Source organism: Bradyrhizobium sp. LVM 105, from assembly GCF_003957705.1.
GTDB classification, from domain to species: domain Bacteria; phylum Pseudomonadota; class Alphaproteobacteria; order Rhizobiales; family Xanthobacteraceae; genus Bradyrhizobium; species Bradyrhizobium frederickii.
Genome location: NZ_QZMV01000005.1, coordinates 338,250 through 391,061, shown reverse-complemented (window position 1 = coordinate 391,061; position 52,812 = coordinate 338,250). Strand labels below are relative to the sequence as shown.

Sequence of the window (52,812 nt, the reverse complement as noted above, 5' to 3'; positions counted from 1 at the left end):
TTTCATCAGTCCTCTTGTCCTCTTGTTCGTCATTCCGGGGCGATGCGCAGCATCGAACCCGGAATCTCGAGGTTCCGGGTTCACGCTACGCGTGCCCCGGAACGACAGTTCAAGCTAAAACCGCCGCGCGCCCATCTTGATCTGCTCCTCGGAGAAGAAGATCTCCTTGGCATGATCGGCGATGTCCCGGGCGTTCCAGCCCGTGTGCGGCGGCTTCCAGCCGTCCATTTCCATCATCCGCATTTCGCGCACGCCGCGGGGCCCGGACACGCCCAGCACCTTGCCGGTCTGGTCGCCCGACAAGTCGCTGACCATGTATAGCACGGCCGGCGCGATGCCGTCCGGCCCCAGCGCCGCTCCGGGGTTCTCCTTATAGCGGGGCAGGTCTGCGGTCATGCGGGTCAGGGCGCCGGGGGCGAGCGTCCAGATCCGGATGTTGTACTTCCGGCCCTCGATCGCCAGCACGTTGGACAGGCCCCAGATGCCGCCCTTGGCCGCGCCGTAATTGGTCTGGCCGAAATTGCCGATCAGCCCTGAGGTCGAGGAGGTGTTGACGATGACGCCGCCGCCGTTGTCCCGCATCCAGCGAAACACCGGCAGGGTGCAACAAAAGGTGCCCTTCAGGTGCACCTTGATGACCTTGTCCCAGTCGGCCTCGCTGGCCTTGTGAAAGGTCTGGTCGCGCAGGATGCCGGCATTGTTGACCAGGATGTCGGCGCGGCCGAAATGCTTGATGGCGTCGTCGAACACCGACTGGCCGCCCTCCAGGGTGGAGATGTCGGCGCCGTTGGCGACCGCCTTGCCGCCCTCGGCCTTGATCGCATCCACCACCTGCTGCGCCATGGACTTGTCGGCGCCGGACCCGTCACGGGGCCCGCCGAGGTCGTTGACGACGACCGAGGCCCCTTCCCGCGCGAACAGCTTTGCGTAGGCCTCGCCGAGCCCCCCGCCCGCACCGGTGATCAGCGCAACCTTGCCGTCGAGCAATCCCATGGTGGCGTCTCCCTGTTTGTTATTGTCATTCCGGGGCAGCGCGCAGCGCTGAACCCGGAATCCAGAGATTGTAGCGCGAGATTCCGGGTTCGCGCTGCGCGCGCCCCGGAATGACAACGGAGATTAACCCAGCACCGTCTTGCCGTTCTTGATCACGGTGACGCCGCGCGACTTCACCTTGGCTTCGAACGAGATCACGTTGCCGTCCTTCCAGAGATCCATGGTCACGGTCTCGCCGGGATAGACCGGCGAGGAGAACCGCGCGACGTGCTGGCGGAACGCGTTGGCGTCGTAGTCGGCATAGGTCTGGAGCACGCCGCGGCAGGTAATGCCGTAGGTGCACATGCCGTGCAGGATCGGGCGCGGGAAGCCGGCCTTCTTGGCGAACTCGGGATCGGAGTGCAGCGGGTTGCGGTCGCCGCAGAGGCGATAGACCAGCGCCTGGTCGGGACGCGTGGTGATGTCGATGGTCCTGTCGGGGCTGCGCGATGGGATCTTGTGCGGATCGGGTTGGGTCAGGTTCGGCCCGCCAAAGCCGCCATCGCCGCGGGCGAAGCGCGAGGCGACGAGGGTTGCGAGCTTCTCGCCCTTCTCGTTCTTCAGCACGGTCTGATGCACGATGACGACGCCCTTGTCCTTGCCCTTGTCGTAGACCTCGAGCACGGAGGAATCGGCGGTGATGTTCGCGGCCACCGGCAGCGGCTGGTGGAAGGTGATGTCGCGCTCGCCGTCGACCACCATGACGCGGTTGAGGTTCATCTCGCCCGGCCCCGAGCCCCACGCCGCCACGGACGCAAAGGTCGGCACCACCTTGAGCGGCCGCGGCGTCAACGTGCCCTCGTTGACGAAGGCGAGCTCGTTCTCGTCCATGGGATCGGCGCCGAGGCCGATGCCGTAGGCGTAGAGCATCACCTCGCGATCGGTGTAGGCGTATTTCTGGCCGAGGCTTTTGAGGGACTTGAGCTCTTCGTATCTGGCGGACATTTTGTTTGGTTTCCTCTGGTTCTCATCCTCATGGTGAGGAGGCGCTCTTGCGCCGTCTCGAACCATGAGGATGCCCGAAACGCTTCTTCGTTGTGGCCATCCTTCGAGACGCTTGCTTCGCAAGCTCCTCAGGATGAGGACCGTCCTACACAAGGTGGAGGACGGAGAATTCGTAGGATGGGTAGAGCGCAGCGAAACCCATCATTGCCTGCGTCGGTGGGTTTCGCTTCGCTCTACCCACCCTACGCAGCTTCGCGTCAGGCCGGCGTGAAGAACGGCAGCGGCGCGCCGTCGGTCGGCTTGAACACCACCTTCACCTTCTGGCCGATCTTGAGCGTCGTGAGATCGCAGTCGACGAAATTGGTCTGCACCGACGGCCCCTCCTTCAGCGTGACATAGCCAATCGCATAAGGGCCGGTCGGCGACTTCCGCATCAGGCTCCAGGTGTAGATCGTGCCCTCGCCCGAGGCCTGCTCCCACACCGTCTTGTCGGAATAGCAGAACGGGCAGATCGAGCGCGGGAAGTAGTGCGCCTCGCCGCACGCCGTGCAGCGCTTGATCATGAACTTGCCCTCTTTCGCCGCGTCCCAGAACGCGGCGGTCTCGGGGTTCGTCACCGGGGCCGGATACTTCTTCGCTTCACTCATCACACGCGCTCCAGAATGGCCGTCGAGGCGGCGTGGCGGACGCCCAGGAGGCCGCCGGTGCCGTGGGCGATGGCGAGATCGCAATTCTTGACCTGCACCTTCGGATGCGCCTCGCCGCGCAGCTGCCGTACGGCCTCGATGATCTTGGTCATGCCGCCGCGGTTGACGGGATGGTTGCTGCAGAGGCCGCCGCCGTCGGTGTTGAACGGCAGCTTGCCGACGCCCGAGATCAGGTTGCCGTCGGCGACGAACTTGCCGCCCTCGCCCTTCTTGCAGAAGCCGAGGTCCTCGAGCTGCATCAGCACCGTGATGGTGAAGCTGTCGTAGATCGAGGCGTACTTGATATCCTTCGGCGTGATGCCGGCTTCCTCGAATGCACGCGGGCCGGACCAGATTCCGGCCGAATAAGTGAGGTCGAGATCCTTGCCGCCACGCGGGCCCTTCATCGCCTCGCCATGGCCGATCAGGCGCACCAGCGGCTTCTTCAGGCTCTTGGCGATCTCGGGCGTCGTCACGATCAGCGCGCCGCCGCCGTCGGAGACGACGCAGCAATCCATGCGGTGGAGGGGATCGGAGATCATCGGCGAGTTCAGCACGTCCTCGACGGTGACGACGTCCTTGAGCATCGCATGCGGATTGTACTGAGCGTGATGCGAGGCCGCGACCTTGATCCAGGCCAGCTGCTCCGACGTGGTGCCATAGTCGTGCATGTGGCGCATGGCACACATGCCGTAGGCATTGTGCGTAGTGGCCCCGTAAGCGGATTCGAAATCGGCCTCGGCGCCGGCGGCGCGCGGCGGCATCGCGCCGGTGCGCGGCTTGCCGGCCAGCGTCACAAGCGCGATCGAGCACTTGCCCGCGGCGATCGCCTCGGCGGCATGACCGAGATGGATGATGTAGGAGCAGCCGCCGGTCTCGGTGGAATCGATATGGCGGAGCTTCTTGGTGTTCAGGCCGAGATAATCGACCATCGGCCAGGCGCCGCCGGGCGCATCGCCCGCGCAGAAATAGCCGTCGATGTCGTCCTTGCTGATCCCTGCATCCTCGATCGCCCCCTTGGCGACCTCGGCGTGGAGCTGGGCGGTGGATTTGTCCGGCGCATGCCGGGTCGGGTGTTCGTAGATCCCGGCAATGTAGGCCTTGCCCTTGATGGTCAAACTCAGGTCTCCGCTCGCGTTTCTTATTGCCCCGTTTTTCTGAACCGCGGTGGGCGGATTGGCAAGCGCGGAAATATTCCGTCCTGCGAGAGGGCCGCGGGCGAGCGCAAGCGGGGTGGAAACGAGCCCCGAATTCAGCACCGTCATCCTGAGGTGCGAGCCATGCGGCGCAACGCGCCGCTTGGGGAGCCTCGAAGGATGCACGGCCGGGATGCTGCAGCGCTCTCCCTGCCGCAACGGTCGTGCCGTCGTCCTTCGAGGCTCGCCGAAGAGGCTCGCGCCTCAGGATGACGGTCTTGCATTACTCCCTGCCTCAGCAGAGCGATTGCGAGCGCGTTGAAACATCCTCGCGGCGGTTCTCGCCCGAGCTTTGCTTCCGTCTTGCCCCCTCCAAAAACAGAGGGCGCAGGGAAGACCGGGTGCCGGCTGGGCACCACGGTCCGCTGTGCGCGAAATGCGCGAAGAACAGATGCACAGCGGCATACAGGTGAAGCCAAACATCCGGCCTTCCCTGCGCAGTGGTTTTACGGCTTATGTCGCGCTCTCCCCGGGGAGCGTTGCACTATTGCCCCCGTCGCCTTGCGAGTGATCGCAAGACTTGACGCACAGACCCCGGACGTCAGGACCACACGATTTTGCCGTACGCAGGACCGCGCCTGTCGTATGCACGAGACGATTGCCCGTGCGACGCAGCCCGCGTCCACCGCCGCTCACCCCGCGTTTCGTGACGATCGCGATACGCCCCTCTGACTGGGATGAGGTGACGGACGAATACGACAACTCCGAATTTCGGTAAAGCGGAATATCTTTGCGGGTGCGGATTGACCCACGCATGGGTGTTTTGCCCGGCGGGCAACGCAAGCGATGGTGTCGTAGGGTGGGCAAAGCGAAGCGTGCCCACGTGTTCTTCGTAATCAATGGCGAGGTGGTGGGCACGGCGCTTTGCGCCTTTGCCCACCCTACGGGACCGTCCTACTCCGCCGCGATCTGCCTTGGCGCCGGCGGCGGGTTTGCCAGATCGGCGGCGAGCTGCGCGTAACGCACCTTGGCGTCGTTCACCGCCTTCTCCTTCACCGGGCCGTAGCCGCGGATGCGGTCGGGCAGCGAGAGCAGCTCGACGGCGGTGTCGATCGTCACCGGCGACAACAGGCCGAGCACGGTCGTGACGTCCTTCTCGTAGCCGGCGATCAGGTCGCGCTCGAGCTTGCGGTCGGCGCTGCGGCCGAAGATGTCGAACGGGGTGCCGCGCAGGAATTTGAACTTCGCCAGCACGCGGAAGACTTTCAGCATCCACGGGCCGAAGGCGCGCTTCTTCGGGCGCCCCAGCGCATCGACGCCGCTCGCCAAAATCGGCGGCGCGAGGTTGAAGTTGAACTTGAAATCGCCCTCGAACTGATCGCGGAGCTGCTGCTCGAAAGCACCGTCGGTGTAGAGGCGCGCGACTTCATACTCGTCCTTGTAGGCCAGCAGCTTGGCATAGTTCACCGCGACCGCGCGCGGCAGCGCATCGCCGTAGCCGCCCTTCACCGCGGCATCGCGAACCTGATCCACCAGCTTGCGATAGCGCTTGGCCAGACGGCTGTTCTGATAGGCGGTCAGATGCTTGACGCGATGCTCGATGACCTCGTCCAGCGTCATCGCATCCAGCGTCTTGGGCGCAACGACCTCATCTGTGCCCTTCAGCATATCGGCCAGGCGCTGGGGATCTGCGACCGCGAGGCGGCCGAGGCGGAAGGCTTCCTTGTTCATCTTGATCGAGACGCCGTTGACCTCGATCGCCTGCTCGATCGCTTCCGCCGACAGCGGGAACAGACCCTTCTGATAGGCGTACCCCATCATCATCATGTTGGTGGCGATGGCATCGCCGAGCAGTTGCTCGGCCGGCTTGGTGAAGTCGAAGAAGATGGAGTCCTTATGCAGCGCCGTCTCCAGCACCGCGTTCAGCTTGCGGGTCTGGAAGTTGAAGTCGCGGTTGAGGACGAAATCGGCGGTGGGAATGACGTGGCTGTTGATGATGCCGCGGGTGCGGCTGGAGTCACACAGCGAGATGGTGTCCTTGGCGACGGCAACCACTTCATCTGCCGCAAGCACCAGATCGGCCGTGCCGGTGACGATGCGCGAGCAGGTCACCTCTGCCGGATGATCCGACAGGCGGACGTGGCTGAGCACCGCCCCACCCTTCTGCGCCAGGCCTGACATGTCGAGGATCATCGAGGCCTTGCCCTCGATATGGGCGGCCATGCCGAGCAGCGCACCGATGGTGAGCACGCCAGTGCCGCCGACGCCGCCGACCGCGATGTTGTACGGCCTATCAAGCGTCGGACGCGACGCCGGCTCGGGCAATTCGCCGATCTCGCTGAGCTCAGCCGGTGCGCGGTGGCGCGGCTTGCCGCCGTCCACGGTGACGAAGGACGGGCAGAAACCCTTGAGGCAGGAATAATCCTTGTTGCAGGACGACTGGTTGATGGCGCGCTTGCGGCCGAACTCGGTCTCCAGCGGCTCGACCGAGATGCAGTTCGACTGCACCGAGCAGTCGCCGCAACCTTCGCAGACCGCCGGATTGATCATGACGCGGCGCGCCGGATCTTCCATCAGGCCGCGCTTGCGGCGGCGGCGCTTCTCGGCCGCGCAAGTCTGCACGAACACGATGGCCGAGGTGCCCTTGTACTCCCGGCACATCTTCATGACCTTGTCGAGCTCGTCGCGGTGATACTTCTTCACGCCGGGCGCGATGGTGTCGGCCGGATAGGAGTCGGGCGCCTCCGAGACCAGGTAGATCTCGCGGATGCCTTCGGCATGGAGCTGGTGGGTGATCTGCTGCGGCGAGAGATCGCCGTCGTGGCGCTGGCCGCCCGTCATGGCGACGGCGTCGTTGTAGAGGATTTTGTAGGTGATGTTGGTCTTGGAGGCGACCGCCTGGCGGATCGCAAGAATGCCGGAGTGGAAGTAGGTGCCGTCGCCGAGATTGGCGAAGATGTGGTTCTCGTTGGTGAACGGCGCGATGCCGACCCACGGCACGCCCTCGCCGCCCATATGCGTAAAGGTCTCGGTCGAGCGGTCCATCCACAGCGCCATGAAATGGCAGCCGATGCCGGCGAGCGCTCGGCTGCCTTCGGGCACCTTGGTCGACGTATTGTGGGGGCAGCCGGAGCAGAAATAAGGAGTGCGGGAGACGGGTGCGACCGCCTGCATCTGAGTCGCCTGGCGGCCGTTGAACCAGTCGGCCTTGACGCGGAGCATCTCCGCGATTTCAGGGTTGAGATTGAGCCTGAGAAGTCGCTCGGTGAGCGAGGTCGCAAGCGAGGCGACGCTGAGCTCGGCGGCGAAGGTCAAAAAGCGCTTGTCGTGCTCGTCCATCTTGCCGACGATGCGCGGGCGGACGTCGTCGCGCCAGTTGAACAGCTCCTGCTTGACCTGGTTCTCGACGATCTCGCGGCGCTCTTCGACGATGAAGATCTCTTCGAGCCCGACCGCGAACTGACGCACGCCTTCCGGCTCGAGCGGCCAGGGCATGCCGATCTTGTAGAGGCGAAGGCCGATCTTTGCGGCGACCTCCTCGGTGATGCCGAGCTCGCGCAACGCCTGGCGGACGTCCTCATAGCTCTTGCCCGAGGCCATGATGCCGAAGCGAGCATTCGGCGAATCCATGGTGACGCGGTTGACCTTGTTGGCGCGCGCAAAGGCGATGGCGGCAAAGCCCTTGTAATCCTGCAGCCGGCGGTCTTGCTCGAAACGGTCATCGGGCCAGCGCAGATTGAGGCCGCCGGGCGGCAGCTCGAAATCGGCGGGGATGATGAAGGGCTTCATCTCGTCGGTGAGGTCGATCTCGGCGGTGGTTTCCACCGTCTCCGTGATCACCTTCATGCCGACCCAGCAGCCGGAATAGCGCGACATCGCGATGCCGAGCAGGCCCATCTCGATCATCTCGTGGATGCTCGAGGGATAGAGATAGGGCATCAGCGCGGACATGAAGGCGTGGTCGGACTGATGCGGGACGGTGGAGGATTTTGCGCCGTGGTCGTCACCGGCGAGGCACAGCACGCCGCCGTTCTTGGCCGAGCCCGCGGCATTGCCGTGGCGGAACACGTCGCCGCAGCGATCGACGCCGGGGCCCTTGCCGTACCAGATGCCGACCACGCCGTCGTACTTCGCGCCGGGCGAGAGGTTGAGCTGCTGCGAGCCCCAGACCGCAGTGGCCGCCAGATCCTCGTTCACGCCGGGCTGGAACTTGATGTTGTACTGTTCGAGATGCTTGCGGGCGGCAAAGAGCTGCTGGTCATAGCCGCCGAGCGGGGAGCCGCGATAGCCGGAGATGAAGCCGGCGGTGTTCAGCCCCGCCGCGCGGTCGCGCCGGATCTGGGCCATGGGCAGGCGGACCAGGGCCTGAATGCCCGTGGTGAAGACGTGCCCGGTCTCCTGCGTGTATTTCTGATCGAGACTGATCGGACCCTGGTTGATGCCCATGCTGTCCTCTTTTGCCGCCCTGTTCAGGTCTTGCCGACTTAAGCCGTTGCCGTCCCGTTGTTTTTAGCTAGGGCGCGCCGACCAATTCCGCCACTCTATGTCGGATATTTCACGCTCCGCATCACAAATCTGGAGCAAGGCGAGCGCCGGGTAAAAATCGCAATTTCGTGGCCTGAAACACGCATGCCGTTTTCAATTTGTGTCACGATACCCCCGCCGTCGCGAAATGAATGGATGCTCCCTCGTGCCGGATGCGGGCGTTTGGTCACAGGAGTGGCTTCGATGCGGACGATTCTGGCTTGCTCGGTTGTTGTCGGTTTGGCGTTGTGCAGTGCGATTGCATGCGCAGCCCACGCCGCCGAGCCGTCGGCGGAGCTGATCGCCCATGGCAAGGCGCTGGCCGAAGCCGGCGGCTGCGCGGGCTGCCACACCGCCGATCCGGCAAAACCCTTCGCCGGGGGCAAGCGCATTGAGACGCCCTTCGGCGCGATCTATGCGCCGAACCTGACCCCGGACCGCGACACCGGGATCGGCGCCTGGACGGATGCCGACTTCGTGCGCGCGGTGCGCACCGGCATCGCGCCTGACGGCTCGAACTATTACCCGGCCTTCCCGTATCCCTACTTCACGAAGATGACGAAGGACGACACGCTGGCGATCCGCGCCTATCTCGGCACGCTCGCGCCTGTCGTGAGCCGCAACAAGCCGCCGGAGCTGCGCTGGCCATTCGGCTATCGCGGCCTGATGCGGGTCTGGAACGCCATGTATTTCAAGCCCGGCCTGTTCGAGCCGGACCAGAGCAAGAGCGCGGCCTGGAACAGAGGCGGCTATCTCGTCACCGGGCTCGGCCATTGCGGCGCCTGCCATACCCCGAAGAATTTTTTCGGCGCTGACAGGGACGCGCAGGCGCTGTCCGGCAATGAGGTCGCGGGCTGGTTCGCTCCCCGGCTCGATGGCGCCGCGCGCACGGGATTGAAATCGTGGAGCGAGGCGGACATCGCGGAATATCTGCAGAGCGGACGCAACGCCAGGAGCCACGCCGGCGGACCGATGGCGGACGTCATCGTCAACTCGACCTCCAGGATGAGCGATGCCGATGTGCGCGCGATCGCGCTCTATCTGAAGAGCCTGCCGCCGGCACGGCGCGAGACCATCGTGACGCCGCCTGACGATGCCGAGATGAAAGCCGGCCAGGCGGTCTACGCGAAGCTCTGCGTCGCCTGCCACGAAGCGGACGGCACCGGCGCCCCGCGCATCTATCCGCCACTGCCGGGCAATGCGCTGCTGCAATCCAACAATCCGTCCTCCACCTTGCGCATCATCCTCGACGGCGCCCACACCCTGACCACGCCGCGCGCGCCGAACGCCGGCGAGATGCCGGGCTATGCCAGGCAATTGTCCAACGAGGAGATCGCGGCCGTGACGAACTACATCCGCAATTCCTGGGGCAATTCGGGACTGCTGGTGACGCCGGCGCAGGTCGCGAAGGCGAGGCAGCAGGGGCGAATGGGGAGTAGCGAATAGCGAGTAGCCTAGATCCATTCGCTAATCGCCATTCGCTATTCGCGCGCGATCGCGCCTACTTCTCCTCATCCTCCGTGAACACGAATTTCGGCATCTCCCATTTGTAGCGCACCGCCAGCAGGCGGAAGCTGATGCCGAGCGCGAAGGTCAAAATGGTCGAGAGCTCGGCGTTGAGCTTGAGGCCGAACGCGGTCGCATAGAACAGGCCGGTCACCACCGACACGCTGGCGTAAAGCTCGGAGCGGAACAGCAGCGGCACGTCGTTGCAGAGCACGTCGCGCAACACGCCGCCGGCGCAGCCGGTCACCATGCCCGAGACGATGACGATCGGCAGCGAGGCGTCCATCTGCCAGGCGACGTCGCAGCCCGCCATGGTGAAGACGACGAGCCCGATGGCGTCGAGCACGATGAAGGCGACCTTCAATCGGTGCACGAGACGCGCGAACAGGATGGTGAGGAAGGCCGCGCCGCCGGCCAGCGCGAGATAGATCGGGTTCTGCACCCAGGCCAGCGGATAATGTCCAAGGAAGAGATCGCGCAGCGTGCCGCCGCCGAGCGCGGTGATGCAACCGAGAAAGCAGACCCCCAACCAGTCCATGCTGCGGCGTCCGGCAGCCAGCGCGGCCGTCATGCCCTGTGCGGCGACCGCGATCAGCGAAAGAAAATGCAGCACGCTGTCGGTCGGCGGCAGGCTCCACATCGGCTTGTTCCCTCCTCGTTGCCTCCCTGGAACTCGCTTCAGTTCCCGGGAACAACTGGTTCCCGATTCCCGGGGGCTGAGCAACATGCGACGAAAGCACAAGGGGGCGCGGAACAGAATCTCGCATCCCCGGGTTGTCCGGGCGTCTTAACCGAGGAGACCAAATCGATGGCTGACGACCGTTTTCCCAACGATCCGTACCGCCCGAACCTCGCCGACGATGAGTATCTTCGCGCGGCGCGCCGGGATGCCGACCTTCAGGCCGATCCCGAGCTTGGCGAAGGCCCCGCCTCCAGCGGCAAGGTTGCCTTGTTCGCCGTTGCGATTGCACTGGTGCTGGGCGCCGTGTTCTACGGCCTGAACAATACCAGCACGACCAATCAGGCCAGCAACGCGCCGACCTCGCAGACGGCACAGACGCAGCCCGCCAATCCGACCGCGCCTCCGCCTCCCGGCATGCGCGACGTGACGCCGCGCACCAACACCGCACCGGGCGTGACCACGGGTGCGGCGCCGAGCAAGCCGGCCCCGGATGCGCAGACGCCGTCTGAGGGCGCGAAGTAACAGGCGACCGCTTCACGCACAACTGTCATCGCCCGTCTTGACCGGGCGATCCAGTACTCCGAGACAGTCGTGGTTGAATCGAAAGGCCGCGGCGTACTGGATGCCCCGCCTGCGCGGGACATGACACCGAGAGGATGAGAGAGCGGCGGAACTCATAAAGTCCCGCCGCTTTCGTTTGGTGTCAGCTGAACATCTTGTTGAGCTCGCCGCCGGGATAGCCGCTGCCGAGCTCGGTAAACGTCCCCTTCTCCGCCATCTCCTTCGCCGCGCGCATGAAGCCGCCCCAGGCGGTGCGGGCCAGCGAGCCGCCGACGCTGATCCGGCGCACGCCGAGATCCTCGGCCTCCTTCAGCGACAGGCCGGACGCGCCAATCAAGAGATTGAACGGCTTTGGTGCGACAGCCTTCACCACGGCGCTGATGTCCTCGCGAGTCTTCAGGCCCGGCGCATAAAGGCAGTCGGCGCCGGCGTCGGCATAGGCGGTCAGCCTGTCGATGACGAGCTTGAGATCGGTCACGCCCCACAAATAGGCTTCGCAGCGGCCGACCAGCAACGTGCCGCTGTCACCGATCGCCTTGCGCGAGGCCTTGATGCGCTCGACCGCGAGCGTGCGGTCGTAGAGCGGCTTGGCCTTGTCGCCTGTGGAGTCTTCGATCGACAGACCAGCGACGCCGGTGCGCACGCAGCGCTCGACATTGTCGGCCACCTTGTCCGGCTCGACCGCAAAGCCGCCCTCGAAATCGGCGTTGAGGGGAATGTCGACCGCCGAGCTCAATGCTGCCAGATGCTGACAGACGTCCTCGACAGTGACGTGGTTGTCGGCCTTGCCAATGGTCCAGGCAAAGCCCGCGCTCGACGAGGCGATCGCCTTGAAACCGAGATGCTGCAACGCCTTGGCGCTGCCGACGTCGACCGGATTGGGCAGGATGAAGCACCCGCTCTCGTGCATCTTCTTGAAGGTCGCGCGCTTGTCAGCAGTTGTCACATGCATGTTTCTCTCCCAATTTGCCGCGAAGACATAAGCGCGCATTCACGGCAGCGCCAGAGCGCGCCGGACAGCGCTAGTGGGCGTCGTGCACCGCGCGACTGTCCTTCGGCGCCTGCTCGCGATCGTTCATGCTGTAGTCCCTGATCACGCTGGCGATGCGCAGATGATAGTCGGCGAAGATTTTTGCGCGGCCCTTGGCCTGGGTGCGGCGATGCTCCATCGTGTTGCGCCAGGCGGCGACGGCCGCCTCGTCCCGCCAGAACGACACCGACAGGATCTTGCCCTTCTCGGTCAGGCTCTCGAAGCGCTCGACCGAGATGAAGCCGTCGATGGTTTGCAGCAGCGGCTTCAGATCGGCAGCGAGGTCGAAATAGTCCTGGCGGTGTTCCGGCTTCGGCCAGACCTCGAAGATTACGGCGATCATGGGCGTCTCCTCGTCGTTGTTGGCCTACCATACCACTCATAGGACCACCTTGCGCAGGAAGGTGCGTTCTTCGGCGAGGATGAATTTGTGTTCCTCGGCGAAATGAAAGTTGGCCATGCCTTCGGCATCCTGACGCAGCCGGGCGCGATAGGATTCGTAGGCCGCCAGGCTCTCGAACGTGATCAGCCCAAAGGCGATGTTGTTGGTGCCCTCATGCGGCATGAAATAGCCGATCAGATCGCCACCGCATTTGGGGATGATGGTGAGCCAGCGTTTCGAATAGTCCTCGAACTGCGCGCGCTTGAAGGGGTCGAGCTGGTAGCGGATGAAGACGGTGACGGACATGGTGGGCTCCTTGTTTTCTCCGTCATTGCGAGCCGCGACGCCGTAGGGTGGGCAAAGCGAAGCGTGCCCACGTCCTTTGTCCGCAGCGACGAATGGTGGGCACGTCGCTGCGCTCCTTTGCCCACCCTACGGCTTCGCTCCTCGCGATGACGTGTTTGCAGAGACACGCTACGCGCTTGCCCGACCGCAATGCTTCGGCTACCATCGAAGCATGAAATCAGGACCCGACATCGCCATGGTCGCTGCGCTGGTCGGCGACCCCGCCCGCGCCAACATGCTCACCGCGCTGATGAACGGCCGCGCGCTGACCGCGAGCGAGCTGGCGCAGGAGGCCGGCATCACGCCGCAGACGGCGAGCTCGCACCTGGCCAAGCTCGAGGCCGGCGGCCTGATCGAGCCGGAGAAGCAGGGCCGCCACCGCTATTATCGCCTCACCGACGACGACGTCGCCGGCGTGCTCGAAGGCCTCGCCGGACTTGCGGCGCGGACCGGCCATATGCGGTTGCGCACCGGGCCAAAGGATCCGGCGCTGCGGCGCGCGCGGATCTGCTACGACCATCTCGCCGGCGATCTCGGCGTGCAGATGCTCGATTCCTTGCGCGAGGGGAATCTAGTCAGACAGAAGAAGCAGGACATCGAGCTGACCGCCGAGGGCGAGCGCTTCCTCGCAAAGCATCTGCAGATCTCGCCCGACATGCTCGCCCACCCGCGGCGCCCGGTGTGCAAGGCCTGCCTCGACTGGAGCGAGCGGCGGCATCACCTCGCCGGCACGCTGGGGGCCGCCATGATGCAGCGTTTCGCCGAACTGAAATGGGCCTCGCGCGATGCCACGCCCGGCAGCCGCGTGGTGAATTTCACCCGCACCGGCGAGAAGCAGTTCGCCGCGCTGTTCGGCAGCGTCCAGGACTGATCACGCGGGGCGCGTGGGTTCGCACGTTTGCGTGTGAATGCGCGCTCTCGTCGCGGCCGGGCTTGACCCGGCCATTCACGCGTTTATGGCCACGTCATTCCGGGGCGGCTCGTAGAGCAGAGCCCGGAATCTCGAGGTTCCGGGTTCGATGCTTCGCATCGCCCCGGAACGACATGGCCAACCACGAGACCCCCATGATCCGCATCCTCTCCGCCGCACTCGCGGTCGCCCTCCTCGCTCTCCCCTTCACGCCTACGCGCGCCGCCGACAGCCCGCCCCGTGAGCCCTATGGCATCGCGCTCGAAGGCTTTGCCTATCCCTACCCCGTGCACCTCCTGCCGGTCGTCAACGACGGCGAGCAGCTCAGCATGGCCTACATGGACGTGTCTCCCGCGCAGCCGAACGGCCGCACCGTCGTGCTGCTGCACGGGCGCAATTTCCCGTCGAGCTATTGGGCACCCGTGATCAAGATGCTGAGCGAGGCCGGCTTTCGCGTCGTGGTGCCGGACCAGATCGGATTCGGCAAATCCTCCAAGCCGCAGGGCGAACTGCATTTCGACAATCTGGCGCGCAACACCATTGCGCTGCTCGATCACCTCAAGATCGACAAGGCCGAGATCGTCGCCCACTCGCTCGGCGGCATGCTCGGCGTGCGCATCGCCCGCGCCTATCCCGACCGCGTCGCCCATCTGGTGCTGACCGCGCCGATCGGGCTGGAGGATTACCGCCTCTACGTACCCCCGACGCCGACCGAGAAGATGATCGAGACCGAGGACAAGCTCACGGCGGAAGGCTATCGCAAGCAGCTCCAGACCAATTACGCGATCAAGCTGCCGGCCGAGGCAATCACGCCGTTCATCGATGCCCGCTTCAACATCAAGGGCAGCCCCGACTATCCGCGCTGGCTGCGCGCCTTCGTCAGTTCCGGCCAGATGATCTACCGAGAGCCAGTGGCGCACGAGATTCCGCGCATCGCGCTGCCCACGCTGTTCATCATGGGGGCCGACGACCACAACGCGCCGGGCCGGCCACTCGCGCCCGAGGCGCTGCGGGCCAAGATGGGGCAGAACGCCGAGCTGGCGAAGGCGCTGGCGACGAAGATGCCGAATGCGCGGGCAGAAGTGATCCCGAACACCGGCCATCTCGTCTTCCTGGAGGCGCCCGAGAAGTACAAGGAGCTGGTGCTTGGTTTTCTCGGCCGCTAGCGACACTTGCGTGTCGTCTGAGGCAGGATGCGCGGACCGTTCATGCCGCATTCAGGTCATGATTGGCAGGTTTGGATTGCGCGGTGCCGATGTGTTGCCAGATTTGACATGTCGAATCGCGTCCTCTGATTCATTGTGCGCCACGAGCGCCGCCCCCAAAGACTTGCCCCAAAAGACGAGAAGGAAGATCAAATGAAATATCTGTTCGCCGCCGCCATGCTGGCCAGCGCGGTCGTCGGTTTCGGCGAGGCGGCCAGCGCCGCCGAGGGTTGCGGCCGAGGGTTCTATCGCGGTCCCTATGGCCATTGCCGCCCGATGCGCGGCGCGGTCGTGGTGCGCCCCGCGCCCGTGGTGGTCGCCCCGCCGGTCGTCGTCGTGCCCCGCGCGCGCGTATGCCCCTATGGCTTCCGCTGGTACGCCGGCCGCTGCCGCCCGTTCTGATCTTTCTTCATCGCAACATGGCCGCGCGGCGAAAGCCTGCGCGGCCTTTTTTCGTTTCAGGGTGCTGCCGGCGATTCGCCGCGAAACTGGAGCACCTCAAAATCGAAACGGGGACCGCCGGCTGCGATCCCCGTCCAATTTACTTCTCTGCCGCGGGCCTACCAGTAATGGCGACGGTGCCAGCGCCGGTAATGTCGGCGCCAATGACGGCGACGCCAGCCCCAGTGGCGGTGATGGCCATGCCAGTGCACCTGCTCGGGCGTCAGCTTCTCGGCTTCCTCGCTGGTGGTGACGGCAGCGTCGGGACTGCCCTCCGGCGTGCGGGCGGGATCAGCGACAGGAAGCGGCGACAGCGGCGCGGCCTGCGCGGTCGCAGCGAAGACGGCGGCGCCCGCCGTCACCCCCAAGGCAAGTTTCAAAAAGTTCCGGCGCTCCATGACATGTCCTCTAGGCTATCGAGCAAGTGATGCAGAGGAAGTGTCGCGGCCACGACCTGAACCAAGGCTGAATCGTGCGTTCAGACTCGCTGCGAAGCGACGGTTCGAAATGCTCTACGTCGAAAACTGCTGCGCCAGCACCATGGTCTCGCGCGAGCGCTTCACGTCGGGCCAGTCGCGGTTGAAATCGGCGACCAGCTTTTGCAGCGCGTCACCTTTCAGCATCGCCGCGAGCTTGGCCTCGTCATCGAATTGATACATCGCCTGGTGCAGCGAGGGATCATCGAGGCTCCAGAACCGCGACGCTCTGCTGACACCGAATGCCTTCACCGCATCGGGCAGATGTTCCGTCTCGTACCACCTGTCGAAGGCGGCGCGCTTTTCGGCGTCGGGGACAATGGCGCGGACGACGAAGAAGGCGGCAGGCATCGGATTTCCTCCTGTTGTTTGAACCCAGATTAACCGCTTGCGCCGCCGGCGACAAAAAGAGTTGGCACCGGTGTCGGAATGGGCGCCCCTCGTCCGTCCTTTGCTTCGAACCAGGACACGGAGACAGCAGATGGCCGACCTCACCCTCACCACTTTCGATTGGGTTCCCGAAGGGCCGCGTGGCCTCGTGCGCGACCTGCGCGTGCGCTGGGCCCTCGAAGAGGCCGCTCTGCCCTATCGCGTCGCCAGCGTGCCGTTCGACGATCGCGGGCCCGCGCACTTCGCGCACCAGCCGTTCGGCCAGGTGCCGTGGCTGACCGACGGCGACCTCTCGAACTTCGAGACCGGCGCGATCCTGCTGCATCTTGGCGAACGCAGCGAGAAGCTGATGCCCACAGGTCCGCGCGGTCGGGCCGAGACGACGAAATGGGTGTTCGCGGCGCTCAATTCGGTGGAGATGGCGAGCCTGCCCTGGGCAATCTCGAAATTCATGGGACATCCGACCGACACGGCGGCGTGGAAGTTCGTGGACGACTTCCTCAAGCTTCGGCTGAAGCATCTCGAACCGGTATTGGCCAGCCGCGAATGGCTGGCCGGCTCCTTCTCCGTCGCCGACCTCCTGATGGCGGACGTGCTGCGCGTCGTCGATCAATTCGGCGGACTGACGGACAGTCCGGCCTGCCGCGCCTACGTCGCGCGCGCCACCGGCCGTCCGGCGTTCATCAAGGCGCACGCCGACCAGTTGGCGCATTTCGCTGCGGCGGACAAGGCGCGCGAAACGTGATGCGCCTCACACAATCGATCCAGCGCCCGGCCTATAGTCGCCAGCACCGGACGGAAGCAATCGAAAGGTGACACATGGTCCGCATCGAATATCTCAAGCAACAGATCGCCCGCGCCGAGCGGCTGGCCAAAGCCATCCTCGACCGGCAGACCGCCGAGCGGCTGCAAGCCTTCGCCGCCGAATGCCGCACGGAATTGTCGGAGCTGACGCTCAAGACCGCCGCGTGAGACGTGCTGGCGCGCGTCACACCAGCTTCAGCGGCGCATCGGCAACGACGCGGAGGTCGATGCTGCCGATCAGCGCCGCACGCCGCGCCTCCGCAGCGCTGATAGCCTCGTCCGTCTGCCGCAACGTCGAGACGTTCGAGCCGAGCGAGACGATCCCGCCCAGCACCAGGGCGATCGAGCCGAGCGCGGCGGTCTGACCGAACCCGAACACGCCGAGGATCGTGACCACCAGCAGCGCGGCCCCGCCCCCGATCGCGATCTTGGACGCCAGAATGTACTTCCGGCAGCGCTCGGCGATCTCGGCGAGCCGCTCGATGCGATCTTCGATGTCGGAGATTTCGTCGGTCGGGTCGTCTTCAGTCATCGGATTTGCGAGCGAACGGATCGGGGCACAAACGAACTTCGTTGATAGAGCACGCCACCGCCTAGGACACCGGCACGACGCATGCGGGGATAGGCCCAGGCGACATAGCGGGCTCGCGCGAAAAATCACTAGGGCTGGCCGGTACGTCGGAATCCTTTCCAACGCCGGGTAAGACCGTGACGCGAACAGCCACCCGGTCCCGCCTTCGATCGGTGATCGCTTCGTAGCGCAGACTATCCGGCCCGCTGTAACCAGCTCGAGCCGAATAGAAAATGCTTATGCCGCGGACCCAGCGCCCGACACAAGATTGATCTCTTCCAGAGTCGCTCGCCACCTCGAAATCCTCAATGCGGTAACAGACGCTCCCATGTTCCGGTGTCTTCACGAGCAAGAGCCGGGGAAGCTCGACCGGCGCGCACGTATTGTCCGCGTCGGCGTAGCCTTCGATCACGGTCTCTTCCGACGTCCGGGCGGTGACGGTCATCTCGCTCTCTTGCGCGAAGCTCGAGATGTTCATCGTCAGGACTGCGGACAACACGCCCAATATCAGGTCGCACGATCCGATGGCGCGCCGCCATAATCTCGATCGACGACGCCGAATTGCCATGACGTTTCCCGCCCCCTCTACAACGGCAAATTGTCGTGCTTCTTCGCCGGCGCTTCCACCTTCTTGTCCTTCAGCATCGCCAGCGCCCGCGCGATGCGCTTGCGGGTCGAGTGCGGCATGATGACGTCGTCGATGTAGCCGCGCTCGGCGGCGATGAAGGGCGACAGGAAGCGGTCTTCGTATTCCTTGGTGCGGGCGGCGATCTTGTCGGGGTCGCCGATGTCGGAGCGGAAGATGATCTCGACCGCGCCCTTGGCGCCCATCACCGCGATCTGGGCGGTCGGCCAGGCGTAGTTCATGTCGGCGCCGATTTCCTTGGAGGCCATGACGTCGAAGGCGCCGCCATAGGCCTTGCGGGTGATGACGGTGACCAGCGGCACGGTGCATTGCGAATAAGCGAACAGCAGCTTTGCGCCGTGCTTGATCAGGCCGCCATATTCCTGCGCGGTGCCGGGTAGGAAGCCCGGCACGTCGACGAAGGTGACGATCGGGATGTTGAAGGCGTCGCAGAAGCGGACGAAGCGTGCGGCTTTCCGCGATGCGTCGCTGTCGAGCACGCCGGCCAACACCATCGGCTGGTTGGCGACGAAGCCGACGGTGCGCCCCGCGATGCGGCCGAAGCCGGTGACGATGTTCTTGGCGAAGGCTTCCGCGATCTCGAAGAAGTCGCCCTCGTCCACGACCTTCAGGATCAGCTCCTTCATGTCGTAGGGCTTGTTCGGATTGTCGGGGATCAGCGTGTCGAGCGACATGTCGACGCGGCCGATGTCGTCGAAGCTCGGCCATTCCGGCACGCCGTCGGTGTTGTTGGACGGCAGGAAGTCGATCAGGCGGCGCATCTGCAGCAGCGTCTCGACGTCGTTCTCGAAGGCGCCGTCCGCGATCGAGGAGCGCGTGGCGTGCACCGAGGCGCCGCCGAGCTCTTCCGCGGTGACGACCTCGTTGGTGACGGTCTTCACCACGTCAGGGCCGGTGACGAACATGTAGCTGGTGTTCTTCACCATGAAGATGAAGTCGGTCATGGCAGGCGAATAGACGTCGCCGCCGGCGCAGGGGCCCATGATGACGGAGATCTGCGGGATCACGCCCGAGGCCAGCACGTTGCGGCGGAACACGTAGGAATAGCCGGCGAGCGCGGCGACGCCTTCCTGGATGCGGGCGCCGCCCGCGTCATAGAGGCCGATGATGGGTGCCCTCGCCTTCATCGCCATGTCCTGGAGCTTCGTGATCTTCAGCGCGTGCGTTTCCGACAGCGAGCCGCCGAACACGGTGAAATCCTTGGCGAACACAAAGGTCTTGCGGCCGTTGACGGTGCCCCAGCCGGTGACGACGCCGTCGCCGGGTACCTTGGTCTTCTCCATCCCGAACTCGGTGGAGCGGTGCTCGACGAACATGTCGAACTCCTCGAACGATCCCTTGTCGAGCAACAGCTCGATACGTTCGCGCGCCGTCAGCTTGCCGCGGGCGTGCTGCGCCTCGATGCGCTTCTCCCCGCCGCCGAGCTTGGCGCCGGCGCGACGATCTTCAAGGGCGTCCAGGATGTGTTTCATTTGCTCCCGCCAGTTCTTAAGTGATGGGCGGGTTCTAACACGGCATTTTGCGGCCCGGAAAGCCGCTTTCACCGTCGCAGGGCTGCCCTGCCGTAGCGGGAAAGCGCAAGGAATTACAAAGTTTTGCCCAGGAGGCGAGCGTGACGGAAGGAACGGCCGAGACGGGCGCTGCGACGGGCGGCGTCAACATCCTGCTGCGGCTGGAGGGCCTGACCCTGTTTGCAGGGATGGTGACGCTCTATGCGGCCTGGGACGGGTCGTGGCTGGTGTTTGCGCTGCTGTTCTTCGTGCCCGATCTGAGCTTCCTGGCCTACCTGTCCGACGCCCGGTTCGGCGCGATGGTCTACAACGCCGCCCACAGCTACATGGCGCCGGTGGCGCTGCTGACGCTGGGCTTCGCCCTCGCCTCGCCCCTCACTCTCTCCATCGCCTTGATCTGGCTCGCCCATATCGGCATCGACCGGGCACTCGGCTATGGCCTGAAATATTCCGCCGGGTTCGGCTTCACCCATCTGGGGCGGATCGGGCGGCAGAAGGATTCATGATCTCAAATTTGGCAGCCCGGCAGGTTGACCGGGCCGACCGATTCAGGCTTGCTCCGAGTCAGATCAGGCGCCGAATGTTGCGTGAGCCCAGTCGGTACGGCGGTGATCCCTGGCTCCAGCATCTACCTACTGGCATCACCGAGATGTCTGCAACGGTCGTTCCCCTGCCGCCGAACCCATCGTCCGAAACCATCGACTTCCTGCGCCGCATGGCCGGCATGGTGTCGGGGCGGAACGGCGAGATGCTGCTGCGCGCAGCCAGCATGATCGAGACGCTAAGCCAACGGGCGATGTCGGCCGAGCGGCTCTATCATCAGGCGCAGGAAGAGAGCACGCGCAACGCCGAGCTGCGCGAATCCGCCGAACTCGCCTCCGACGCCATGGTCGGCCAGATCGCGGCGCTGCAGGCGCAGCTCGCCGAGCTCACCGCCGCGACCACAGCCGAGCGCGCCGCCTTCGATGCCGAGCGCGGCAAGCTGCTCGAGCTGATGCAGCATGCCGAGAGACATATCGGCAAGCTCACGACGGAGCTCGACAGCTTGCGCGCCTCCGTCGACAGCTTGAACAAAACCGCGGTCTCGGTGCCGATCGAGGTGCTGCGGCTGGCGCGGTCGCAGTTCGATTATCTCTCGAGCGGCTTTGCCCGGCGCGGCGATCCGATCTCGCAGGCCATGAGTGAGATCGGCGGCTTCGCCATCGACCGGGCCCTGACGGCGAAGCCTGACCCTGCCTGAACGCCGCCCGGCGAGCGAAACAGGTGCTGCCGCGGTCTCGCAAGCGGGAGAGGGAGCGCACGACGCGAACGAACTGGAGCAGGTTGAGCAGCTGCTGATGGCTGCGTGGTGTTGCCACGGCGTCATCATAGCCGTGACATCGAAACCACTACAAGGCCGGGCGTCGGAAGCGATATCAGCTCGCGACAAGAACCCACGTCCGGAGAGAACAATGTTCGTCGATATCGATAGTGCCTCACTCGAAACGGCAGGCTCGAGCTTGCCCGGAGATCAACCCATCTTCATGCTCAATCTTCTCCGCTATCGGGATGAGGCCTTGTACCCGGACAAATCCGAGCTTCCGGCCTGTAGCGGCCGGGAAGCCTACTACGCGCGCTATGTCCCCGCATTTCGCAAGGTCGCGATCCCGCTAGGGGTCACGCCAACTTGGCTCGGATCTGTCGGAGCTCTGCTGGTGGCAGCGCAAGGCGAAGCCTGGCACGACGCCGCAATGGTCCGCTACCCCGACTTCGCGACCTTTCGCGCCATCGTCTCGAGCTCCGATTATCGGCGTGAGGCCGAGCCCCACCGCTTGGCCGCGCTCGCCGATTGGCGCCTGATTGCGACGACCGAGGTTCAGGTGCCGGGTTGAGTGCAATCGCGCGCATTGAGGTGGGCCGTGTGCGACGGGTCGCTTCTCCATCAAACCACACGGTCACGCTAAAGCGCGATGCGATTAGGATGGTTCGTTATCGCGCTTTAGGTTATTGTTTGAGCATGATCTTTCCGGAAAACCGCTTCACACTTTTCCGGATCATGCTCTAGATCGCGCCGATGTCGGCAAGGCAGGTTTGCGTCAGCGACATGCGCTCGCCGACGAGGCGCGGCTCCTTGCAATCCATGTTGAGCGCAAACACCGTGTGCGCCTCGCCCTTCTCGGCCCAGCCGACCATCCAGCCGAGCGACGGCTCGCCGCGCTCGGCGCCCAGGAGACCGGATTTGGCGCGGATGACGGCGTCGCCGACTTTGGTCACCGGCAGGATGTCGGCGACCAGATCCTGGCTGCGCTTTGAGACCGGCAGCGCGCGGCGGCGCAGCCGGTCGACGAAATCGATCTGCTCGACGGGATCGATGCGCAGGCCGCCCGTGAGCCAGAACTGGTCGATGCCGCCGCCGATGTCGCGGTTGCCGTAGTCGAACTCGTCGACATATTTCTGCATGCGCTCCTGGCCGATGCGGCGCGCGATCTCCTGATAGACCGGCACCGCGCTCACGGCGATCGCACTGCGCAGCGTGTGATCCTTGTTCCAGGCCTCGATGGGACGTTTCACGCCGTCCCACGGGAAGACGTCCTTGTCGGGGTCGGCGACCACGCCGGTCTCAAGCGCGATCAGCGAGTTCGGGATCTTGAACGTCGAGGCCGGCAGCTTGCCCTCGCCCGACCGATCCTTGTCGCTGGCGACGACCAGATAGTCCTCCACCTTGTAGCCGACGAAAGTCCCCGATGTGCCGAGGTCAGTGAAGCGCTTTGCGAGACTGTCACGGATCTCGTTGCGCGGCGGGGCGACGTGAGCGAGCGCGCGCCGCGGCAGGATGGCGGATGCGGCGAGAAGGCCGAGAGTGGAGCGGCGGGTCAGCAAGCGGGCCATCCTGAATTGAGAAACACGTCGGCACCATGGAGGCGCCACGTGGTGAAACGATGACGGGCTAGCGCCCCCGGCCCGACAGCCGCAGCACGAACACCAGGACCTCGGCGACGGCCTTGTAGAGGTCGGGCGGGATCTCCTCGCCGAGCTCGACCTTGGACAGCGCACCGGCCAGGACCTCGTTTTCCTCGATCGGGATGTCGTGGGCCCTGGCGATCTCGACGATCTTTTCGCCGATCGTACCCTTGCCCTTGGCGACGACGACCGGCGCGCCCGAGCCCTTCTCGTAATGCAGCGCGATCGCGAGCTTGGACGGGTCGCTCATGTGGCGCGATCCAGAAAGTGGCCGGCGCGGGCCGGCGCCGGTTGCGGTGGCGTACCGTCGCGAACCAGGATGTCGCCGGGCTTGAGCTCGGCCCGCATCAGGGCCTGGCTGAGCTCACCGATGCCGGCGCGGAGCTGCTGCGCGGTGGCCGGCCGCTCGGCCCACATCCGCACGAAGGTCTTGTCGCCGCTCAGCGTGATCAGCGCGTGGACGGGGCCCGCCGGCTCGACATTGAGCGTGAAGCGCGCGCGCCAGGCCTGCTTGGCGGCATCGGCGGATTCGCCGGCGCCATCGCGCGAGATCTCGAACTGCGCCATCGCGGTGCCTTGCGGCGTTGCAAAGGGAATCTCGAAATTCCACTGCGGCACACTTGGATCAACGCGGTGACCGCTGGCGTCGGTGCGATCGGGAAGCGATGCGACCTGGAGCAGGGTCTGTCGCGCGATCGCGGCATCGGTCTCGTCGAGCAGCCGATGCACGGTCGCAGAGAGCGGCGTATCCGGCGCGAGCGAGGGCGAGGCGATGGATTGCGCCGATGGCAGCGCGCCACGGAACGGCGGCGGTGTCGCGCGCGCCGCCGCCTCGAAGATCTGACCGTCGGCCACCGCTTTGTTGGAGCCGGGAACATTGCCGGTCAGGCGCGGCAGGTTTTGCGTGGCCTCCTGGAGCAGGCTCGCGGCAAGGCCGGCGGACATGCGCGGCATCGCCGTTTGCGGCGCGCCGGCCGCCAGGTTGCCCAGCACCGCCGCTGCGAGATTGGCGTTGCGCAGCATTTGCGGCTGTTGGGCCATTTCGGGTGCGATCGACGGCGATACGGCGTGTGCGACCTCACCTGCCGGCTGAGCCGGCGCGGCGGCGACCTGCGGCGTCGCCGCGGTGCTGGCCGGGATCGTGGCGCCCAGGCTCTGCGGCGCGGCCGTCCCGATCGTGGCCAAGGTCTGGCGCAACACCAGCAACGCCGCTTTCAAATCCGGAACGGCCCCGGACGACGTCGTGCCCGCAGCCAGCGAAGCCTCGAGGAACAGCCCCGACTTCTGGAAGGCGGATTCGATGTCGCCGCCGTCGAGCGCGGGGTCGAGCGGCGTCTGCTGTGCCAGCACGTCCAGCACCGCCTGCTTCAAGCCCGCCGGCAAATCGCTGCCGGTGACGACGGCCGCCAGATTGGCGAACAGCGGCGCCTGGCTGCCCTGCTTTGCCGCAGCCTCGGCCGAGGCCGCGGTGACGGCGACCTGCTCCAACGGCGTGAGCGTATTGCGCGGCGCGGTCGCGGACGGCGAGAGCGGCGGGCTTTCCACCAGCGAGGCAGCGCGAGGCGTCAGCGTAACCTGATCGGGCGTTGCCTCGCCTGCGCCGCTCATCACCGCAAGACGGATGGTGCCGTCGCTCTGCGACACCGCGAGCTGCAGATTCTGCCCCGGTGTCAGCGCCACTTCCGACATCACGTCCATCGAGAGGTTGGCGATCGCGATCCGCACCAGATTGTCGGCCATCACGCTGACGACGCGTGCGTCCACGACGCTGCCCGCCTGAAGGACGAGGTCAGGCGTCGTCGCGTCAGCCACAGGGCTGGCGGCACTGACGCGAACGATGGACGTGACCGGCGTCGGCATCTCAGGGGGCCCAAGGGAGCGCAGAAGGGAACACGGGAGGGAGCACGAGCCACCCTAACGCCTGCGTCGTAAACCTCTCGTTAAGGACCTCTGGCCAGGGGCGCCTTGACCGCCGCCAATACCGTCACGGCGGCCTCGAAATCGCGCAGGCGCGTGGCCCGGCGGACGGCCGCCTCCTCGTCCACGCCCCAGTGCTCGGCGTTCCAGTCCTCATCGACATGGGCGGCGGCCCAGACCTGGCCGGCATCGCGCACGCCATGGGCCAGCGCCAAGGCCAGCAGCGCCGAACCGGTCAGGGTCGTCACCATGTGGAGAGCGGCGACCGACCAGGCGTCCTCGGGCAGCGCGGCACGCGCTGCCTTCAGCGCCTCGTCCGGCTGCTTCACGTGCATGACGCCCTCGGACAGGATGAAATGCGCCCCCAGCGCCTCCGCTGCCCAGAACAGCACGGGGTCCCAATGCGCCGCCTCGCGGGCGACGAGCCCTTCCGGATGGCCGGCGCGATAGAACAGCAAATCGGACTCGAAGTATTTCGCGAGATCATCGCTGACCAGCTCGACGCGGTCGACGACGCCCTCGACCACGCTATTGGCAATCCGCGTCAGCGGCATGCTCACCGGGTCGATGCTCTCGCCCTGGGCCGCCCATTCCGCGGCCACGGCATCGGCTAGCGTCCGCGGGGGGATCACCACCTGGCGGCCGGACGGCGTGCGGATCGGCCTGCCATCGAGCGTAACGGCAAAACCGCCCTCGGCATCGGCGACACCGGCCTCCTTGTAGAAGCGCTTGCGCAGCGGCGTGCGCGCGGACGCGCGCGCCGATTCCCGCGGATCCGGCGGGGGCTGGCTTGCTGCTTCTTCGAACAATTCACGCATCGGTTTTTCGATCCCTGTCGTTCGTCAAGTTACCGCCAACACCACAAGACAGATCGAGAGCCGTGTCATGGCGGACATGTCGTGCCTCCGCCCCCCGTTCAACCCGGCTATTCCTCCGGCGCGTTCTCGATCGGATCAAACCGGCTTGCATCGAGCCCGAGCAGATTCCACGATTGCTGCATGTGCGGCGGCAGCGGCGCGGTGGCGTCGATCACGCCGCCGCGCGGATGCGGAATGACGATGCGGCGTGCCAAGAGATGCAGCCGGTTCTGCAGGCCGCCCGGCAATTGCCAATTCTCGATGTTGAAATATTTGGGATCGCCAACGATGGGATGGCCGATATGGGCCATGTGCGCGCGCAGCTGGTGGGTGCGGCCCGTCACAGGCTTCAGCGACACCCAGGTCAGCTTGTTGCCGGCGGTCTCGACCACCGCGTAATAGGTCACCGCGTGGCTCGCGCCATCGTCGCCGTGCTGGGCGATGCGCATGATGGTGTCGTCCTCGCTCTCCTCCTTGGCGAGGAACGTCGAGATGCGGCCCTGCTTCGGCTTCGGCAGGCCCGGCACCAGCGCCCAATAGACTTTTCGCGCCGACCGCGAGCGGAACGCGCCGGTCAGATGCGAGGCCGCGAAGCGCGTCTTGGCGATCAACAGACAGCCCGACGTCTCGCGATCGATGCGGTGCACGAGGCGCGGCTTCTGGCCCTTGGCATCGCGCATCACCTCGAGCATCTGGTCGATGTGCCGCGTCATGCCGGAGCCGCCCTGCACGGCAAGGCCGGCCGGCTTGTTGAGGACGAGAACGTCGTCGTCCTCGTAGATCGTCATCTCCTTCAGCGCCTTCAGCGTCTTCTGCGCAGCTTCCGAGAGCTCGCCGACGACCTTCGGCGCATCGAGCTTCAGCGGCGGGATGCGGACGCTCTGGCCCTCCTCCAGGCGGTCCTTGCTGTCGACGCGCTTGCCGTCGACGCGCAGCTCGCCTTTGCGGACGACGCGCTGGATATGGGAGAACGACAGCCCGGGAAAGCGCGCCTCGAGGAAACGGTCGACACGCATGTTGTTCTCGTCCGCCGTCACCTTGACGGTCTGCACCTTGGTCGGCAGCAGCGGCTCGACGGATTTTTCCGGCTCAGGCCTTTCCAGGGCAGCTTTAGGCGGCCGCCGCTCAGCGCGTTCGGGGGCGCGCCGCTCAACACGCTCACCGGCAAAGCGCGGCGGCTTGCCGCCAGGCTTCCCGCCCGGACGCGGGCCGGCCTTCTTCGCGCTGCGCGACTGATGCGGACGCGAGTCATCGCGCTCGTCACGCGAGCGCGGCTTTGGGTTCATTCTCTTGATACGGCGGCTCATGGTAGCCTGCCTACCCTAAAAGCCGGCTGCCGTCACGGCGAAATGGCCGCCTCTAGCGCGAGCCGCCCCGCTCCTTGCGCAGCTTGGCCCAGTAATCCAGCCGCTTCCGGATCTCGCGCTCGAAGCCGCGCTCCGGCGGGTCGTAGAAGGTCTGGCGGCCCAGGGCTTCCGGAAAATAGTCCTGGCCGGAGAAGGCCTCGGGGGCGTCGTGGTCGTATTCGTAAGCTGCGCCGTAGCCTTCCGACTTCATCAGCTTGGTCGGGGAGTTGAGGATGTGCTTGGGCGGCAGCAGCGAGCCGGCCTGTTTGGCAACCTGCATCGCCGTGCCGAAGGCGGTGTAGACCGCGTTCGATTTCGGTGCGGTGGCGAGATAGACCACGGCCTGCGCGATGGCGAGCTCGCCTTCGGGATGGCCGAGGAAGTCGAAGGCATCCTTGGCCGCGTTGGCGATGACGAGCGCCTGCGGGTCGGCCAGCCCGATGTCCTCGACCGCCATGCGCACGACGCGGCGGGCCAGGAACAACGGGTCCTCGCCGGCGTCCAGCATCCGCGCGAGATAATACAGCGCCGCATCGGGATCGGAGCCGCGCACCGACTTATGCAGCGCCGAGATCAGGTTGTAATGGCCGTCCGCCGACTTGTCGTAGATCGGGGCGCGGCGCTGCAGGATCTCCTGCAATTGCGCGGCATTGAAGATCTCGTCCGCCCGCGCCGAGCGCCAGACCTCTTCGGCGAGCGTCAGTGAGGCCCGGCCATCGCCGTCGGCCATGCGCACCAGCACGGCGCGCGCCTCTGCGTCGAGCGGCAGCTTCTTGCCCTCGACCGCCTCGGCGTGCGCGAACAGTTTTTCGATCGCGGCCGCGTCGAGCGAGCGAAACACCAGGACGCGCGCGCGCGACAGAAGCGCCGCGTTGAGCTCGAAGGACGGGTTCTCGGTGGTGGCGCCCACCATCACCACCGTGCCGTCCTCCATCACGGGCAGAAACGAATCCTGCTGGGCACGGTTGAATCTGTGGACCTCGTCGACGAACAACAGCGTGCCCTTGCCCATCTCGCGGCGGGCGCGCGCCGCGTCGAAGGCTTTCTTCAGGTCGGCGACGCCGGAGAACACCGCTGAGATCTGCTCGAAATGCAGGTCAGTCGCATCCGCCAGAAGCCGCGCCACCGTGGTCTTGCCGGTGCCGGGCGGTCCCCAGAACACCAGCGAGCCCAGCGTGCGCGTTTCCAGCATGCGCGTCAGCGCACCATCGGGGCCGAGGATATGGTCCTGGCCGACGACCTCCGACAGCACGCGCGGGCGCAACCGATCCGGCAGCGGATGCGGCGCATCGTGGTCGAGCCCCGCCGCGGCAAAGAGCGTTGGCGTCTCTTGTGGTCGCTTCGGACTCATCCGCCCAGCGTAACGTTGATCTGCTGGCCGCCGCGCACCAGCGTGATACGCCAGATCCGCTGACGCTCGCCTGCGGCCTTCTCGAGGTCTCCGGTCTTGCTGATCTTCTGGTTGTTGACGGCCAGGATGATGTCGCCCTTCTGGAAGCCGACATTCGCAGCCGTGCTGTCGCCGCCGAGGTCGGTGATCACGACGCCTTCGGTGTCGGCGTCGAGACGCAGCTCGTCGGCGACCGCCGGCGTGATGGTCGAAACCTTCGCGCCCTGGAACGGCGAACGCGCGGTGACGACGAGCTCGTTGCGTCCCGTATCGGGCGCAGTCTCCAGCGCCACCGTCAGCTTCAGCGGCTTGCCGCCGCGTTGCACGTCGATCTGCGCGGAGCCGCCGAGCAGACGGGTGGCGAAGCGATAATCGAAGGCATTGGGATCGTCCACCGTCTGGCCGTCGATCCCGGTGATGAGATCAGAAGATTTCAGACCGGCCTTCGCCGCAGGGCCATTCGACACCACGCTCGCGACCAGCGCACCGGTCGGCGAACGCAGGCCGAGACTCTCGGCGATCTCGGGCGTCACCGCCTGCAACTTTGCCCCCAACCATGGCCGCTTGACCGCCTTGCCGCCGCTCTTGGCGGAGGCGACGACGACGCGCACCATGTTGGCGGGAATTGCAAAGCCGATGCCTTGCGAGCCGCCGGAGCGCGAGTAGATCGCGGTGTTGATGCCGGCGAGCCGGCCGTTCATGTCGACCAGCGCACCGCCGGAATTGCCGGGATTGATCGCCGCATCGGTCTGGATGAAGAACTGGTAGTCGGTGATCCCGACCTGCGTGCGCGCAAGCGCCGAGATGATGCCGTGGGTGACGGTCTGGCCGACGCCGAAGGGATTGCCGATCGCGAGCACGACGTCGCCGACCAGCAGCTCATCGGAATTGGTGAATTCGAGCGCCGGAAACTTCTCCTTCAAATCCTTCAGGCGCAGCACCGCAAGATCGGTGCGGGAATCCTTCAGCACGATCTCGGCCTCGAACTCGCGCTTGTCCGACAGCGACACCTTCACCTGGTCGGCGCCTTCGATGACATGGACGTTGGTGACGACGAGGCCGGACGTATCGACGATGACACCGGAGCCGAGCGAGCGCTGCACTTGCTCGGGCTGCTGGCCCGGCACACCGAAGAAGCGGCGGAAGATCGGATCGTCCAGCAGCGGATTGCGGTTCTGCACCACCTTGGCGGCATAGACGTTGACCACAGCCGGCTGAACCTTTTGCACGATCGGCGCATAGGACAGCCGCAGCTCGGCCGGCGAGGACGGGACGCGGCGGTCCTGCGCTGAGGCCGGATTGAAATGGGCCGAAAAGGCTGTGCACAAGGCCGTGACGGCGGCGGTCAAGGTCGATCGAAACATTCCTACCTCTTGGAAAAGACGCCGGAATATAGGCGCGTTCGCCCCTCAATAGAAGGGCGCGGGGCGGCAATATTCGGCCTCAATCCGACGGCTCGAGCCCCTTGCCAGGCGTGCGAAACGACAACTTGCCGGCGGCGCGGATTGGCATGACACGCATCAATCTTGCATGCTCGCTCTCGGCGGATTCGGTTGCGACGAATTTGCATCAGCGGGAACCAGCGCAACCGAGGGCACGCCGGCGCGGGGCAGTCATCGACCGTTCTTAGGCTCTGCGCTGACGACTTGGGGAAGTTGGTCCAACCGATGGAGTGATGACGTGAGCAGGACAAGAATTACAGCCACGGCGATTGGTCTCGCCGGCGCCCTGGCAGCCTCGCAGGCCCAGGCCCAATCGGCGAGCAGCAGCGAGCAGGAGATCGCGCTGCTGAAGCAGCAGTTGAAGCTGCTGGAGCAGAAGCTCGACAAGCTCCAGAATCAAACCGCGGCGAACACGGCGGCCGCGGCCAAAGCCAGGGCCGAAGCGAAGGCTGAAGCGAAGGCCGAGGCGCGCTCGGAGGCAAAGGCCGTCGTTGCCAACGCCAATGCCGCGATTCCCGTCAAAGGGCCGGCCCCGGCATCCGGCGTCGTCGTAACGATGCCGAACAACCGCCCGACGATCTGCACCGCCGACCAGGCCAATTGCGTCGCCATCACCAGCCGCCTGCATTGGGATGTCGGCGGCTACGACTATCGCCCCAACACCGCGGCCACCGTGCCGCAGAAGCTCGACAGCGGCCAGAACGTCCGCCGTGCGCGCATCGGCGTCACCGGCAAGTTCTTCAACGACTGGAACTTCGCGCTGGTCTACGATTTCGGCGGCTCCTCCGACGGGTTTGGCGGGACGGCTCCGGGATCGCTGCCGGGCGGCGGCGTCTCCGGTGTCGAGAACGCCTATCTCAGCTACACCGGCCTGAAACCGTTCGGCGGGCGGATGGCGATCGAGGCGGGCATCATGGACCTGCCCTACACCATGGACGAGGCCACCAGCTCCAACGACATCATGTTCATGGAGCGTGCCTCACCGGGCGTGATCGCGACCAACATCGCCGCCGGCGACTTCCGCTCCGCAGCGGGCACACGCTGGTACAACGACCAGCTCTGGATCGGCGGCTATGTCACGGGACCGTCGACCGGCGCGATCCACTCCGCTTCGAGCGCTGCCCCCGCGGGCACGAGCGAGCAGTATGGCGCGGTGGCGCGCGTCGCCGGCAATCCCATCAGCGGCAAGGACTATTCGGTGCACATCGGCGCCAACGCGCAATGGCTGATCCAGCCGCCGCGCAACCTCATCGCCAACACGCAGACATTGACGCTCAGCGATCGCCCCGAACTGCGGCTTGATCCAACGACGCTGGTCTCGACAGGCGCGATGGCCAACGTCTCGGGCGCGCAGGTCTATAGCGTCGAGGCGGCCGCAACCTACGGGCCGCTCATCGTCCAGGGCGAGTACTTCTGGTACAATGTCGACCGCACCGCCAACACCGGCGTGCCGCTGGTCGGCGCGCCCAGCCTGAAATTCCAGGGCGGATATGCGCAGGCCGGCTACGTGCTGACGGGCGAAGGCCGGACCTACAACGCCGCCAACGCCGCCTATCACGGCGTCAAGCCGGCGCATCCGTTCTCGCTCGACGGCGGCGGCTGGGGCGCGTGGGAAATCGCGGGGCGGTTCTCGACGATCGACCTCAATGACCAGCTCGCAACCGTGACCGGCGTCGCCGGCGGCCGGCAGACCGTCTACACCCTCGCGCTCAACTGGTACGTCAACGGCAATGTCCGCTTCATGCTGGACTATCTGCACGGCACCGTGTCACGACAGGCCTCGCCGGTCTCCACCGCCGATGTCGGCTCGAAGTTCGACGCGGTCGCGATGCGGACGCAGTTCGCATTCTGAGGCTCACCTTTTCCGGGAGCGTACGATCCGCTCCCGGAAAACTCACGCCGCGCGCTTCGGCTTTTTCACCACGACCGGCTCAGGCGCGCAGGACAGCCGCTCCTGATGGCTCTCGCCCCAGGCCTTCAGGGTGTCGATGACCGGCTTGAGGCTCTCGCCGAGCTCGGAGAGGCAGTACTCCACCCGCGGCGGCACCTCGGCATAGACCTTGCGGATGACGAGCTTGTCCTCCTCCAGAGCGCGCAGCTGTTTTGTCAGCATGCGCTGGGTGATGCCGGGCATCCGGCGGCGCAATTCGCCGAAGCGCTGGGTGCCGCTCTGCAGGTGATAGAGGATCACGCCCTTCCACTTGCCGTCGATCAGGTCCAGCGTCGCCTCGACCGAGCAGCCGGGACGACGGGCAAAATTGCGCCGTTTCATGCGTCTTTCCCAATAGTATCCAAACGGGGACTATATCCCCGAATTTACAGTACTTGCCAAGTCGGAGCCAGAGCGACAGTTAGGACGGCAGGCGAGCAAGCCATCTGATGGAGACAAGCCATGAAGGCCGTCGGCTACAAGAAATCGCTTCCGATCGAGGACGCGGATTCGCTGTTCGATTTCGAGACCGCAAAACCGGAGCCCAAAGGGCGCGACATCCGCGTCGCCGTGAAGGCGATCTCGGCCAATCCGGTCGATTACAAGGTGCGCAAGCGCGCAGCCCCGCCCGAGGGCGAGACCAAGATCCTGGGCTATGACGCAGCCGGCGTGGTCGATGCCGTCGGGCCCGAGGTTACGTTGTTCAAGCCGGGCGACGAGGTGTTCTACGCCGGCTCGATCCTGCGCCAGGGCACCAACGCCGAATTCCACCTGGTCGATGAGCGCATCGTCGGCAACAAGCCGAAGAGCCTGTCATTCGCGCAAGGAGCCGCCCTTCCCCTCACCTCCATCACCGCCTGGGAATTGCTGTTCGATCGGCTCGGCGCGGTACCCGGCAAGAGCGTCGATCCGCGCACGCTCCTGATCACGGGCGGCGCCGGCGGCGTCGGCTCGATCCTGATCCAACTTGCCCGCCGCCTCACCGGGCTGACGGTACTTGCCACCGCGACGCGGCCGGAGTCGCAGAAATGGTGCCTCGATCTCGGCGCTCATGCGGTGATCGACCACGGCAAGCCGATGAAGGACCAGATCGAGAAGTTGAAGCTGCCGCCGGTCGCGCTGGTGGCGAGCCTCACCTTCACCGATCAGCACTACAAGGCGATCGCGGACTTCATGGCACCGCAGGGCAAGTTCGGCCTGATCGACGATCCGCCGGAATTCACCATGAGCACGTTCAAGGGCAAGGCGATCTCGGTGCACTGGGAATCGATGTTCACCCGCTCCTCGTTCCAGACGGCGGACATGATCGCGCAGCATCATCTGCTGAACGACGTCGCCGACCTCATCGACAAGGGCGTGCTTCGCACCACGCTCGACCAGACCTTCGGCACGATCAACGCCGCCAATCTCAAGCGCGCGCATGCGCTGCTCGAGAGCGGCAAATCGCGCGGCAAGATCGTGCTGGAGGGGTGGTAGGCGAAGGATTCGCAGGGTGGGCAAAGGCGCACTTGCGCCGTGCCCACCACCTCTCTCGGTCGCCAAAAGTGTGTGGGCACGCTGTCGCTTTGCCCACCCTACGGCAGCGACGCTTCCGCCACCCCCTCGACGAACAGCAGCCGCCGCTCCAGCGCCGTCTGACGCAACTTCAGCGCCTCGGCATATTCCGGCGAGGCGTACCATTCCTTCAGCCTCGCCATCGACGGAAATTCGACGATGACGATCGCCTTCGCCGGGAGGTTGCCTTCGGCAAGCTCGGCCTTGCCGCCACGGACGAGATAACGTCCGCCGTACCGCTCGATCGTCTTCGCGGCGAGCCTGCGATAGGCTGCAAATCCGTCGGGATCGCGCATCTCGACTTCGGAGATCACATAGGCTGTCATGCGCGGCCTCAGGCAATGGTGTTGACGATGCCGCCTTCTGCGCGCAGCGCCGCGCCGTTGGTGGCGGATGCCTGCTTCGAGGCGACGTAGACTACCATGTTGGCGATCTCGTCGACGCTGGCGAAACGCTGAAGCAGAGAGCTCGGACGGTGCTGCTTGACGAAATTGGCAGCGGCCTCGTCCACCGACTGTCCGTTCTGCCTGGCGAGATCCTTCACGAAAGTCTCGACACCCTCCGACATGGTCGGGCCCGGCAGCACGGAGTTGACGGTGACACCGGTGCCGCGGGTGAGCTGCGCCAGGCCGCGGGCGACCGAGAGCTGCGCCGTCTTGGTCATGCCGTAATGGATCATCTCGACGGGAATGTTGAGGCCGGACTCCGAGGAGATGAAGACGATGCGGCCCCAATTGCGCTGGAGCATGCCCTTCATGTAGGCCCGCGACAGCCGCACGCCGCTCATGACGTTGACCTCGAAGAATCGGCTCCAGTCCTCGTCGGGAATGTCGAAGAAGTCCTTCGGCTCGAAGATGCCGGCATTGTTGACGAGGATGTCGACGTCCGGCAGCAGCGCAACCAGCGTCTTGCAGCCCGCAGCGGTCGATACGTCGGCGGCGATGCCGCGGACCTTGACGCCCGTCCCTTCCAGCTTGCGCACGGCGGCATCGACCTTGTCCTGGCCGCGGCCGTTGATCACGACGCTGGCGCCGGAGGCCGCCAGGCCTTTGGCGATGGCATGGCCGATGCCCGCGGTCGAGCCGGTCACCAGGGCGGTTTTTCCCGAGAGGTCGATGTTCATGTAATATCTCCATCAGATCGATGCCGGGGATATCGGACGCGATGGGCCGGCTCGCAATCGGCGCTCACCAATCAGTGAGACGATCGGGAGCTGTTCCGCCTCGGCCCCGAGTGCAGGTGGAATGAATATTGCTAAACTGGACCCGACATCTGCGCTCATGCGAACACGGAAGGACCATGCGATGAAGAGAACCGCCCTCACTGTTGCGCTCGGATTGCTCGGCCTGATGGGCAGCAATTCGCTCGCGCCGGCGCAAGCGGTCTATCCGGACAAAGCCCTGCAATTGATCGTCCCCTTCCCGCCCGGCGGCGCCTCCGACGTGGTGGCGCGCATCATCGGCGGCGATCTGGAGACGCGGCTCGGCAAGCCCGTGATCATCATGAACCGCCCCGGCGGCGGCACCACGATTGCGGCCAAGGAAGTGGCGCGAGCGGCGCCGGACGGATACACCCTGTTCTTCAGCTCGAACTCGAGCTTCACGCTGCCGGCAGCCGTCAAGGAAAGCGTGCCCTACGACGCGGCCAAGGATTTCGAGCCGCTCGGCCAAGTCGGCAAAATCACGTTGGTACTGGTCACCTACAAGGACAATCCGGTCAAGGACGTGGCTGCGCTCGTCGCCGAGGCCAAGGCCAATCCCGACAAGCTCTCGCTGGCGTCTTTCGGCGTCGCGACCGTCTCGCACTTTGCCGGCGAGCTGTTCAAATCGGCGGCCGGGATCAAGATGGTCCACCTGCCCTACAAGGGCAGCGCGCCGGCGATGAACGACCTCATCGGCAAGCACATCCAGTACCACGTCGACACCGTGATCGCGGTCAAGCCGCAGATCGAGGCGGGCGCCGTCAAGGTGCTCGCCGTGTTCTCGGCCAAGCGCACGCCGTTCCTGCCTGACGTGCCGACGCTCGCCGAGCTCGGCTATGGCAACATCGACTTCGCCTCATGGGGCGCCGTGGTCACTCCCAAGGGCCTGCCGCCGGCCGTTCACGACAAGCTCTCGGCAACGCTGGAGGAGACGATCAAAAATCCCTCCGTGGCCGAGCGCTTCGCCAAGGTCGGCTTCGAGCCCGGCTTCGCGCGTTTCGGCGATTGGGCGGGAGCGATCGGCAAGGAGACCGCTGAAATGAAGGACATCGCGCAAAAGGCGGGAATCAAGGAAGAATAGTCCCGCGCATCTGCGGCCGGTCCCAGAAACAAAAACGGCGCCCGAGGGCGCCGTTTTCAATCCATCCGTATCCGCTGAACGGCTTACGCCGCCTCGGCTTCCTTCTCCTGCACCGGGCCGGAATCCTGGCCCTTGGCATCGACGTCGCGATCGACGAACTCGATCACGGCCATCGCGGCGTTGTCGCCGTAGCGGAAGCCGGCCTTGATGATGCGGGTGTAGCCGCCCTGGCGGTCCTTGTAGCGGGTCGCCAGCGTGTCGAAGAGCTTCCTGACCATGTCGACGTCGCGCAGCTCCGAGATCGCCTGGCGGCGCAGCGACAGGCCGCCCTTCTTGCCGAGGGTGACGAGCTTCTCGACGATCGGACGGAGCTCCTTGGCCTTCGGCAGCGTGGTGACGATCTGCTCGTGCTTGATCAGCGCGGCCGCCATGTTGGCGAACATCGCCTTGCGATGCTCGGCGGTGCGGTTGAGCTTCCGATGAACCTTGCCGTGACGCATGTGAGTAAGTCCTTACGTTAAAACTGCCGCGACGGTTCGTCGGACATGTTGCTCAGGTGGGCTGCCTGCGTTCGCCCGGATAGCGAGTAGTGAATGGCGAGTAGCGAGTTGTATTCGCTATTCGCCACTCCCCATTCGCCAAACTCAGTAATGATCCTCGAAGCGCTTGGCGAGCTCGTCGATGTTCTCCGGCGGCCATCCCGGCACTTCCATGCCGAGATGCAGACCCATCTGGGCCAGCACTTCCTTGATCTCGTTCAGTGACTTGCGGCCGAAGTTCGGGGTGCGGAGCATTTCGGCTTCGCTCTTCTGCACGAGGTCGCCGATATAGACGATGTTGTCGTTCTTCAGGCAGTTGGCCGAACGCACCGACAGCTCGAGCTCGTCCACCTTCTTGAGGAAGGCCGGGTTGAAGGCGAGGTCCGGGATGATCTCCTGGGCGACTTCCTTGCGCGGCTCTTCGAAGTTGACGAACACGTTGAGCTGGTCCTGCAGGATGCGGGCAGCGTAAGCCACCGAGTCGTCCGGCGAGATCGCACCGTTGGTCTCGATCGTCATGGTCAGCTTGTCGTAGTCGAGGATCTGGCCCTCGCGGGTGTTCTCGACCTTGTAGGAGACCTTGCGGACCGGCGAGTAGAGGCTGTCGACCGGGATCAGGCCGATCGGCGCATCCTCGGGACGGTTGCGCTCGGCGGGCACGTAGCCCTTGCCGGTGGCGACCGTGAACTCCATGCGGATCTCGGCGCCCTCGTCGAGGGTGCAGATCTGCAGGTCCGGGTTGAGCACGACGACGTCGCCGACGGTCTGGATGTCACCGGCGGTGACGACGCCGGGGCCCTGCTTCTTCACGACCATGCGCTTGGGGCCTTCGCCCTGCATCTTGATCGAGATGTCCTTGATGTTCAGCACGATGTCGGTGACGTCCTCACGGACGCCCGCGATCGAGGAGAACTCGTGCAGCACGCCGTCGATGTGCACCGACTGCACCGCCGCGCCCTGGAGCGAAGAGAGCAGGATACGGCGCAGGGCGTTGCCGAGCGTCTGGCCGAAGCCGCGCTCGAGCGGCTCGGCGACGATCGTCGCGAAACGCGAGGAATCGCTGCCGGGCGTCACCTGGAGCTTGTTCGGCCGAATCAGTTCTTGCCAATTTTTCTGGATCGTCACTGTTTCACCCATACAGGCCAGCCAATTTGAGGCATCAAATACTGGCGTTGGAGAAAGGCCGCAGAGCATTCCTGCGGCTTCTTGCAAAGTCATTGCGGGCGCCGATGCGCCCGCAACTCGTAAAAATCAAACGCGACGACGCTTGCGCGGACGGCAACCGTTGTGCGGGATCGTGGTCACGTCGCGGATCGAGGTGACGGTGAAGCCGGCGGCCTGAAGCGCACGGAGCGCCGATTCGCGGCCCGAACCGGGACCGGCGACTTCGACTTCCAGCGTGCGCATGCCGTGCTCCTGCGCCTTCTTGGACACGTCCTCGGCGGCAACCTGCGCCGCGTACGGGGTCGACTTGCGCGAGCCCTTGAAGCCCATCGTGCCGGCGGAGGACCAGGCAATCGTGTTGCCCTGCGCGTCAGTGATGGTGATGGTCGTGTTGTTGAACGACGAGTTCACATGCGCGACGCCGGAGGCGATGTTCTTGCGCTCACGACGACGAACGCGGGTGGCTTCCTTGCCCATTGAGTCCCTTTCCTGAAGATCTCAAACGCCGCCGTAATGCCAGCGGCTACACCTGTGGAAGCAAATAGTGAGTAGCGAATGGCGAATAGGGATGCTCCCTACTCGCCATTCGCCATTCCCTATTCGCGAGCTTACTTCTTCTTGCCGGCGATGGCTTTCGCCGGACCCTTGCGCGTACGCGCATTGGTGTGGGTGCGCTGGCCGCGCACCGGCAGACCGCGACGATGACGCAGACCGCGATAGCAGCCGAGGTCCATCAGACGCTTGATGTTGATACCGACCTCGCGGCGCAGGTCGCCCTCGACGAGATAGTCGCGGTCGATCACTTCGCGGATCTGGAGCACTTCAGCGTCGCTGAGCTGATTGACGCGACGATCCACGGGGATCTTCACCTTCTCCAGGATCTCACCGGCGATCTTCTGACCGATGCCATGGATGTACTGGAGCGCGATCAGCACGCGCTTGTTGGTGGGAATGTTCACGCCGGCAATACGGGCCACGGCCTTCTCTCCTGTTGCCGATCCTCGTCAGGATCGGGCTTTAAGTGCTTGTGTTCTCGGGCAGGTGTTCACAAACGCGAACACGACGCCCTCCCCCGGTCTTCCTGGGGCCCGGCATCGTCTGAAACTATCCGACTTGGATGCGGGGCTTATTAGGGGATTCCGGGGGCTTTCGTCAACCGCTGCTAGCGCTTGGCTCGCTTTTTCGTGACCTTTTTTGCAACCTTCTTGGCACCCTTTTTGACCGCCTTCTTGGCGGTCTTCTTGGCTGCCTTCTTGACCGTTTTTTTGACGCTTTTCTTGGCCGCCTTCCTGGGACCCTTCACGGCCTTCTTGCTTGCCTTTTTGGCGGATTTGGCCGGTTTGGCGGCCTTTTTGGCTGCTTTCGCCGGCTTTTTGGCCGATTTCTTCGCCGCCTTGGCCTTCTTGACCGGGGCGGTCTTGGCCGCGCTCCTGGTCTTTCCCTTGCCAGCCTCCTGGGGCTCGACCGCCCCCAGCGCCTGGAGCTGGCGATCAATGGCGCGGGTGACCTCGTCGATGGCCATCATACCGTCGATGGTCGAGAGCTTCCGCCGCTCGGAATAGTAGTGAATCAGCGGTTCCGTCTGGCTGCGGTAGTTGGCGAGTCGCTTGGTCAGAACCTCCGGCGTGTCGTCGAGCCGGACCTCCTCGCCACGCTCCCGCATCTGGGCGACGCGGGTTTCGACACGGTGCAGGAGCGCGCTCTCGTTGACGCGGAGCTCGATCACGGCGTCGAGCTTGAGGCGCTTGGCCTTGAGCAGTTCGTCGAGCGCTTCGGCCTGCGGCACGGTGCGCGGGAAGCCGTCGAGGATGAAACCGTTCCTGGCGTCGAGCTGGTCGATGCGATCGGAGATGATTCCGACCACGACCTCGTCGGGCACGAGGCTGCCGCTGGCCATGATCTCCTTGGCCTTGAGTCCGACCGGCGTTCCGGCCGCCACCGCGGCGCGCAGCATCTCGCCGGTCGAGAGCTGGACGATGCCATAGCGCTGCACCAACAGCTGCGCCTGCGTCCCCTTGCCCGACCCCGGCGGTCCCAGAAGTATAATTCTCATCGGCGTACGCCCCCCGGATTGGTGAGCGATACGTCGCGCACCTGTGTTTGAAATCGAAGAACAGTGCAAACCACAATCGGCGCTGCACCGCTACCCTATCATAGGAGAGCAGATGGGTGGACGCCAAGAAGGGCTTTGAAATCAGTGATTGCGCAGCAGTGAGAGCAGCTCTGCCGAAGCGACCGAACCGTTGGTTGATCGCCTCCAGGCGGCGGCGTGCTGTTCACGCGGCGAATCGGCGGCGCGGTCGCGCCGCCTTGAGAGCACGCCGCGTCTAGCGGCGACGGCCGCGCAGCTTCGACTTGCGGATCAGGCCTTCGTACTGATGCGCCAGCAGATAGCCCTGCACCTGCGCCACCGTATCCATGGTGACGCTGACGACGATCAGCAGCGAGGTGCCGCCGAAGTAGAACGGCACCGAGGCGTAGGAGATCAGGATCTCCGGGATCAAGCAGACGATCGCCAGATAGACAGCGCCGAGCACGGTAATGCGCGAGAGCACGTAGTCGATATATTCCGCGGTGCGCTCGCCGGGACGGATGCCCGGAATGAAACCGCCATGCTTCTTCAAATTGTCCGCGGTTTCGGTCGGGTTGAACACGATCGCGGTGTAGAAGAAGGCGAAGAACACGATCAGCGCCAGATACATGAACAGGAACAGCGGACGGCCGTGGCCGAGCTGGGTGTTGATCCACTGGAACCATTCCGGCCCGCTGCCCGCGTTGAAATTCGCGACCGTTGTCGGCAGCAGCAGCAGCGAGGACGCGAAGATCGGCGGGATCACGCCGGAGGTATTGAGCTTGAGCGGCAGATGCGAGGACTGGCCCTCGAACATCTTGTTGCCGACCTGGCGCTTCGGATACTGGATGAGGAGGCGGCGCTGCGCGCGCTCCATGAACACGATGAAGGCGATCACGGCGACGGCCATGATGATGACGACCAGAATCAGGCCGGTCGACATCGCGCCCTGACGGCCGAGCTCGAGCATGTTGGCGAGGGCGGCGGGCAGCTCGGCGACGATGCCGGCGAGAATGATCAGCGAGATGCCGTTGCCGATGCCGCGCGAGGTGATCTGCTCGCCCAGCCACATCAGGAACATGGTGCCGCCGGTCAGCGTGATCGCGGTCGAGAGGCGGAAGAACATGCCGGGCTCGCTGACGACGTTGCCGGCGCCTTCGAGGCCGACCGCGATGCCGTAAGACTGGAACGCGGCCAGGATCACGGTGAGATAGCGGGTGTACTGGTTCAGCAGCTTGCGGCCCGACTCGCCCTCCTTCTTCAGCGCCTCGAGTTGCGGCGAGACGGTGGTGAGGAGCTGGATGATGATCGAGGCCGAGATATACGGCATGATGTTCAGCGCGAAGATCGCCATGCGGTGGATGCCGCCGCCGGCGAACATGTTGAACATGCCGAGGATGCCGCCCGCCTGGGAGCGGAACACCTGCTCCCAGACATTGGGATCGATGCCGGGAAGCGGGATATAGGTCCCGAGCCGATAAACGAGCAGCGCACCCAGGGTGAACCAGATGCGCTTCTTCAGTTCGTCAGCCTTGGCGAACGCACTGAAATTGAGATTGGCTGCCAGTTGTTCCGCTGCAGAGGCCATCTTGGACTTTCTCCCGCCGCCTATCGCGCCGTCATGCCCGCGGCCGGGCTACATTATACCGGACACCGGACATTATCTGGGGCTCGGCTTCGATAAGTCCATCGTCCCACATGCGTAAAGGCCCGCGCGCCGCGGGCCGATGACGCAGTTGTTACGCCGCCTCGCCTTCTTCCTTGGCAGGGGCGAGGATCTTCACCGAGCCGCCGGCCTTCTCGACCGCTTCAATCGCGGTCTTGCTGGCGCCGTGGACTTCGATGTTGAGCTTGGATTTGAGCTCGCCACGGCCGAGCAGCCGCAGGCCGCCCTTGGCGCGGCGCAGCACGCCGCCCTTCACCAGGGCCTCGACGTTCACGACGCTGCCGGCGTCGATCTTCTTGGCATCGACCGCTTCCTGGAGCCGGTCGAGATTGATCTCGGCGAACTCGACGCGGAAGATGTTGTTGAAGCCGCGCTTGGGCAGGCGGCGATGCATCGGCATCTGGCCGCCTTCGAAACCCTTGATGCGCACGCCGGAACGCGCGGTCTGGCCCTTGCCGCCGCGGCCGGACTGCTTGCCCTTGCCCGAACCGATGCCGCGGCCGACGCGCATACGCTTCTTGCGCGAGCCGGCGTTGTCGGCGATATCGCTGAGCTTCATCGCCCTTCTCCTTGTGTCTTGCGCCTGATCTTCGCCGAAAACGGGTAGCCCGCTGTTCGGGACCGTGCGCCCTTGCTTACTTCTCGTCGACGATGCGGACGAGATGGTGAACCTTCTCGATCATGCCACGAACCGCCGGGGTATCCGGCAGTTCGCTGGTGCGGCCGATCTTGTTGAGCTTGAGCCCAATCAGCGTCGAGCGCTGCGAGTGATGGCGGCGGATCGCGCTGCCGGTCTGCTCGAGCTTGATCGTCTTTGCGGCCTTGGCCATGGGAGTCTACTCCGAAAAGCTTCCGTTAGTCGGCAGCCGCCTCGGCGTCGCCACCGATACGGCGGGACTGGAGGGTGGACACCTTGATATTGCGGCGGGCAGCGACCGAGCGCGGCGAGTCCTGGTGCTTCAGCGCGTCGAAGGTCGCACGAACCATGTTGTAGGGGTTCGACGAGCCGATCGACTTCGCCACCACGTCCTGGACACCGAGCGTCTCGAACACGGCGCGCATCGGACCACCGGCGATGATCCCGGTACCGGCCGGAGCTGCACGCAGGTAGACTCGGCCCGCGCCATGACGGCCGGCGATGTCGTGATGCAGCGTGCGGCCCTCGCGCAGCGACACGCGGGTCAGGTTGCGCTTGGCGGACTCGGTGGCCTTGCGGATCGCCTCGGGCACTTCGCGCGCCTTGCCGTGACCGAAGCCGGCGCGGCCCTTCTGGTCGCCGATCACGACCAGCGCTGCGAAACCGAAGCGCTTGCCGCCCTTGACGACCTTGGCCACGCGATTGATGTGGACGAGCTTGTCGACGAACTCGCTGTCGCGCTCCTCGCGCTCCCTGCGTTCACGTCCGCCGCCGCGTTGATCGCGTCCACCACGTTGTTCGCGTTCAGCTGCCATGGTTTTTCCAATCCTTCAGAGGCTTACGCCTCAATCCTCAAATTCCGTTAGAAGCTCAGCCCACTCTCACGCGCAGCGTCGGCGAGAGCCTTGACGCGCCCGTGATAGAGGTAGCTGCCCCGATCGAACACGACTTCCTTGACACCCTTCTCGGCGGCGCGCTCGGCCAGCAGCTTGCCGACCGCCTTTGCCGCATCGATGTCGGCGCCGGTCTTGCCGCCGTCGCGCATCGACTTCTCGAGCGACGAGGCAGAGGCCAGCGTCTCGCCCTTCAGGTCGTCGATGACCTGGGCGTAGATGTGCTTGGACGAGCGGAACACCGACAGACGCGGACGACCACCACCGGAGCGGCGCAGCTTCAGCCGCACACTCCGCTTGCGCCGGGCATTGGTAACCTTGGCTTTGGACATGACCGGCTCCGTTACTTCTTCTTGCCTTCCTTGCGGAAGATGAATTCGCCAACATACTTCACGCCCTTGCCCTTGTAGGGCTCCGGCGGGCGATAGCTGCGGATCTCGGCCGCGACCTGGCCGACACGCTGGATGTCGCTGCCGGACACCGTGATCTCGGTCGGCTTCGGCACCGTGATCGTGATCCCTTCCGGGATCGCGTAGACCACGTCGTGGCTGTACCCGAGCGCGAGCTGCAGGTTCTTGCCCTGCATCGCGGCGCGGTAACCGACGCCGGTGATCTCGAGCTTCTTCTCGAAGCCCTTGGTGACGCCTTCGACCAGATTCGCGACCTGGGCGCGAGCGGTCCCGTACAGGGCACGCGCGCGATTGGTCTCGAAGCGCGGCTGAACCTTGATCTGGCCGCTATCGAGCTTCACCTCGACGTCGTCATGGACGACGAACTGAAGCTGGCCCTTCGGCCCCTTCATCTTGACGGTCTGCCCATCGACAGTCGCGGTAACACCCGACGGCACCGCCACAGGCCTTTTGCCAACACGTGACATGGATGAAAAATCCTTCTCAGAACACCGTGAAGAGGACTTCACCGCCCACATTCGCGTCGCGCGCGCTGTGGTCGGCCATGATCCCCTTCGGCGTCGACAACACCGAAATGCCGAGCCCGTTGTTGACCCGCGGCAGGTTCTTCACCGAGGCGTAGACGCGGCGCCCGGGCTTGGAGACACGTTCGATCTCGCGGATGACGGGCTCGCCGTCGAAATACTTCAGCTCGATCTCGATCTCGCTGCGGCCCGAGGAATGCTCGAGCGTGGCGTAGCCGCGGATGTAACCCTCGGACTTGAGGACCTCGAGCACGTTCTCGCGCATCTTCGAGCCGGGCGTCGAGACCTTGCTCTTCGAGCGCATCTGCGCGTTGCGGATACGGGTGATCAGATCGCTGATTGGATCGTGCGTAGACATCTAAACGACCCTCCTTACCAGCTGGACTTCACGAGGCCCGGGACCATGCCCTTGGAGCCAAGCTCGCGCAGCGCGATACGGGACAGCTTGTTCTTGCGGTAGTTCGAGCGCGGACGGCCCGACAGCTCGCAACGCAGGCGAATGCGGGTCGCCGACGAGTTGCGCGGCATTTCCGCCAGCTTCAGGGTCGCGGCGAACCGCTCTTCCATCGGCAGCGCCTTGTCGGCGATGATCGCCTTCAACCGCTCGCGCTTGGCGGCGGCGTTCTTCACCATCCGCTTGCGCCGGTTGTTCTTCTCGACTGAACTCTTCTTTGCCATGCTTGGCTCCTGGGTATCCGCGTTTGAGAGGCTTTAGGTCAGCGTCTCACTGCCGGAACGGGAAATTGAAAGCGGTCAACAAGGCCCTCGCCTCTTCGTCGGTCTTGGCCGTGGTGCAGACGGTGATGTCCATACCGCGGGCTTCCGTGACCTTGTCGAAGTCGATCTCGGGGAAAATGATGTGCTCCTTGATGCCGAGCGAATAATTGCCGCGGCCGTCGAAGCTCTTCGGGTTCAGGCCGCGGAAGTCGCGGACGCGCGGCAGCGCGACCGTCACCAGGCGATCGATGAACTCGTACATGCGGGCCTTGCGCAGCGTGACCTTGCAGCCGATCGGCTGGTTCTCGCGCAGCTTGAAGGTCGCGATCGCGATCCGCGAATAGGTCACGATCGCCTTCTGGCCGGCGATCTGGGTCAGCTCGGCGGCGGCGGTCTCGGCCTTCTTGCGGTCGTTGACGCTGTCACCGACGCCCATGTTCAGCACGACCTTGTCCAGGCGCGGAACCTGCATGACGTTCTCATAACCGAACTTCTCGGTCAGAGCCGTGCGGATCTTCGCGTCGTATTCCGCGCGCAGGCGCGGGGTGTAAGCGGCCTCAGCCATCGATCTCAGCTCCCGAGCTCTTGGCGATGCGGACCTTCTTGCCGTCCGCCAGAATCTTGAATCCGACGCGGGTCGGCTTTCCGTCCTTGCCGACATACGCGATGTTGGACAGTTGGATCGGCGACTCCTTCGAGATGATGCCGCCCTCCTGGGCCTGCGTCTGCTTCTGGTGACGCTTGACCATGTTGATGCCGCGCACCAGCGCCGTGCCGGCGTCGGGACGCACTTCGAACACTTCGCCGGTCCGGCCCTTGTCGCGACCGGTCAGCACGACGACCTTGTCGCCCTTGCGGATCTTCGCAGCCATCACAGCACCTCCGGCGCGAGCGAGATGATCTTCATGTGGTTCTTAGCGCGCAGCTCGCGCGGCACGGGCCCGAAGATACGGGTGCCGACCGGCTCGGACTGATTGTTGATCAGAACGGCGGCGTTGCGGTCGAAGCGGATGACCGAACCGTCGGCGCGGCGGATGTCCTTGCGGACGCGCACCACGACGGCCTTCATCACGTCGCCCTTCTTCACCTTGCCACGCGGAATCGCTTCCTTGATCGAGACGACGATGATGTCGCCGATCGTGGCGTAGCGGCGCTTGGAGCCCCCGAGCACCTTGATACACATGACACGGCGTGCGCCAGAATTGTCGGCCACGTCGAGGTTGGTCTGCATCTGAATCATTGATGCACCTCGTCCTCTTCTCTTTGCGCCAGCCCAGCCGGCGCTCAACATTTCCCTGAAGTCAGTCGGCTAAAGCCAACAGATCAGGCGCTTTTCTTGTGCTCGCCCCGGATCACGACCCAGCGCTTCAACTTCGAAATCGGCTTCGATTCCTCGATCCACACCATGTCGCCCGGCTTGAACTCGTTGCTCTCGTCGTGCGCGTGGTAGTTCTTCGATCGGCGGATCGTCTTCTTGTAGATCGGATGCGTGAAGCGGCGGTCAACGCGCACCACGATGGTCTTGGCCTGCTTGTCGCTGACGACCACGCCCTGCAAAGTACGTTTCGGCATCTTCGTAAGCCTCTTACTTCTTCTTGGCGCGCGTCTGCGCGGCGACGGTCTTGATCCGGGCGATGTCACGGCGGGCCTCGCGCAGGCGCGAGGTGTTCTCGAGCTGCCCGGTGGCGCGCTGGAAGCGCAGGTTGAAGCGCTCCTTCTTCAGGTTCAGGATGGCGTCATCCTGCTGGTCGGGGCTCATCGCACGGATGTCTTCGATCTTCATCTGGGCCATGGCCATTACTCCGCAATGCGCTCGACGAAGCGCGTCTTGATCGGCAGCTTGGCGGCCGCCAGGGTCAGCGCCTCACGCGCCGTCTGGGTGTTGACGCCGTCGATCTCGAACAGCACCCGGCCCGGCTTGACGCGCGCGACCCACAATTCCGGCGAACCCTTGCCGGAGCCCATGCGGACTTCGGCCGGCTTCTTCGACACCGGAACGTCCGGGAACACGCGGATCCAGACGCGGCCGGCGCGCTTCATGTGGCGGGTCAGCGCGCGGCGAGCGGCCTCGATCTGGCGCGCGGTGACGCGCTCAGGCTCGGTCGCCTTCAGGCCGAACTGGCCGAACGCCAACGTCGCGCCCGAAGACGCAACGCCGTGGATGCGGCCCTTATGCGCCTTCCGGAACTTCGTTTTCTTAGGTTGCATCATGGCTTTGAGCCCTCAAATTCTCAGTGCAGATCAGGCTGCAGCCGTATCGCGGCGCTGACGGCCACCACGATCGCTGCTGCCACCCGTCTCGCCTTCGGCCATTCTCTTGTCCTGGGCCATCGGATCGTGCTCGAGGATCTCGCCCTTGAAGATCCAGACCTTGACGCCGCAGGTGCCGAAGGTCGTGAACGCGGTCGCAACGCCGTAGTCGATGTCGGCGCGCAGCGTGTGCAGCGGCACGCGACCTTCGCGGTACCATTCCATACGCGCGATTTCCGCACCGCCCAGACGACCCGAGCAGTTGATGCGGATGCCTTCCGCGCCGAGACGCATCGCCGACTGCACGGCGCGCTTCATGGCCCGGCGGAACGCCACGCGGCGCTCCAGCTGCTGCGCGATCGACTCGGCCACCAACGTCGCATCGAGCTCCGGCTTGCGGATCTCGACGATGTTGATGACGACGTCGGACGAGGTGATGTCCGCGACCTTTTTGCGCAGCTTGTCGATGTCGGCGCCCTTCTTGCCGATCACCACGCCCGGACGGGCCGAGTGGATGGTGACGCGGCACTTCTTGTGCGGACGCTCGATCACGATGCGGGCGACGGCCGCCTGCTTGAGCTCCTTGTGCAGGATCTCACGGATCTTGACGTCCTCGTGCAACAGCTTGCCGTATTCCTGCTTGCCGGCGAACCAGCGGGAATCCCAGGTACGGTTGATGCCGAGGCGCAGACCGATCGGATTGATCTTTTGACCCATCGTGTTCTCCTGCGCCCTTAAGCGGCGGCTTCAGCTTCGACCTGACGAACGATGATCGTCAGCTGCGAAAATGGTTTGTAGACCCGGCCCGAGCGGCCGCGGCCGCGAGCGGCGAAGCGCTTCATCACCAGACCGTTGCCGACGAAGGCCTGCGCCACGACGAGATCGTCGACGTCGAGGTCGTGGTTGTTCTCGGCGTTGGCGATAGCCGATTCCAGGCACTTCTTCACGTCGACCGCGATCCGCTTGCGCGAAAACTGCAGATCGGCGAGCGCAGCAGCAGCCTTCCGGCCGCGAATGAGCTGGGCGACCAGGTTGAGCTTCTGCGGGCTCACCCGCAGCATCCGGGCGACCGCCTTGGCCTCGGTGTCGGCGAGGCTCCGTTCGCGCTTAGGTTTGCTCATCGTTTAATCCTCAAGCCTTCTTGGCTTTCTTGTCGCCGGAGTGGCCATGGAAGGTCCGGGTCGGCGAGAACTCGCCGAACTTGTGACCGACCATTTCCTCGTTGACGGCCACCGGCACGTGCTTCTGACCGTTGTAGACGCCGAAGGTCAGGCCGACGAATTGCGGCAGGATCGTCGAACGACGGCTCCAGATCTTGATGACGTCGTGACGGCCGGACGCGCGCGCGGCATCTGCCTTCTTGAGCAGAGAACCCTCGACGAACGGGCCTTTCCAGACTGAACGAACCATGTCCGGCGTTCCTTACTTCTTCCGCTTGTGGCGGCTTAGGAGAATGAATTTGTTGGTCGACTTGTTGGTGCGGGTCTTCTTGCCCTTGGTCGGCTTGCCCCACGGCGTGACCGGGTGGCGGCCGCCCGAGGTACGACCTTCACCACCGCCGTGCGGATGGTCGATCGGGTTCATCGCGACACCGCGGTTGTGCGGGCGACGGCCCATCCAACGCTTGCGACCGGCCTTGCCGATCGAGGTGTTCATGTGATCCGGGTTCGACACCGCGCCGATCGTGCCGCGGCAACGGCCGTGCACCAGGCGCTGCTCGCCCGAATTCAGGCGGATGATGACGTAGTCCTGGTCGCGGCCGACGAGCTGGGCGTAGGTGCCGGCCGAACGGGCGAGCTGGCCGCCCTTCCCGATCTTGACCTCGATGTTGTGGATGATCGTGCCGACCGGCATGTTGCCGAGCGGCATGACGTTGCCCGGCTTCACGTCGACGTAGTTGCCGGCGACGATGGTGTCGCCCACGGCCAGGCGCTGCGGCGCCAGGATGTAGGCCTGCTCGCCGTCCTGATACTTGATCAGCGCGATGAAACCGGTGCGGTTCGGATCATACTCGAGCCGCTCGACGGTCGCGGGAACGTCGATCTTCTCGCGCTTGAAATCGACGGTGCGCAGCGTCTTCTTGTGACCGCCGCCACGGAAGCGCACGGTGATGCGGCCGGTGTTGTTGCGGCCGCCCGAGGAATGCTTGCCCTCGGTGAGCGCCTTGACCGGCTTGCCCTTGTAGAGGGCCGAACGATCGACCATGACCAGCTGGCGCTGGCCCGGCGTCGTGGGGTTGAATTTCTTCAGTGCCATCGTCGTACGACCTTACAGACCGGTGGTGACGTCGATCCGGTGGCCCTCTTCGAGGGTCACGATCGCGCGCTTGGTGTTCGACTGCGAGCCGAGATTGCCGCGAAAGACCTTGGTCTTGCCCTTGCGGACCAGCGTGTTGACGCTCTTGACCTTGACGTCGAACAGCTTCTCGATCGCTTCCTTGATCTGCGGCTTGGTCGCCTTCGCGGCGACCTTGAACAGCACCTTGTTGTGCTCGGAGGCGATCGTCGCCTTTTCGGTCACGACCGGCGCAACGATCACGTCGTAGTGGCGAGCCTCGATGTTCTTCGTCATTTGAAGCGCGCCTCCAGCGCATCGATGGCGGCCTTGGTCAGAACGAGCTTCTGACGGCGCAGGATGTCGTAGACGTTGATGCCCTGGATCGGCAGCACGTCCATGTTCGGGATGTTGCGGGCCGCAGCGGCAAAACCGTTGTTGAGCTCGGCACCGTCGATGATCAGCGCGTTGGTCAAGCCCAGACCCGAGAAATGACCGAGCAGCGCCTTGGTCTTGGCGGCTTCCAGCGCGGCCTTGTCGATCACGACGAGATCGCCGTCCTTGGCCTTGGCCGAGAGCGCATGCTTCAGGGCCAGCGCGCGGACCTTCTTCGGCAGGTCGGTGGCGTGCGAGCGCACCACCGGACCGAAGGCACGACCGCCGCCGCGGAACTGCGGCACGCGGGCCGAGCCGTGACGAGCACCGCCGGTGCCCTTCTGCTTGTACATCTTCTTGCCGGTGCGCCAGATCTCCGCGCGGCCCTTGGCCTTGTGCGTACCCGCCTGGCGCTTGTTGAGCTGCCACTGCACGCAACGTGCAATGATGTCCTGGCGCGGCTCGAGGCCGAAAATGGTGTCGGAGAGCTGGACCGAGCCGGCTTCCTTACCTTCGAGGGTGGTGACCTTCAATTCCATCTCACGCCTCCTGCGCAGCCGGAGCGGCTTCCGCGTCACCAGCAACCTTGAACTTGCCGGGCTTCGGAGCTTCCTTCGGCAGCGGCTTCTTGACGGCGTCGCGCACGCGGATCCAGCCGCCCTTGGAGCCGGGAACGGCACCTTCGACGAGGATCAGGCCGCGCTCGACATCGGTCTGGACGACGCGAAGGTTGAGCGTGGTGATGCGGTCGACACCCATGTGGCCGGGCATCTTCTTGTTCTTCCAGGTCTTGCCGGGGTCCTGACGGCCGCCGGTCGAACCGATCGAACGGTGCGAGACCGACACGCCGTGGGTGGCGCGCAAACCGCCGAAGTTCCAGCGCTTCATGCCGCCGGCGAACCCCTTACCGACCGAGGTGCCGGTGACGTCGACGAACTGACCGACGACGAAGTGATCCGCAAGGATCTCGGCGCCGACGGGGATCATCGCGTCCTGCGAGACGCGGAATTCCTCGACCCGCCGCTTCGGCTCGACCTTGGCGACCGCGAACTGGCCGCGTTCCGCCTTGGGCATGTAAACGGTCTTGCGGCTGCCAGAACCGAGCTGGAGCGCGACGTAACCGTTCTTTTCTTCGGTACGGTGGCCTACGACCTGGCAATTGCCGAGCTTCAGCACGGTCACGGGGATATGTTCGCCGGCCTCCGTAAAGACCCGCGTCATCCCGACCTTTTGTGCGATCACTCCGGAGCGCATCGGCTTGCTTCCTGTTCTTTCTGTCCTTGCGGACTAGCTAATCTTCGTAAGTGAGCATGACCCGATCCGAAAACCGGTGCCCACTTTTCGGGGCATGCTCAGAGCTTGATCTCGACGTCGACACCGGCGGCCAGGTCGAGCTTCATCAAAGCATCGACGGTCTGCGGGGTCGGATCGACGATGTCGAGCAGGCGCTTGTGAGTGCGCATCTCGAACTGCTCGCGGCTCTTCTTGTCGACGTGGGGCGAACGGTTGACGGTGAACTTCTCGATGCGGGTGGGCAGCGGAATGGGTCCGCGGACCTGCGCGCCGGTGCGTTTCGCCGTGTTCACGATCTCGCGGGTCGACGTATCGAGGATACGATGGTCGAACGCCTTGAGACGGATACGAATGTTTTGGCCGTTCATTGCCGTGCTTTCTCTAGTGAGTGGCGAGTAGCGAGTAGCGAATAGAGATCCCTATTCGCCACTCACCATTCCCTATTCGCTTGTTACTCGATGATCGAGGCGACGACGCCGGCGCCGACGGTGCGGCCACCTTCGCGGATCGCGAAGCGGAGCTTCTCTTCCATCGCGATCGGCACGATCAGGTGCACTTCCATCGCAATGTTGTCGCCCGGCATCACCATCTCGGTGCCTTCCGGCAGATGCACCACACCGGTCACGTCGGTGGTGCGGAAGTAGAACTGCGGACGGTAGTTGGTGAAGAACGGGGTGTGGCGACCGCCCTCTTCCTTGGTGAGGATGTAAGCCTCAGCCTTGAACTTGGTGTGCGGCTTGACCGAACCCGGCTTGCACAGCACCTGGCCGCGCTCGACGTCTTCGCGCTTGGTGCCGCGGAGCAGCGCACCGATGTTGTCGCCGGCCTGGCCCTGATCGAGCAGCTTGCGGAACATCTCGACGCCGGTGACCGTGGTCTTCTGCGTGGCGCGCAGACCGACGATCTCGATTTCCTCGCCGACCTTGACGACGCCGCGCTCGACACGGCCGGTCACGACGGTGCCGCGGCCCGAGATCGAGAACACGTCTTCGACCGGCATCAGGAACGGCTGGTCGATCGGACGCTCCGGCTGCGGGATGTACTCGTCGACGTTCTTCATCAGCTCGAGAATGGCGTCGTGGCCGAGCTTCTTGTCGGAATCTTCGAGGGCGGCGAGCGCCGAGCCCTTGATGATCGGGATCTTGTCGCCCGGGAAGTCGTACTTGGAGAGCAGCTCGCGGACTTCGAGCTCGACGAGCTCGAGCAGCTCCGGATCGTCGACCATGTCGCACTTGTTGAGGAACACGACGAGCGCGGGCACGCCGACCTGGCGGGCGAGCAGGATGTGCTCGCGGGTCTGCGGCATCGGGCCGTCAGCGGCCGACACGACCAGGATCGCACCGTCCATCTGGGCGGCGCCGGTGATCATGTTCTTGACGTAGTCGGCGTGGCCGGGGCAGTCGACGTGGGCGTAGTGACGGTTCGGCGTCTCGTACTCGACGTGCGCGGTCGAGATGGTGATGCCGCGCGCCTTCTCTTCCGGCGCCTTGTCGATCTGGTCGTACGCGGTGAACGTCGCACCGCCGGCTTCGGCGAGAACCTTGGTGATCGCCGCGGTCAGCGACGTCTTGCCATGGTCGACGTGACCGATGGTGCCGATGTTGCAGTGCGGCTTGTTACGTTCAAACTTTGCTTTGGCCATTTGACTCTCCGTTCAATCGTCAGCTTTAGACCGACGACAATCAGGCAAACTTCTTTTGGACTTCTGCCGACACGTTGGCCGGCGCTTCTGCGTAGTGGTCGAACTGCATGGTGAAGGTCGCGCGACCCTGGCTCATCGAGCGCAGGTTATTCACGTAACCGAACATGTTCATGAGCGGCACCATCGCGTTGATGACGTTGGCGTTGCCGCGCATGTCCTGACCCTGGATCTGACCACGCCGGGAATTCAGGTCGCCGATGACCGAGCCGGTGTAGTCTTCCGGGGTCACGACTTCGACCTTCATGATCGGCTCGAGCAGGACGGACTTGCCCTTCTGCAAGGCTTCGCGGAATGCCGCGCGCGCTGCGATTTCGAAGGCGAGCGCCGACGAGTCGACGTCGTGATACTTGCCGTCGACGAGCTGAACCTTGACGTCGACCACGGGGAAGCCCGCGACCACGCCGGAGCTCATCACGCTGTTGAGGCCCTTTTCGACGCCGGGGATGTATTCCTTCGGAACCGCACCGCCGACGATCTTGGACTCGAACTCGTAGCCCTTGCCGGGCTCGTTCGGCTCGACCACGATCGACACTTCGGCGAACTGACCGGTACCGCCGGTCTGCTTCTTGTGGGTGTACTTGACCTCGGCCTTCTTGGTGACGCGCTCACGGAACGCAACCTGCGGGGCGCCGATGTTGGCGTCGACCTTGTAGGTACGCTTGAGAATGTCGACCTTGATGTCGAGATGGAGTTCGCCCATGCCCTTGAGGATGGTCTGGCCGGACTCCTGGTCGGTCGACACGCGGAAGGACGGATCCTCCGCGGCGAGCTTGGCCAGCGCCACGCCCAGCTTTTCCTGGTCGGCCTTGGACTTCGGCTCGATCGCGATCTCGATGACCGGCTCGGGGAATTCCAT

General features: G+C 64.7%; 67 protein-coding genes (2 of these 67 running past the window's edge). 13 read left to right on the top strand and 54 right to left on the bottom strand.

Going from position 1 to position 52,812, the window contains the following annotated elements; all coding sequences use genetic code 11:
• The 6 genes from D6B98_RS17285 to D6B98_RS17260 all read right to left on the bottom strand — a co-directional run.
• Positions 1–6, bottom strand: the beginning of a protein-coding gene (locus tag D6B98_RS17285; protein ID WP_126258145.1) for a dihydrodipicolinate synthase family protein. Its footprint begins 948 nt before the window's first position; the window shows 6 of its 954 coding nt (coding positions 1–6); its start codon is at positions 4–6; the stop codon falls past the left edge of the window.
• A 108-nt stretch (positions 7–114) separates the two neighbouring features.
• Complete coding sequence (locus D6B98_RS17280; protein WP_126258144.1) at positions 115–993, bottom strand: SDR family oxidoreductase; 879 nt, start codon at positions 991–993, stop codon at positions 115–117.
• A 123-nt stretch (positions 994–1,116) separates the two neighbouring features.
• Positions 1,117–1,977: a MaoC family dehydratase gene (locus D6B98_RS17275; RefSeq protein ID WP_126258143.1), complete on the bottom strand. Its 861-nt coding sequence runs from the start codon at positions 1,975–1,977 to the stop codon at positions 1,117–1,119.
• 257 nt (positions 1,978–2,234) lie between these two features.
• Positions 2,235–2,624: a Zn-ribbon domain-containing OB-fold protein gene (locus D6B98_RS17270; protein ID WP_126258142.1), complete on the bottom strand. Its 390-nt coding sequence runs from the start codon at positions 2,622–2,624 to the stop codon at positions 2,235–2,237.
• On the bottom strand, positions 2,624–3,781 hold the full coding sequence (locus tag D6B98_RS17265; protein ID WP_126258141.1) for a thiolase family protein: 1,158 nt from the start codon (positions 3,779–3,781) through the stop codon (positions 2,624–2,626). Before D6B98_RS17265 ends, D6B98_RS17270 begins: the two co-directional genes overlap by 1 nt.
• 972 nt (positions 3,782–4,753) lie before the next feature.
• Positions 4,754–8,245: an indolepyruvate ferredoxin oxidoreductase family protein gene (locus D6B98_RS17260; protein WP_126258140.1), complete on the bottom strand. Its 3,492-nt coding sequence runs from the start codon at positions 8,243–8,245 to the stop codon at positions 4,754–4,756.
• A 282-nt stretch (positions 8,246–8,527) separates the two neighbouring features.
• Between D6B98_RS17260 and D6B98_RS17255 the strand changes: the two genes are divergently transcribed.
• Complete coding sequence (locus D6B98_RS17255) at positions 8,528–9,769, top strand: c-type cytochrome (RefSeq protein WP_126258139.1); 1,242 nt, start codon at positions 8,528–8,530, stop codon at positions 9,767–9,769.
• Positions 9,770–9,824: 55 nt separating this feature from the next.
• Here the strand turns inward: D6B98_RS17255 and D6B98_RS17250 are convergent, their stop codons facing one another.
• The gene (locus D6B98_RS17250; protein WP_126258138.1) at positions 9,825–10,469 is read right to left on the bottom strand and encodes a trimeric intracellular cation channel family protein; all 645 of its coding nucleotides are present in this window, start codon (positions 10,467–10,469) and stop codon (positions 9,825–9,827) included.
• 168 nt (positions 10,470–10,637) lie between these two features.
• Here D6B98_RS17250 and D6B98_RS17245 point away from each other — a divergent pair, with 168 nt between their 5' ends.
• Positions 10,638–11,033 (top strand): hypothetical protein, encoded by a 396-nt coding sequence (locus tag D6B98_RS17245; RefSeq protein ID WP_126258137.1) that lies wholly within the window; start codon positions 10,638–10,640, stop codon positions 11,031–11,033.
• A 181-nt stretch (positions 11,034–11,214) separates the two neighbouring features.
• Here D6B98_RS17245 and D6B98_RS17240 read toward each other — a convergent pair whose 3' ends face one another.
• From D6B98_RS17240 to D6B98_RS17230, 3 genes are all read right to left on the bottom strand, one after another.
• Positions 11,215–12,024 (bottom strand): isocitrate lyase/PEP mutase family protein, encoded by an 810-nt coding sequence (locus D6B98_RS17240; protein WP_126258136.1) that lies wholly within the window; start codon positions 12,022–12,024, stop codon positions 11,215–11,217.
• Between the two features lie 70 nt (positions 12,025–12,094).
• The gene (locus tag D6B98_RS17235; RefSeq protein WP_126258135.1) at positions 12,095–12,445 is read right to left on the bottom strand and encodes an antibiotic biosynthesis monooxygenase family protein; all 351 of its coding nucleotides are present in this window, start codon (positions 12,443–12,445) and stop codon (positions 12,095–12,097) included.
• 36 nt (positions 12,446–12,481) lie between these two features.
• Positions 12,482–12,790 (bottom strand): NIPSNAP family protein, encoded by a 309-nt coding sequence (locus D6B98_RS17230; RefSeq protein WP_126258134.1) that lies wholly within the window; start codon positions 12,788–12,790, stop codon positions 12,482–12,484.
• Positions 12,791–13,001: 211 nt separating this feature from the next.
• On the opposite strand from D6B98_RS17230, the gene D6B98_RS17225 reads away from it, so the two are divergent.
• From D6B98_RS17225 to D6B98_RS17215, 3 genes are all read left to right on the top strand, one after another.
• Positions 13,002–13,700, top strand: coding sequence for a winged helix-turn-helix domain-containing protein (locus tag D6B98_RS17225; RefSeq protein WP_164718675.1), 699 nt, complete (start codon positions 13,002–13,004; stop codon positions 13,698–13,700).
• A 194-nt stretch (positions 13,701–13,894) separates the two neighbouring features.
• Complete coding sequence (locus D6B98_RS17220; protein WP_164718674.1) at positions 13,895–14,905, top strand: alpha/beta fold hydrolase; 1,011 nt, start codon at positions 13,895–13,897, stop codon at positions 14,903–14,905.
• A gap of 192 nt (positions 14,906–15,097) precedes the next feature.
• The gene (locus D6B98_RS17215) at positions 15,098–15,346 is read left to right on the top strand and encodes a GCG_CRPN prefix-to-repeats domain-containing protein (RefSeq protein ID WP_126258131.1); all 249 of its coding nucleotides are present in this window, start codon (positions 15,098–15,100) and stop codon (positions 15,344–15,346) included.
• Between the two features lie 158 nt (positions 15,347–15,504).
• On the opposite strand, the gene D6B98_RS17210 is transcribed toward D6B98_RS17215, so the two are convergent.
• On the bottom strand, positions 15,505–15,783 hold the full coding sequence (locus D6B98_RS17210; RefSeq protein ID WP_126258130.1) for a twin-arginine translocation signal domain-containing protein: 279 nt from the start codon (positions 15,781–15,783) through the stop codon (positions 15,505–15,507).
• A 114-nt stretch (positions 15,784–15,897) separates the two neighbouring features.
• Positions 15,898–16,212, bottom strand: a complete 315-nt coding sequence (locus D6B98_RS17205) for a hypothetical protein (RefSeq protein ID WP_126258129.1) — start codon at positions 16,210–16,212, stop codon at positions 15,898–15,900.
• 130 nt (positions 16,213–16,342) lie between these two features.
• Here D6B98_RS17205 and D6B98_RS17200 point away from each other — a divergent pair, with 130 nt between their 5' ends.
• Both D6B98_RS17200 and D6B98_RS39955 read left to right on the top strand, forming a co-directional pair.
• Positions 16,343–16,996 carry a glutathione S-transferase family protein gene (locus D6B98_RS17200; protein WP_126258128.1) on the top strand — a complete coding sequence of 218 codons (654 nt, stop codon included), beginning with the start codon at positions 16,343–16,345 and terminating at the stop codon, positions 16,994–16,996.
• Positions 16,997–17,070: 74 nt separating this feature from the next.
• Positions 17,071–17,223, top strand: a complete 153-nt coding sequence (locus tag D6B98_RS39955; RefSeq protein WP_164718673.1) for a hypothetical protein — start codon at positions 17,071–17,073, stop codon at positions 17,221–17,223.
• A 16-nt stretch (positions 17,224–17,239) separates the two neighbouring features.
• On the opposite strand, the gene D6B98_RS17195 is transcribed toward D6B98_RS39955, so the two are convergent.
• The 3 genes from D6B98_RS17195 to D6B98_RS17185 form a co-directional block, all read right to left on the bottom strand.
• Positions 17,240–17,587 carry a hypothetical protein gene (locus D6B98_RS17195; protein WP_126258127.1) on the bottom strand — a complete coding sequence of 116 codons (348 nt, stop codon included), beginning with the start codon at positions 17,585–17,587 and terminating at the stop codon, positions 17,240–17,242.
• Between the two features lie 61 nt (positions 17,588–17,648).
• A complete protein-coding gene (locus tag D6B98_RS17190) occupies positions 17,649–18,071 on the bottom strand; it encodes a hypothetical protein (protein WP_126258126.1) in 423 nt (140 codons plus the stop codon).
• A 140-nt stretch (positions 18,072–18,211) separates the two neighbouring features.
• Entirely contained in the window at positions 18,212–19,744 is a 1,533-nt protein-coding gene (locus D6B98_RS17185; RefSeq protein WP_028136994.1) for an acyl-CoA carboxylase subunit beta, read from the bottom strand.
• Between the two features lie 140 nt (positions 19,745–19,884).
• Between D6B98_RS17185 and D6B98_RS17180 the strand changes: the two genes are divergently transcribed.
• The 3 genes from D6B98_RS17180 to D6B98_RS17170 all read left to right on the top strand — a co-directional run bounded on the left by D6B98_RS17180 (position 19,885) and on the right by D6B98_RS17170 (position 21,654).
• Positions 19,885–20,289, top strand: coding sequence for a DUF4260 domain-containing protein (locus tag D6B98_RS17180; protein ID WP_126258125.1), 405 nt, complete (start codon positions 19,885–19,887; stop codon positions 20,287–20,289).
• A gap of 143 nt (positions 20,290–20,432) precedes the next feature.
• A complete protein-coding gene (locus tag D6B98_RS17175; RefSeq protein ID WP_126258124.1) occupies positions 20,433–21,023 on the top strand; it encodes a hypothetical protein in 591 nt (196 codons plus the stop codon).
• 211 nt (positions 21,024–21,234) lie between these two features.
• Positions 21,235–21,654, top strand: coding sequence for a DUF1330 domain-containing protein (locus D6B98_RS17170; protein ID WP_126258123.1), 420 nt, complete (start codon positions 21,235–21,237; stop codon positions 21,652–21,654).
• 169 nt (positions 21,655–21,823) lie between these two features.
• Here the strand turns inward: D6B98_RS17170 and blaOXA are convergent, their stop codons facing one another.
• The 7 genes from blaOXA to D6B98_RS17135 all read right to left on the bottom strand — a co-directional run bounded on the left by blaOXA (position 21,824) and on the right by D6B98_RS17135 (position 29,597).
• Positions 21,824–22,651, bottom strand: a complete 828-nt coding sequence (gene blaOXA, locus D6B98_RS17165; RefSeq protein WP_502699895.1) for a class D beta-lactamase — start codon at positions 22,649–22,651, stop codon at positions 21,824–21,826.
• 58 nt (positions 22,652–22,709) lie between these two features.
• Entirely contained in the window at positions 22,710–22,973 is a 264-nt protein-coding gene (locus tag D6B98_RS17160) for an EscU/YscU/HrcU family type III secretion system export apparatus switch protein (protein ID WP_126258121.1), read from the bottom strand.
• A complete protein-coding gene (fliK, locus tag D6B98_RS17155; RefSeq protein WP_164718672.1) occupies positions 22,970–24,583 on the bottom strand; it encodes a flagellar hook-length control protein FliK in 1,614 nt (537 codons plus the stop codon). The genes D6B98_RS17160 and fliK overlap by 4 nt, the downstream gene beginning before the upstream one ends.
• An 80-nt stretch (positions 24,584–24,663) precedes the next feature.
• Positions 24,664–25,458 (bottom strand): ATP12 family chaperone protein, encoded by a 795-nt coding sequence (locus D6B98_RS17150; protein WP_126258120.1) that lies wholly within the window; start codon positions 25,456–25,458, stop codon positions 24,664–24,666.
• Positions 25,459–25,565: 107 nt separating this feature from the next.
• Positions 25,566–26,804: an RluA family pseudouridine synthase gene (locus tag D6B98_RS17145; RefSeq protein WP_126258119.1), complete on the bottom strand. Its 1,239-nt coding sequence runs from the start codon at positions 26,802–26,804 to the stop codon at positions 25,566–25,568.
• Positions 26,805–26,856: 52 nt separating this feature from the next.
• Positions 26,857–28,194, bottom strand: a complete 1,338-nt coding sequence (locus tag D6B98_RS17140; RefSeq protein WP_126258118.1) for a replication-associated recombination protein A — start codon at positions 28,192–28,194, stop codon at positions 26,857–26,859.
• Positions 28,191–29,597 carry a DegQ family serine endoprotease gene (locus tag D6B98_RS17135; RefSeq protein ID WP_164718671.1) on the bottom strand — a complete coding sequence of 469 codons (1,407 nt, stop codon included), beginning with the start codon at positions 29,595–29,597 and terminating at the stop codon, positions 28,191–28,193. Before D6B98_RS17135 ends, D6B98_RS17140 begins: the two co-directional genes overlap by 4 nt.
• A gap of 316 nt (positions 29,598–29,913) precedes the next feature.
• Here D6B98_RS17135 and D6B98_RS17130 point away from each other — a divergent pair, with 316 nt between their 5' ends.
• The gene (locus D6B98_RS17130; protein ID WP_126258117.1) at positions 29,914–31,527 is read left to right on the top strand and encodes an OprO/OprP family phosphate-selective porin; all 1,614 of its coding nucleotides are present in this window, start codon (positions 29,914–29,916) and stop codon (positions 31,525–31,527) included.
• A 42-nt stretch (positions 31,528–31,569) separates the two neighbouring features.
• On the opposite strand, the gene D6B98_RS17125 is transcribed toward D6B98_RS17130, so the two are convergent.
• Positions 31,570–31,947 carry a winged helix-turn-helix transcriptional regulator gene (locus D6B98_RS17125; protein ID WP_126258116.1) on the bottom strand — a complete coding sequence of 126 codons (378 nt, stop codon included), beginning with the start codon at positions 31,945–31,947 and terminating at the stop codon, positions 31,570–31,572.
• Positions 31,948–32,067: 120 nt separating this feature from the next.
• On the opposite strand from D6B98_RS17125, the gene D6B98_RS17120 reads away from it, so the two are divergent.
• A complete protein-coding gene (locus D6B98_RS17120; protein WP_126258115.1) occupies positions 32,068–33,081 on the top strand; it encodes a zinc-binding alcohol dehydrogenase family protein in 1,014 nt (337 codons plus the stop codon).
• 98 nt (positions 33,082–33,179) lie between these two features.
• Here the strand turns inward: D6B98_RS17120 and D6B98_RS17115 are convergent, their stop codons facing one another.
• Entirely contained in the window at positions 33,180–33,485 is a 306-nt protein-coding gene (locus tag D6B98_RS17115; protein ID WP_126258114.1) for a DUF1330 domain-containing protein, read from the bottom strand.
• Between the two features lie 8 nt (positions 33,486–33,493).
• The gene (locus D6B98_RS17110; protein ID WP_126258113.1) at positions 33,494–34,282 is read right to left on the bottom strand and encodes an SDR family NAD(P)-dependent oxidoreductase; all 789 of its coding nucleotides are present in this window, start codon (positions 34,280–34,282) and stop codon (positions 33,494–33,496) included.
• Between the two features lie 181 nt (positions 34,283–34,463).
• Between D6B98_RS17110 and D6B98_RS17105 the strand changes: the two genes are divergently transcribed.
• Positions 34,464–35,441, top strand: a complete 978-nt coding sequence (locus tag D6B98_RS17105) for a Bug family tripartite tricarboxylate transporter substrate binding protein (protein ID WP_126258112.1) — start codon at positions 34,464–34,466, stop codon at positions 35,439–35,441.
• Positions 35,442–35,524: 83 nt separating this feature from the next.
• On the opposite strand, the gene rplQ is transcribed toward D6B98_RS17105, so the two are convergent.
• From rplQ to fusA, 29 genes are all read right to left on the bottom strand, one after another.
• Positions 35,525–35,941, bottom strand: coding sequence for a 50S ribosomal protein L17 (rplQ, locus tag D6B98_RS17100; protein WP_126258111.1), 417 nt, complete (start codon positions 35,939–35,941; stop codon positions 35,525–35,527).
• A gap of 144 nt (positions 35,942–36,085) precedes the next feature.
• Positions 36,086–37,117 (bottom strand): DNA-directed RNA polymerase subunit alpha, encoded by a 1,032-nt coding sequence (locus D6B98_RS17095; protein ID WP_049820165.1) that lies wholly within the window; start codon positions 37,115–37,117, stop codon positions 36,086–36,088.
• Positions 37,118–37,231: 114 nt separating this feature from the next.
• Positions 37,232–37,621, bottom strand: a complete 390-nt coding sequence (rpsK, locus tag D6B98_RS17090; protein WP_007603045.1) for a 30S ribosomal protein S11 — start codon at positions 37,619–37,621, stop codon at positions 37,232–37,234.
• A gap of 131 nt (positions 37,622–37,752) precedes the next feature.
• A complete protein-coding gene (gene rpsM / locus D6B98_RS17085; RefSeq protein WP_008549231.1) occupies positions 37,753–38,121 on the bottom strand; it encodes a 30S ribosomal protein S13 in 369 nt (122 codons plus the stop codon).
• Between the two features lie 185 nt (positions 38,122–38,306).
• The gene (locus D6B98_RS17080; protein WP_126258110.1) at positions 38,307–39,197 is read right to left on the bottom strand and encodes an adenylate kinase; all 891 of its coding nucleotides are present in this window, start codon (positions 39,195–39,197) and stop codon (positions 38,307–38,309) included.
• 274 nt (positions 39,198–39,471) lie between these two features.
• Positions 39,472–40,803 (bottom strand): preprotein translocase subunit SecY, encoded by a 1,332-nt coding sequence (secY, locus tag D6B98_RS17075; protein ID WP_126258109.1) that lies wholly within the window; start codon positions 40,801–40,803, stop codon positions 39,472–39,474.
• Between the two features lie 151 nt (positions 40,804–40,954).
• On the bottom strand, positions 40,955–41,440 hold the full coding sequence (gene rplO, locus D6B98_RS17070) for a 50S ribosomal protein L15 (protein WP_028137015.1): 486 nt from the start codon (positions 41,438–41,440) through the stop codon (positions 40,955–40,957).
• Positions 41,441–41,516: 76 nt separating this feature from the next.
• Positions 41,517–41,711: a 50S ribosomal protein L30 gene (gene rpmD / locus D6B98_RS17065; protein WP_011088137.1), complete on the bottom strand. Its 195-nt coding sequence runs from the start codon at positions 41,709–41,711 to the stop codon at positions 41,517–41,519.
• A 25-nt stretch (positions 41,712–41,736) separates the two neighbouring features.
• On the bottom strand, positions 41,737–42,333 hold the full coding sequence (gene rpsE, locus D6B98_RS17060) for a 30S ribosomal protein S5 (RefSeq protein WP_014494507.1): 597 nt from the start codon (positions 42,331–42,333) through the stop codon (positions 41,737–41,739).
• Positions 42,334–42,380: 47 nt separating this feature from the next.
• A complete protein-coding gene (gene rplR / locus D6B98_RS17055) occupies positions 42,381–42,743 on the bottom strand; it encodes a 50S ribosomal protein L18 (RefSeq protein WP_007603036.1) in 363 nt (120 codons plus the stop codon).
• An 11-nt stretch (positions 42,744–42,754) separates the two neighbouring features.
• A complete protein-coding gene (gene rplF, locus D6B98_RS17050; protein ID WP_126258108.1) occupies positions 42,755–43,288 on the bottom strand; it encodes a 50S ribosomal protein L6 in 534 nt (177 codons plus the stop codon).
• A 16-nt stretch (positions 43,289–43,304) separates the two neighbouring features.
• Entirely contained in the window at positions 43,305–43,703 is a 399-nt protein-coding gene (rpsH, locus tag D6B98_RS17045; protein ID WP_014494505.1) for a 30S ribosomal protein S8, read from the bottom strand.
• A gap of 14 nt (positions 43,704–43,717) precedes the next feature.
• Positions 43,718–44,023 (bottom strand): 30S ribosomal protein S14, encoded by a 306-nt coding sequence (rpsN, locus tag D6B98_RS17040; protein WP_126258107.1) that lies wholly within the window; start codon positions 44,021–44,023, stop codon positions 43,718–43,720.
• 46 nt (positions 44,024–44,069) lie between these two features.
• Positions 44,070–44,627 (bottom strand): 50S ribosomal protein L5, encoded by a 558-nt coding sequence (gene rplE / locus D6B98_RS17035; protein WP_018647250.1) that lies wholly within the window; start codon positions 44,625–44,627, stop codon positions 44,070–44,072.
• On the bottom strand, positions 44,620–44,934 hold the full coding sequence (rplX, locus tag D6B98_RS17030) for a 50S ribosomal protein L24 (RefSeq protein WP_007603031.1): 315 nt from the start codon (positions 44,932–44,934) through the stop codon (positions 44,620–44,622). The genes rplE and rplX overlap by 8 nt, the downstream gene beginning before the upstream one ends.
• On the bottom strand, positions 44,934–45,302 hold the full coding sequence (gene rplN, locus D6B98_RS17025) for a 50S ribosomal protein L14 (protein WP_007603030.1): 369 nt from the start codon (positions 45,300–45,302) through the stop codon (positions 44,934–44,936). The genes rplX and rplN overlap by 1 nt, the downstream gene beginning before the upstream one ends.
• Positions 45,303–45,385: 83 nt before the next feature.
• Positions 45,386–45,634 (bottom strand): 30S ribosomal protein S17, encoded by a 249-nt coding sequence (gene rpsQ / locus D6B98_RS17020; protein ID WP_007603028.1) that lies wholly within the window; start codon positions 45,632–45,634, stop codon positions 45,386–45,388.
• A 13-nt stretch (positions 45,635–45,647) separates the two neighbouring features.
• Positions 45,648–45,854, bottom strand: a complete 207-nt coding sequence (gene rpmC, locus D6B98_RS17015) for a 50S ribosomal protein L29 (protein ID WP_011088144.1) — start codon at positions 45,852–45,854, stop codon at positions 45,648–45,650.
• A 5-nt stretch (positions 45,855–45,859) separates the two neighbouring features.
• On the bottom strand, positions 45,860–46,273 hold the full coding sequence (rplP, locus tag D6B98_RS17010) for a 50S ribosomal protein L16 (protein WP_008136349.1): 414 nt from the start codon (positions 46,271–46,273) through the stop codon (positions 45,860–45,862).
• Positions 46,274–46,303: 30 nt separating this feature from the next.
• Positions 46,304–47,029, bottom strand: coding sequence for a 30S ribosomal protein S3 (gene rpsC / locus D6B98_RS17005; RefSeq protein ID WP_092294149.1), 726 nt, complete (start codon positions 47,027–47,029; stop codon positions 46,304–46,306).
• 17 nt (positions 47,030–47,046) lie between these two features.
• Complete coding sequence (rplV, locus tag D6B98_RS17000) at positions 47,047–47,433, bottom strand: 50S ribosomal protein L22 (RefSeq protein WP_126258106.1); 387 nt, start codon at positions 47,431–47,433, stop codon at positions 47,047–47,049.
• Between the two features lie 10 nt (positions 47,434–47,443).
• Positions 47,444–47,722, bottom strand: a complete 279-nt coding sequence (rpsS, locus tag D6B98_RS16995) for a 30S ribosomal protein S19 (protein ID WP_008136357.1) — start codon at positions 47,720–47,722, stop codon at positions 47,444–47,446.
• A gap of 12 nt (positions 47,723–47,734) precedes the next feature.
• Positions 47,735–48,568 carry a 50S ribosomal protein L2 gene (gene rplB / locus D6B98_RS16990; protein ID WP_126258105.1) on the bottom strand — a complete coding sequence of 278 codons (834 nt, stop codon included), beginning with the start codon at positions 48,566–48,568 and terminating at the stop codon, positions 47,735–47,737.
• Between the two features lie 12 nt (positions 48,569–48,580).
• Complete coding sequence (locus tag D6B98_RS16985; protein WP_028137022.1) at positions 48,581–48,883, bottom strand: 50S ribosomal protein L23; 303 nt, start codon at positions 48,881–48,883, stop codon at positions 48,581–48,583.
• Positions 48,880–49,500, bottom strand: coding sequence for a 50S ribosomal protein L4 (rplD, locus tag D6B98_RS16980; protein ID WP_074116741.1), 621 nt, complete (start codon positions 49,498–49,500; stop codon positions 48,880–48,882). The genes D6B98_RS16985 and rplD overlap by 4 nt, the downstream gene beginning before the upstream one ends.
• A gap of 1 nt (position 49,501) precedes the next feature.
• Entirely contained in the window at positions 49,502–50,215 is a 714-nt protein-coding gene (gene rplC, locus D6B98_RS16975; protein WP_028137024.1) for a 50S ribosomal protein L3, read from the bottom strand.
• 98 nt (positions 50,216–50,313) lie between these two features.
• Entirely contained in the window at positions 50,314–50,622 is a 309-nt protein-coding gene (rpsJ, locus tag D6B98_RS16970; RefSeq protein ID WP_002712302.1) for a 30S ribosomal protein S10, read from the bottom strand.
• Between the two features lie 83 nt (positions 50,623–50,705).
• Positions 50,706–51,896, bottom strand: a complete 1,191-nt coding sequence (gene tuf / locus D6B98_RS16965; protein WP_126258104.1) for an elongation factor Tu — start codon at positions 51,894–51,896, stop codon at positions 50,706–50,708.
• Between the two features lie 40 nt (positions 51,897–51,936).
• A protein-coding gene (gene fusA, locus D6B98_RS16960; protein WP_126258103.1) for an elongation factor G crosses the window boundary here: on the bottom strand, positions 51,937–52,812 show its end. The gene runs 1,197 nt beyond the window's last position; only the last 876 of its 2,073 coding nucleotides appear in the window; its start codon lies off the right edge, out of view; the stop codon is at positions 51,937–51,939.

Bases quoted from the DNA above. Each gene is read 5' to 3' on its own strand.
- rpsE (WP_014494507.1), bottom strand. From the start codon at position 42,333: ATGGCAGCTGAACGCGAACAACGTGGTGGACGCGATCAACGCGGCGGC.
- rplX (WP_007603031.1), bottom strand. From the start codon at position 44,934: ATGGCTGCGAAGATCCGCAAGGGCGACAAGGTCGTCGTGCTGACCGGT.
- rplP (WP_008136349.1), bottom strand. From the start codon at position 46,273: ATGATGCAACCTAAGAAAACGAAGTTCCGGAAGGCGCATAAGGGCCGC.
- rplR (WP_007603036.1), bottom strand. From the start codon at position 42,743: ATGTCCAAAGCCAAGGTTACCAATGCCCGGCGCAAGCGGAGTGTGCGG.
- D6B98_RS17270 (WP_126258142.1), bottom strand. From the start codon at position 2,624: ATGAGTGAAGCGAAGAAGTATCCGGCCCCGGTGACGAACCCCGAGACC.
- D6B98_RS17160 (WP_126258121.1), bottom strand. From the start codon at position 22,973: ATGAGCGACCCGTCCAAGCTCGCGATCGCGCTGCATTACGAGAAGGGC.
- D6B98_RS17220 (WP_164718674.1), top strand. From the start codon at position 13,895: ATGATCCGCATCCTCTCCGCCGCACTCGCGGTCGCCCTCCTCGCTCTC.
- D6B98_RS17140 (WP_126258118.1), bottom strand. From the start codon at position 28,194: ATGAGTCCGAAGCGACCACAAGAGACGCCAACGCTCTTTGCCGCGGCG.
- rpsC (WP_092294149.1), bottom strand. From the start codon at position 47,029: ATGGGTCAAAAGATCAATCCGATCGGTCTGCGCCTCGGCATCAACCGT.
- rpsN (WP_126258107.1), bottom strand. From the start codon at position 44,023: ATGGCAAAGAAGAGTTCAGTCGAGAAGAACAACCGGCGCAAGCGGATG.
- D6B98_RS16985 (WP_028137022.1), bottom strand. From the start codon at position 48,883: ATGACGAAGAACATCGAGGCTCGCCACTACGACGTGATCGTTGCGCCG.
- tuf (WP_126258104.1), bottom strand. From the start codon at position 51,896: ATGGCCAAAGCAAAGTTTGAACGTAACAAGCCGCACTGCAACATCGGC.
- D6B98_RS17250 (WP_126258138.1), bottom strand. From the start codon at position 10,469: ATGTGGAGCCTGCCGCCGACCGACAGCGTGCTGCATTTTCTTTCGCTG.
- rpsK (WP_007603045.1), bottom strand. From the start codon at position 37,621: ATGGGCAAGGAAGCCACCCGCGTTCGTCGTCGTGAGCGCAAGAACATC.
- blaOXA (WP_502699895.1), bottom strand. From the start codon at position 22,651: ATGGCCCGCTTGCTGACCCGCCGCTCCACTCTCGGCCTTCTCGCCGCA.
- rplO (WP_028137015.1), bottom strand. From the start codon at position 41,440: ATGAAGCTCAGCGATATCGCCGACAACGCCGGCTCGCGCAAGAAGCGT.
- D6B98_RS17210 (WP_126258130.1), bottom strand. From the start codon at position 15,783: ATGGAGCGCCGGAACTTTTTGAAACTTGCCTTGGGGGTGACGGCGGGC.
- D6B98_RS17230 (WP_126258134.1), bottom strand. From the start codon at position 12,790: ATGTCCGTCACCGTCTTCATCCGCTACCAGCTCGACCCCTTCAAGCGC.
- D6B98_RS17215 (WP_126258131.1), top strand. From the start codon at position 15,098: ATGAAATATCTGTTCGCCGCCGCCATGCTGGCCAGCGCGGTCGTCGGT.
- D6B98_RS17235 (WP_126258135.1), bottom strand. From the start codon at position 12,445: ATGATCGCCGTAATCTTCGAGGTCTGGCCGAAGCCGGAACACCGCCAG.
- rplF (WP_126258108.1), bottom strand. From the start codon at position 43,288: ATGTCACGTGTTGGCAAAAGGCCTGTGGCGGTGCCGTCGGGTGTTACC.
- rplD (WP_074116741.1), bottom strand. From the start codon at position 49,500: ATGGAATTGAAGGTCACCACCCTCGAAGGTAAGGAAGCCGGCTCGGTC.
- rpsJ (WP_002712302.1), bottom strand. From the start codon at position 50,622: ATGAACGGCCAAAACATTCGTATCCGTCTCAAGGCGTTCGACCATCGT.
- D6B98_RS17195 (WP_126258127.1), bottom strand. From the start codon at position 17,587: ATGACTGAAGACGACCCGACCGACGAAATCTCCGACATCGAAGATCGC.
- D6B98_RS17225 (WP_164718675.1), top strand. From the start codon at position 13,002: ATGAAATCAGGACCCGACATCGCCATGGTCGCTGCGCTGGTCGGCGAC.
- D6B98_RS17280 (WP_126258144.1), bottom strand. From the start codon at position 993: ATGGGATTGCTCGACGGCAAGGTTGCGCTGATCACCGGTGCGGGCGGG.
- D6B98_RS17255 (WP_126258139.1), top strand. From the start codon at position 8,528: ATGCGGACGATTCTGGCTTGCTCGGTTGTTGTCGGTTTGGCGTTGTGC.
- D6B98_RS39955 (WP_164718673.1), top strand. From the start codon at position 17,071: ATGGTCCGCATCGAATATCTCAAGCAACAGATCGCCCGCGCCGAGCGG.
- rpsQ (WP_007603028.1), bottom strand. From the start codon at position 45,634: ATGCCGAAACGTACTTTGCAGGGCGTGGTCGTCAGCGACAAGCAGGCC.
- D6B98_RS17150 (WP_126258120.1), bottom strand. From the start codon at position 25,458: ATGCGTGAATTGTTCGAAGAAGCAGCAAGCCAGCCCCCGCCGGATCCG.
- D6B98_RS17190 (WP_126258126.1), bottom strand. From the start codon at position 18,071: ATGACCGTCACCGCCCGGACGTCGGAAGAGACCGTGATCGAAGGCTAC.
- rpmC (WP_011088144.1), bottom strand. From the start codon at position 45,854: ATGGCCCAGATGAAGATCGAAGACATCCGTGCGATGAGCCCCGACCAG.
- D6B98_RS17200 (WP_126258128.1), top strand. From the start codon at position 16,343: ATGGCCGACCTCACCCTCACCACTTTCGATTGGGTTCCCGAAGGGCCG.
- D6B98_RS17095 (WP_049820165.1), bottom strand. From the start codon at position 37,117: ATGGGTGAAACAGTGACGATCCAGAAAAATTGGCAAGAACTGATTCGG.
- D6B98_RS17145 (WP_126258119.1), bottom strand. From the start codon at position 26,804: ATGAGCCGCCGTATCAAGAGAATGAACCCAAAGCCGCGCTCGCGTGAC.
- D6B98_RS17125 (WP_126258116.1), bottom strand. From the start codon at position 31,947: ATGAAACGGCGCAATTTTGCCCGTCGTCCCGGCTGCTCGGTCGAGGCG.
- D6B98_RS17240 (WP_126258136.1), bottom strand. From the start codon at position 12,024: ATGCATGTGACAACTGCTGACAAGCGCGCGACCTTCAAGAAGATGCAC.
- D6B98_RS17110 (WP_126258113.1), bottom strand. From the start codon at position 34,282: ATGAACATCGACCTCTCGGGAAAAACCGCCCTGGTGACCGGCTCGACC.
- D6B98_RS17205 (WP_126258129.1), bottom strand. From the start codon at position 16,212: ATGCCTGCCGCCTTCTTCGTCGTCCGCGCCATTGTCCCCGACGCCGAA.
- D6B98_RS17105 (WP_126258112.1), top strand. From the start codon at position 34,464: ATGAAGAGAACCGCCCTCACTGTTGCGCTCGGATTGCTCGGCCTGATG.
- rplN (WP_007603030.1), bottom strand. From the start codon at position 45,302: ATGATTCAGATGCAGACCAACCTCGACGTGGCCGACAATTCTGGCGCA.
- D6B98_RS17115 (WP_126258114.1), bottom strand. From the start codon at position 33,485: ATGACAGCCTATGTGATCTCCGAAGTCGAGATGCGCGATCCCGACGGA.
- D6B98_RS17135 (WP_164718671.1), bottom strand. From the start codon at position 29,597: ATGTTTCGATCGACCTTGACCGCCGCCGTCACGGCCTTGTGCACAGCC.
- rplV (WP_126258106.1), bottom strand. From the start codon at position 47,433: ATGAGCAAACCTAAGCGCGAACGGAGCCTCGCCGACACCGAGGCCAAG.
- rplE (WP_018647250.1), bottom strand. From the start codon at position 44,627: ATGGCTGAGGCCGCTTACACCCCGCGCCTGCGCGCGGAATACGACGCG.
- D6B98_RS17275 (WP_126258143.1), bottom strand. From the start codon at position 1,977: ATGTCCGCCAGATACGAAGAGCTCAAGTCCCTCAAAAGCCTCGGCCAG.
- D6B98_RS17175 (WP_126258124.1), top strand. From the start codon at position 20,433: ATGTCTGCAACGGTCGTTCCCCTGCCGCCGAACCCATCGTCCGAAACC.
- D6B98_RS17185 (WP_028136994.1), bottom strand. From the start codon at position 19,744: ATGAAACACATCCTGGACGCCCTTGAAGATCGTCGCGCCGGCGCCAAG.
- secY (WP_126258109.1), bottom strand. From the start codon at position 40,803: ATGGCCTCTGCAGCGGAACAACTGGCAGCCAATCTCAATTTCAGTGCG.
- D6B98_RS17170 (WP_126258123.1), top strand. From the start codon at position 21,235: ATGTTCGTCGATATCGATAGTGCCTCACTCGAAACGGCAGGCTCGAGC.
- rpsH (WP_014494505.1), bottom strand. From the start codon at position 43,703: ATGTCTACGCACGATCCAATCAGCGATCTGATCACCCGTATCCGCAAC.
- fliK (WP_164718672.1), bottom strand. From the start codon at position 24,583: ATGCCGACGCCGGTCACGTCCATCGTTCGCGTCAGTGCCGCCAGCCCT.
- rpmD (WP_011088137.1), bottom strand. From the start codon at position 41,711: ATGGCCAAGGCCGCAAAGACGATCAAGCTCGAGCAGACCGGCAGCGCG.
- rpsS (WP_008136357.1), bottom strand. From the start codon at position 47,722: ATGGTTCGTTCAGTCTGGAAAGGCCCGTTCGTCGAGGGTTCTCTGCTC.
- D6B98_RS17245 (WP_126258137.1), top strand. From the start codon at position 10,638: ATGGCTGACGACCGTTTTCCCAACGATCCGTACCGCCCGAACCTCGCC.
- rplB (WP_126258105.1), bottom strand. From the start codon at position 48,568: ATGGCACTGAAGAAATTCAACCCCACGACGCCGGGCCAGCGCCAGCTG.
- D6B98_RS17120 (WP_126258115.1), top strand. From the start codon at position 32,068: ATGAAGGCCGTCGGCTACAAGAAATCGCTTCCGATCGAGGACGCGGAT.
- D6B98_RS17260 (WP_126258140.1), bottom strand. From the start codon at position 8,245: ATGGGCATCAACCAGGGTCCGATCAGTCTCGATCAGAAATACACGCAG.
- rplC (WP_028137024.1), bottom strand. From the start codon at position 50,215: ATGCGCTCCGGAGTGATCGCACAAAAGGTCGGGATGACGCGGGTCTTT.
- D6B98_RS17080 (WP_126258110.1), bottom strand. From the start codon at position 39,197: ATGAGAATTATACTTCTGGGACCGCCGGGGTCGGGCAAGGGGACGCAG.
- rplQ (WP_126258111.1), bottom strand. From the start codon at position 35,941: ATGCGTCACGGCAAGGTTCATCGGAAGCTCAACCGCACCGCCGAGCAT.